The sequence below is a fragment of the Dysosmobacter sp. HCP28S3_G4 genome, assembly GCF_052065175.1.
Taxonomy (GTDB): Bacteria; Bacillota; Clostridia; order Oscillospirales; family Oscillospiraceae; genus Oscillibacter.
This window is the reverse complement of record NZ_JBQHUP010000007.1, coordinates 1-57,671: the sequence shown is the minus strand read 5'-3', so window position 1 is coordinate 57,671 and position 57,671 is coordinate 1. Positions and strand designations below refer to the sequence as shown.

Annotated in this window: 48 protein-coding genes and 1 riboswitch (1 of these 49 running past the window's edge); of the genes, 28 read left to right on the top strand and 20 right to left on the bottom strand. The window is 64.3% G+C overall.

Going from position 1 to position 57,671, the window contains the following annotated elements; translation table 11 throughout:
• From ACTNBU_RS03225 to ACTNBU_RS03215, 3 genes are all read right to left on the bottom strand, one after another.
• Positions 1-876: the 5' portion of an NAD(P)-dependent malic enzyme gene (locus ACTNBU_RS03225; protein ID WP_441030661.1), read on the bottom strand. It extends 297 nt beyond the left edge of the window; 876 of the gene's 1,173 nt are visible here — the first part of the coding sequence; its start codon is at positions 874-876; its stop codon lies beyond the left edge, outside the window.
• A 35-nt stretch (positions 877-911) separates the two neighbouring features.
• A complete protein-coding gene (locus ACTNBU_RS03220) occupies positions 912-2,021 on the bottom strand; it encodes an Ldh family oxidoreductase (RefSeq protein ID WP_441030659.1) in 1,110 nt (369 codons plus the stop codon).
• 488 nt (positions 2,022-2,509) lie between these two features.
• The gene (locus ACTNBU_RS03215) at positions 2,510-3,076 is read right to left on the bottom strand and encodes a glycerol-3-phosphate responsive antiterminator (RefSeq protein WP_441030657.1); all 567 of its coding nucleotides are present in this window, start codon (positions 3,074-3,076) and stop codon (positions 2,510-2,512) included.
• Between the two features lie 298 nt (positions 3,077-3,374).
• Positions 3,375-3,606: riboswitch (cobalamin riboswitch) on the top strand.
• A 171-nt stretch (positions 3,607-3,777) separates the two neighbouring features.
• Here ACTNBU_RS03215 and ACTNBU_RS03210 point away from each other — a divergent pair.
• The 18 genes from ACTNBU_RS03210 (at position 3,778) to ribF (ending at position 26,695) form a co-directional block, all read left to right on the top strand.
• Entirely contained in the window at positions 3,778-9,282 is a 5,505-nt protein-coding gene (locus ACTNBU_RS03210) for an S-layer homology domain-containing protein (RefSeq protein ID WP_441030655.1), read from the top strand.
• Between the two features lie 16 nt (positions 9,283-9,298).
• Entirely contained in the window at positions 9,299-10,933 is a 1,635-nt protein-coding gene (locus tag ACTNBU_RS03205; protein WP_441030653.1) for an S-layer homology domain-containing protein, read from the top strand.
• Positions 10,934-10,951: 18 nt separating this feature from the next.
• On the top strand, positions 10,952-11,710 hold the full coding sequence (locus ACTNBU_RS03200; RefSeq protein WP_441030651.1) for a DUF4430 domain-containing protein: 759 nt from the start codon (positions 10,952-10,954) through the stop codon (positions 11,708-11,710).
• A gap of 24 nt (positions 11,711-11,734) precedes the next feature.
• A complete protein-coding gene (locus ACTNBU_RS03195; RefSeq protein WP_441030649.1) occupies positions 11,735-12,631 on the top strand; it encodes an energy-coupling factor transporter transmembrane component T family protein in 897 nt (298 codons plus the stop codon).
• Positions 12,604-15,219, top strand: coding sequence for an ATP-binding cassette domain-containing protein (locus ACTNBU_RS03190; protein ID WP_441030647.1), 2,616 nt, complete (start codon positions 12,604-12,606; stop codon positions 15,217-15,219). The genes ACTNBU_RS03195 and ACTNBU_RS03190 overlap by 28 nt, the downstream gene beginning before the upstream one ends.
• 148 nt (positions 15,220-15,367) lie before the next feature.
• Entirely contained in the window at positions 15,368-15,793 is a 426-nt protein-coding gene (locus tag ACTNBU_RS03185; protein ID WP_441030646.1) for a Fur family transcriptional regulator, read from the top strand.
• Positions 15,780-16,496 carry a metal ABC transporter ATP-binding protein gene (locus ACTNBU_RS03180; protein WP_441030645.1) on the top strand — a complete coding sequence of 239 codons (717 nt, stop codon included), beginning with the start codon at positions 15,780-15,782 and terminating at the stop codon, positions 16,494-16,496. Before ACTNBU_RS03185 ends, ACTNBU_RS03180 begins: the two co-directional genes overlap by 14 nt.
• Positions 16,493-17,305, top strand: a complete 813-nt coding sequence (locus ACTNBU_RS03175; RefSeq protein ID WP_441030643.1) for a metal ABC transporter permease — start codon at positions 16,493-16,495, stop codon at positions 17,303-17,305. Before ACTNBU_RS03180 ends, ACTNBU_RS03175 begins: the two co-directional genes overlap by 4 nt.
• Before the next feature lie 372 nt (positions 17,306-17,677).
• Complete coding sequence (gene rimP, locus ACTNBU_RS03170) at positions 17,678-18,142, top strand: ribosome maturation factor RimP (RefSeq protein ID WP_441030641.1); 465 nt, start codon at positions 17,678-17,680, stop codon at positions 18,140-18,142.
• Positions 18,143-18,211: 69 nt separating this feature from the next.
• Positions 18,212-19,351, top strand: coding sequence for a transcription termination factor NusA (nusA, locus tag ACTNBU_RS03165; protein WP_441030639.1), 1,140 nt, complete (start codon positions 18,212-18,214; stop codon positions 19,349-19,351).
• A 30-nt stretch (positions 19,352-19,381) separates the two neighbouring features.
• Positions 19,382-19,660: an RNase P modulator RnpM gene (rnpM, locus tag ACTNBU_RS03160; RefSeq protein WP_441030637.1), complete on the top strand. Its 279-nt coding sequence runs from the start codon at positions 19,382-19,384 to the stop codon at positions 19,658-19,660.
• Positions 19,650-20,357, top strand: a complete 708-nt coding sequence (locus ACTNBU_RS03155; RefSeq protein WP_441030635.1) for a L7Ae/L30e/S12e/Gadd45 family ribosomal protein — start codon at positions 19,650-19,652, stop codon at positions 20,355-20,357. Before rnpM ends, ACTNBU_RS03155 begins: the two co-directional genes overlap by 11 nt.
• A gap of 150 nt (positions 20,358-20,507) precedes the next feature.
• Complete coding sequence (gene infB, locus ACTNBU_RS03150; protein WP_441030633.1) at positions 20,508-22,919, top strand: translation initiation factor IF-2; 2,412 nt, start codon at positions 20,508-20,510, stop codon at positions 22,917-22,919.
• 83 nt (positions 22,920-23,002) lie between these two features.
• Complete coding sequence (locus tag ACTNBU_RS03145) at positions 23,003-23,419, top strand: hypothetical protein (protein ID WP_441030631.1); 417 nt, start codon at positions 23,003-23,005, stop codon at positions 23,417-23,419.
• Positions 23,420-23,447: 28 nt separating this feature from the next.
• Entirely contained in the window at positions 23,448-23,819 is a 372-nt protein-coding gene (gene rbfA, locus ACTNBU_RS03140) for a 30S ribosome-binding factor RbfA (RefSeq protein ID WP_441030630.1), read from the top strand.
• A gap of 3 nt (positions 23,820-23,822) precedes the next feature.
• Positions 23,823-24,776, top strand: coding sequence for a DHH family phosphoesterase (locus ACTNBU_RS03135; protein ID WP_441030628.1), 954 nt, complete (start codon positions 23,823-23,825; stop codon positions 24,774-24,776).
• A gap of 132 nt (positions 24,777-24,908) precedes the next feature.
• Positions 24,909-25,775 carry a tRNA pseudouridine(55) synthase TruB gene (truB, locus tag ACTNBU_RS03130; RefSeq protein ID WP_441030626.1) on the top strand — a complete coding sequence of 289 codons (867 nt, stop codon included), beginning with the start codon at positions 24,909-24,911 and terminating at the stop codon, positions 25,773-25,775.
• A 23-nt stretch (positions 25,776-25,798) separates the two neighbouring features.
• Positions 25,799-26,695, top strand: coding sequence for a riboflavin biosynthesis protein RibF (gene ribF, locus ACTNBU_RS03125; RefSeq protein WP_441030624.1), 897 nt, complete (start codon positions 25,799-25,801; stop codon positions 26,693-26,695).
• Positions 26,696-26,774: 79 nt separating this feature from the next.
• On the opposite strand, the gene ACTNBU_RS03120 is transcribed toward ribF, so the two are convergent.
• From ACTNBU_RS03120 to pdxA, 7 genes are all read right to left on the bottom strand, one after another.
• Positions 26,775-27,653 (bottom strand): DMT family transporter, encoded by an 879-nt coding sequence (locus ACTNBU_RS03120; RefSeq protein WP_441030622.1) that lies wholly within the window; start codon positions 27,651-27,653, stop codon positions 26,775-26,777.
• A 4-nt stretch (positions 27,654-27,657) separates the two neighbouring features.
• A complete protein-coding gene (locus tag ACTNBU_RS03115; RefSeq protein ID WP_441030620.1) occupies positions 27,658-28,005 on the bottom strand; it encodes a 2-dehydro-3-deoxyphosphogluconate aldolase in 348 nt (115 codons plus the stop codon).
• Positions 28,006-28,135: 130 nt separating this feature from the next.
• Positions 28,136-29,296, bottom strand: coding sequence for a sialidase family protein (locus ACTNBU_RS03110; RefSeq protein ID WP_441030618.1), 1,161 nt, complete (start codon positions 29,294-29,296; stop codon positions 28,136-28,138).
• Positions 29,297-29,390: 94 nt separating this feature from the next.
• Positions 29,391-31,364: a TRAP transporter permease gene (locus tag ACTNBU_RS03105; RefSeq protein WP_441030616.1), complete on the bottom strand. Its 1,974-nt coding sequence runs from the start codon at positions 31,362-31,364 to the stop codon at positions 29,391-29,393.
• Between the two features lie 150 nt (positions 31,365-31,514).
• Positions 31,515-32,267, bottom strand: a complete 753-nt coding sequence (locus ACTNBU_RS03100; protein ID WP_441030614.1) for an SDR family NAD(P)-dependent oxidoreductase — start codon at positions 32,265-32,267, stop codon at positions 31,515-31,517.
• Positions 32,268-32,301: 34 nt separating this feature from the next.
• The gene (locus tag ACTNBU_RS03095; RefSeq protein WP_441030612.1) at positions 32,302-33,393 is read right to left on the bottom strand and encodes a TAXI family TRAP transporter solute-binding subunit; all 1,092 of its coding nucleotides are present in this window, start codon (positions 33,391-33,393) and stop codon (positions 32,302-32,304) included.
• Between the two features lie 78 nt (positions 33,394-33,471).
• Positions 33,472-34,551 carry a 4-hydroxythreonine-4-phosphate dehydrogenase PdxA gene (pdxA, locus tag ACTNBU_RS03090; protein WP_441030610.1) on the bottom strand — a complete coding sequence of 360 codons (1,080 nt, stop codon included), beginning with the start codon at positions 34,549-34,551 and terminating at the stop codon, positions 33,472-33,474.
• 38 nt (positions 34,552-34,589) lie between these two features.
• Here pdxA and ACTNBU_RS03085 point away from each other — a divergent pair, with 38 nt between their 5' ends.
• The 4 genes from ACTNBU_RS03085 to ACTNBU_RS03070 all read left to right on the top strand — a co-directional run bounded on the left by ACTNBU_RS03085 (position 34,590) and on the right by ACTNBU_RS03070 (position 40,430).
• Positions 34,590-35,978, top strand: coding sequence for a PrpR N-terminal domain-containing protein (locus ACTNBU_RS03085; protein WP_441030608.1), 1,389 nt, complete (start codon positions 34,590-34,592; stop codon positions 35,976-35,978).
• A gap of 255 nt (positions 35,979-36,233) precedes the next feature.
• On the top strand, positions 36,234-38,006 hold the full coding sequence (locus ACTNBU_RS03080; protein ID WP_441030606.1) for an adenine deaminase: 1,773 nt from the start codon (positions 36,234-36,236) through the stop codon (positions 38,004-38,006).
• Between the two features lie 42 nt (positions 38,007-38,048).
• Positions 38,049-39,371 carry an NCS2 family permease gene (locus ACTNBU_RS03075; protein WP_441030604.1) on the top strand — a complete coding sequence of 441 codons (1,323 nt, stop codon included), beginning with the start codon at positions 38,049-38,051 and terminating at the stop codon, positions 39,369-39,371.
• Between the two features lie 165 nt (positions 39,372-39,536).
• Positions 39,537-40,430 (top strand): aldose 1-epimerase family protein, encoded by an 894-nt coding sequence (locus ACTNBU_RS03070; protein WP_441030602.1) that lies wholly within the window; start codon positions 39,537-39,539, stop codon positions 40,428-40,430.
• A 218-nt stretch (positions 40,431-40,648) separates the two neighbouring features.
• Here ACTNBU_RS03070 and bioA read toward each other — a convergent pair whose 3' ends face one another.
• The 4 genes from bioA to ACTNBU_RS03050 all read right to left on the bottom strand — a co-directional run bounded on the left by bioA (position 40,649) and on the right by ACTNBU_RS03050 (position 44,240).
• Positions 40,649-41,836 carry an adenosylmethionine--8-amino-7-oxononanoate transaminase gene (gene bioA, locus ACTNBU_RS03065; RefSeq protein ID WP_441030600.1) on the bottom strand — a complete coding sequence of 396 codons (1,188 nt, stop codon included), beginning with the start codon at positions 41,834-41,836 and terminating at the stop codon, positions 40,649-40,651.
• Between the two features lie 202 nt (positions 41,837-42,038).
• Positions 42,039-42,722: a dethiobiotin synthase gene (bioD, locus tag ACTNBU_RS03060; protein WP_441030598.1), complete on the bottom strand. Its 684-nt coding sequence runs from the start codon at positions 42,720-42,722 to the stop codon at positions 42,039-42,041.
• Positions 42,715-43,689: a biotin synthase BioB gene (bioB, locus tag ACTNBU_RS03055; RefSeq protein WP_441030596.1), complete on the bottom strand. Its 975-nt coding sequence runs from the start codon at positions 43,687-43,689 to the stop codon at positions 42,715-42,717. Before bioB ends, bioD begins: the two co-directional genes overlap by 8 nt.
• Positions 43,686-44,240 carry a biotin transporter BioY gene (locus tag ACTNBU_RS03050; protein WP_441030594.1) on the bottom strand — a complete coding sequence of 185 codons (555 nt, stop codon included), beginning with the start codon at positions 44,238-44,240 and terminating at the stop codon, positions 43,686-43,688. Before ACTNBU_RS03050 ends, bioB begins: the two co-directional genes overlap by 4 nt.
• 242 nt (positions 44,241-44,482) lie before the next feature.
• Between ACTNBU_RS03050 and ACTNBU_RS03045 the strand changes: the two genes are divergently transcribed.
• On the top strand, positions 44,483-45,700 hold the full coding sequence (locus ACTNBU_RS03045) for an MFS transporter (RefSeq protein ID WP_441030592.1): 1,218 nt from the start codon (positions 44,483-44,485) through the stop codon (positions 45,698-45,700).
• A gap of 110 nt (positions 45,701-45,810) precedes the next feature.
• Here ACTNBU_RS03045 and ACTNBU_RS03040 read toward each other — a convergent pair whose 3' ends face one another.
• The 5 genes from ACTNBU_RS03040 to malQ form a co-directional block, all read right to left on the bottom strand.
• A complete protein-coding gene (locus tag ACTNBU_RS03040; RefSeq protein WP_441030590.1) occupies positions 45,811-46,386 on the bottom strand; it encodes an ATP-binding cassette domain-containing protein in 576 nt (191 codons plus the stop codon).
• Entirely contained in the window at positions 46,386-47,141 is a 756-nt protein-coding gene (locus tag ACTNBU_RS03035) for an ABC transporter permease (RefSeq protein WP_441030588.1), read from the bottom strand. The genes ACTNBU_RS03040 and ACTNBU_RS03035 overlap by 1 nt, the downstream gene beginning before the upstream one ends.
• Positions 47,131-48,237, bottom strand: a complete 1,107-nt coding sequence (locus tag ACTNBU_RS03030) for an ABC transporter substrate-binding protein (RefSeq protein WP_441030586.1) — start codon at positions 48,235-48,237, stop codon at positions 47,131-47,133. Before ACTNBU_RS03030 ends, ACTNBU_RS03035 begins: the two co-directional genes overlap by 11 nt.
• 78 nt (positions 48,238-48,315) lie before the next feature.
• Positions 48,316-48,579 carry a TM1266 family iron-only hydrogenase system putative regulator gene (locus ACTNBU_RS03025; protein ID WP_441030584.1) on the bottom strand — a complete coding sequence of 88 codons (264 nt, stop codon included), beginning with the start codon at positions 48,577-48,579 and terminating at the stop codon, positions 48,316-48,318.
• Positions 48,580-48,833: 254 nt separating this feature from the next.
• A complete protein-coding gene (gene malQ / locus ACTNBU_RS03020) occupies positions 48,834-50,312 on the bottom strand; it encodes a 4-alpha-glucanotransferase (protein WP_441030582.1) in 1,479 nt (492 codons plus the stop codon).
• Positions 50,313-50,731: 419 nt separating this feature from the next.
• Here malQ and ACTNBU_RS03015 point away from each other — a divergent pair, with 419 nt between their 5' ends.
• From ACTNBU_RS03015 to ACTNBU_RS03005, 3 genes are all read left to right on the top strand, one after another.
• Positions 50,732-51,952 (top strand): argininosuccinate synthase, encoded by a 1,221-nt coding sequence (locus tag ACTNBU_RS03015; RefSeq protein ID WP_441030580.1) that lies wholly within the window; start codon positions 50,732-50,734, stop codon positions 51,950-51,952.
• Positions 51,953-52,143: 191 nt separating this feature from the next.
• On the top strand, positions 52,144-53,130 hold the full coding sequence (gene argF / locus ACTNBU_RS03010) for an ornithine carbamoyltransferase (RefSeq protein ID WP_441030578.1): 987 nt from the start codon (positions 52,144-52,146) through the stop codon (positions 53,128-53,130).
• Between the two features lie 215 nt (positions 53,131-53,345).
• Positions 53,346-54,656 (top strand): helix-turn-helix domain-containing protein, encoded by a 1,311-nt coding sequence (locus tag ACTNBU_RS03005; protein WP_441030573.1) that lies wholly within the window; start codon positions 53,346-53,348, stop codon positions 54,654-54,656.
• A gap of 75 nt (positions 54,657-54,731) precedes the next feature.
• Here ACTNBU_RS03005 and ACTNBU_RS03000 read toward each other — a convergent pair whose 3' ends face one another.
• Entirely contained in the window at positions 54,732-55,748 is a 1,017-nt protein-coding gene (locus tag ACTNBU_RS03000; RefSeq protein ID WP_441030571.1) for a LacI family DNA-binding transcriptional regulator, read from the bottom strand.
• Positions 55,749-56,064: 316 nt separating this feature from the next.
• Here ACTNBU_RS03000 and gap point away from each other — a divergent pair, with 316 nt between their 5' ends.
• Positions 56,065-57,078 carry a type I glyceraldehyde-3-phosphate dehydrogenase gene (gap, locus tag ACTNBU_RS02995; protein WP_441030569.1) on the top strand — a complete coding sequence of 338 codons (1,014 nt, stop codon included), beginning with the start codon at positions 56,065-56,067 and terminating at the stop codon, positions 57,076-57,078.
• A 163-nt stretch (positions 57,079-57,241) separates the two neighbouring features.
• Complete coding sequence (locus tag ACTNBU_RS02990) at positions 57,242-57,538, top strand: site-specific integrase (protein ID WP_441030567.1); 297 nt, start codon at positions 57,242-57,244, stop codon at positions 57,536-57,538.
• Positions 57,539-57,671 lie beyond the last annotated feature (133 nt).

Here is a 57,671-nt window from a genome sequence, read left to right as displayed (position 1 = left end):
GGGGAAGATCTCGGGGGTGGGGTTGGCGCAGGCGAAGACGATGGCGTCCTTGTTCATGGTCTTCACCATCTCGGTGGTGACAGTGCCGGGGGCGGACACGCCGATGAACACGTCGGCACCCACCAGCATGTCGGCCAGGGAACCGGCCTTGTGCTCCAGGTTGGTGACCTCGGCCATCTCGGTCTTGATCCAGTTCAGGCCCTCACGGCCAGCGTAGATGGCGCCCTTGCGGTCGCACATGGTGACGTTTTTGAAGCCCGCGGACAGCAGCAGCTTCACGATGGAGATGGCGGCGGCGCCGGCGCCGGAGGTGACCACCTTCACGTCCTCCTTCTTCTTCCCCACCACCTTCAGGGCGTTGGTCAGGCCCGCCAGGGTGATGATGGCGGTGCCGTGCTGGTCATCGTGGAAGATGGGGATGTCGCACTTCTCCTTCAGCTTCCGCTCAATCTCGAAGCAGCGGGGAGCGGCAATGTCCTCCAGGTTGATGCCGCCGAAGGAGCCGGAGATGTTGTACACGGTCTCCACGAACTCGTCCACGTCCTTGGTCTTGACGCACAGAGGGAAGGCGTCCACGCCGCCAAAGGCCTTGAACAGCACGCACTTGCCCTCCATGACGGGCATACCGGCCTCGGGGCCGATGTCGCCCAGGCCCAGGACGGCGGAGCCATCGGTGATGACGGCGCACAGGTTGTGGCGGCGGGTCAGCTCATAGCTCTTGGAGATGTCCTTCTGGATCTCCAGGCAGGGCTGGGCCACGCCGGGGGTGTAGGCCAGGGACAGGTCGTCCTTGGTGGCCACGGGCACGGTGGCCACGACTTCGATCTTGCCCTTCCACTCGCCGTGCAGGCGCAGGGATTCCTTCGCGTAATCCATAGATGTTGTCCTCCAGTTTGTTATTTGTGATCCAATTATTTCTCAAAGGGGAAGCGATAGTCCAGCTTCAGTTCGTCCCGCAGGCCGATGAGCTCCTTCTGGATGGCGTCGCCCACGGGCACGCCCTTGTCCTTGCGATCCTGCCAGGCCAGATACTCCTTCTCACCGGCGGTGTAGATCCGCTCGGCGCCGGGGGCCTTCTCGGAGGCGCGGAGGCCGCGGCAGATGTCGCCGGCGGTCTTCTTGAAGGTGTCCAGACCCATGAAGAACTCGGGGTTGATGACGAAGAAGAAGTGGCCCAGACGGTACATCTTGTTGCTGCCGTCCGGATTCTTGCCGCTGAGCTCCTTCATGAAGGGACCACCGGCCAGAGCGGCGGACAGGATCTCCACGATGGTGGTGAAGCCGTAGCCCTTGTAGCCGCCGGTCTCCTCGCCCAGGCCGCCGATGGACAGCAGGGCGCACTTGCCGGCCCGCATGTCCTTCAGGATCTGGCCGGAGTCGGTCATGGTGCCGCCGTCCTTGGTGACCACCAGGCCCGCGGGAGTGGGCTTGCCCATGCGCTCATAGAACTCGATCTTTCCGTTCTGGACGATGGAGGTGGCGCAGTCGAAGTTGAAGGGGAACGCCTCGTCGGTGGGCATGGTGAAGGTCATGGGGTTGGTGCCCATCATGGGCTCCACGCCGAAGGTGGGGGCCACGGAGGGACGGGCATTGGTGCCGCTGATGCCGATCATGCCGGCCTTCTCGGCCATGGTGGTCCAGTAACCGGCGATGCCGTAGTGGGTGGAATTGTAGATGGCGCCGCCGGCCATGCCGTACTGCTTGGCCTTCTCGATAAGCATTTCCATCATGTGGTAGCTGGCCACCATGCCCATGCCGTTGTTGGCGTCCATCACCACGGTGGTGGGGGTGTCCTTCACGATGTCCATTTTGGTGACGGGCAGCAGGGTGCCGTTCTTGATGCGGTCCAGATAGATGGGCTTGAAGCGGTTGCAGCCGTGGCTCTCAATGCCCCGCCGGTCAGACTCCAGCAGGACGTCGGCGCAGATTTTGGCGTCCTCCTCGGGCACACCGTAGGCCTTGAAGACGTCGATCATAAAGCTGTTCATGAGTTCCCAGGGTACATAGGGTCTGGTTTCCATGTTCTCGCTCTCCTTTTATGATTTTGAACCGTGAAAAGGGCAAAAAAAGAGCGCAACAACACCAGCCGGACTGGTCGTTGTCACACTCATCTCTCACAACTCTTTCAGCTAGGACTTATTATAACAGGGTATTGTTGAAAATGCAAGATTTTTTTGGAAATTCTCCGAAACTTTTGTCAGGTTATTAAAAAGCGAACAGCCACCGACGCCCCCGCGTCCCTCGTCCCCGATGTTCCCGCCGCAGCGGGAACGAGGTTCCAGGGGAGTCCTAAGGGGGCTGGAAGCCCCCTCAGGTTTCGCCGGCCGGAGCCGGCGAAATGGCCGGAATCATTTTTTCCGGCGGCGTGTACGGCGGAAAAAATACCTCTCAGGGAACCGGAGTGTGCAAGCGAAGCGAGTGCGCGCAGGTTCCCGGCAGTCCCCTTCGGCAAAGTGCCTGCACTTTGCCGAAGGTTTTCTCGTCCGAATGCTTGCATTCGGACGAAGCATTAAAGGTCCCCCCACAGCGCCTCGCAGGTGGTGGAGATGCACTGCGCCCCGGCGGACAGGGCGTTGATGACGTCCTCCTTATCGGAGATGAGCCCGCCGGTGATGACGGGAATGCTGGTGGCGGCGCACACCCGGCGGATCATCTTGGGCATGACGCCGGGCATGATCTCCACCAGATCGGCGCCACAGGCGTCGATCTGCTTTTCCAGATTGGTGAAGGACAGAGAGTCCACCAAAAAGATCCGCAGCACCGTCAGCAGGCCAATGGCCTTGGCCCGGCGCAGCAGCGGAGGGCGGGTGCTGATGACGCCGTCGGCCCGGGTGTACTCCCGGATGAAGTCGGCGGCGATCTCCTTGCCGCCCAGCCCCTGGGTCAGGTCCAGGTGGACGAAGGCCAGCTTGCCCCGGGTCTTGGCCCGGTCCACCAGCTCCCGGATGTTGCAGATGCTGCCGAACAGGAAGAACAGGATGTCACAGTCGGAGGCCAGAGCGTGCTCCAGCTGTTCCTCGTCCTTGACGGCGGCAATGATGGGATTTGACTCAAACAGCTGCAGCTCAGATCTCATGGAAAACTCCTCCGATCCTCTGGATGGCGCGTCCGCGGTAAATGGAAACGGCCTGGACCCTGCGGCGGTGGAAAAGCGCAGGCTGCCTGACCGTCTTGTACGCTTTCACTATACTACAATCCGGCGGAATCGGCAAGCGAAAGATGGGAGAAAGCCGGGAACGGCAGCGGAGAACGGCGAAAACTGGCGGTTGACAGCACCCTTGGAACGGTGTATCCTACAAAAAAGGAAGGAAATCCCTTCCGGACAATCGAATCATGCTCCGGCTTTTGTGGCAGATGCGCGACCCCGTCCCGGCGGCGGGACACGCATTCTTGTTCGGCTGAACAAGGGAACCAGGTCAGAACCCTGGACACGGCGGGGACCGGCTGCGGACAGCCATCCCGCTGTGCTGTAATCATGGAGCGTGCCCTTTTTCCGCGAAAGCGGGTCACTGGCTGCGGCAGCGGCTGGGAAGGCGAGGGGCAGGCGCTGGCGCGTGTGCGCCTGAACATGTGAGTCAGAAGACCTACAAAGAGAGAGGGACCTCACCGGGAGTGGGGTGTCCCTTTTGCGCCAGTTTTACGAAAGCGGCGGTATTTTGAATACTGCCGCTGATTTTGTCATGGACAAAAGCGGATGCGGAAGCGTCCGCTTTTTTATTTGGAGGACAGAAGACACCGTAATTTCTGTTCCGGATGATTCGGCAAGGGGGAACACTGATGAAAAAACGAATCGCATCGCTGCTGCTGGCCTGTGTCCTGACGCTGGGCCTGCTGCCTATGGAGGTCCTGGCCCGTGAGACGGACACCGCCGTGGTGTACCTGACGGTCAGCGTCCGGGGCGTCCTGGCGTCGGACAGGGACGGCCAGGTCATGGCCCGCCGCCCGGTGACCGTCACCGATCTGGACGGCGACGGCACGCTGACCTATGACGAGGCCCTGACGGCGGCCCACGCCGCCTGCTGCGCCGCCGGGACGGAGGGCTATAGCGCCCCCGGCGGTTACGTCAGCCGTCTCTGGGGAGAGGACAGCTACAACACGCTGTTCTTCCTGAATGACACCGGCCTGACAGGCGGCGTCACGGACGCCGCCGTCCATGACGGCGATGCGCTGACGGCCTCCGTCAACCTGGACGACACCTACTACGCCGACTGGTACGCCTTCTTTGGCCGGGGAACGGCGGAGGTCTCCGTGGGGACGGCCCTCACCCTGACCCTGAAGGGCCATCTGGGCATGGCCTGGAGCGAGGAGGACCTGAAGGACGTACCCCTGAGCGGCGTCGCCGCGGGCGTCTGGGAGGACGGGACCTTCGTCCCGCTGGACGGCGCGGTCACCGGTGAGGACGGCCGGGTGACGCTGTCTTTTGACCGGCCGGGCACCTACTGTGTCACCGCCTCCGGCACCGTCCCCGACGAGGTGGTGGTGGACTGGTCCACCTATGAGACGGCCACCGTCCCGTGCCCCATCATCGCCCCGGCCTGCGTGGTGACGGTGACGGAGGAGCAGAGCGGCGGCATGAGTGACAGCGAGGCCGTGGCCGCCATCTACGGGGAGTTCTCCGACAGCGCAAAGAAATACAGCAGCGCCACCGGAACGCCCCTGGTGTTTCCCCTGACTTACAACGGGACGGAGTACACCAATGTCGTCGACTATCTGAAGGCCTGGGCGAAGGCCGAGACCGGCCGGGAGGTGACGGTGAATTACACCCCCAGCCTGTCTGAGACCACCTATACGGAGTGGAACAGCGGCAGCCCCGTGACCCGGTCCTACACCGGCATGGACGAGACGGGGAACATCACCCAGGACTACTTCAAGGACAACAATCCTAAGCTGCTGAACTGCCTGAAAAACGTGACCTTCACCGTGGGAGGCGAGACGTCTTCCACCATTGCCAGCCTCTACATCCGGGTGACGTCCCTCCAGCGGACGCCCCGGGAGATCGTGGATTATGTGGCGGAGAACCTGTGCTTCGCCCGCATCCGGAACGGCAGCGCGTCTCCGGACGCTGTCACCCGGCCGTTGGGCGCAGTCTCCGGCAGCACCGTGTCCCTGCCCACCTCCAGTGAGCTGTACGGCACCGCCAGCGCCTCCGTGGCCTGGACGCTGAAGCACGTCAGCGGCAAGTCGGACGCCCTGACCCTCAGCGGCAGCAAGACTGCCGTCTCCCGGCCCAACGTGGGTGAGAAGGACGCGGTGTTTGACCTCATCGCAACTGTCACCGCCAAGGCGGACAGCGGGGTGTCCCGCACCGTCACCCACCGGCTGACGGTCCCCGCCTTTGCGGGCGTCCCGGTGACCGTCCGGGTGCCGGAGGGGGCCTCCCTGTCTCTCACCGACGGGTACTACGGAAACGCGGCGGTGGACGGGAAGTACATCGTCCAAACGGACGGCGCCCCGGCGGGATGGCAGGACTATATCTGTACCCTCCACACCAATGCCGATGGCGGTGCCCAGTCCTTCGGATACACGGTGAGCAAGCCGGGGTTCCTGACGAAGACCGGCACCTTCACCGTCACCGGCGCGGAGACGGAGCCGGTGGTCATCGACCTGACGGCCTCCTCCGACATCGATACCCGGCTGGCGTCCCTGGAGATCCTGACCCCCGCCGTCACCGGCTTCGACTTTGACCCGGAGGTGACGGAGTACACCGTGGAGGTCAGCGGCGCCCAGTTCGTGAAGCTGACGGCTGCGGCGGCCACGGAGGGGGCGTCCGTGAAGCTGACTTCCTATTATAAAAGCGTTGCCAACGCCAACAGCGGCGTTCTGACCACCACTGGAGCCATCCTCTCCGCCTCCGGCACCGCCTGCTATCTCCCGGACGGGGCAGACACCGTGTCCCACATCGCTGTCACCGTCACGGCCCCGGCGGGCAGCATCCAGGTGGAGCCGGCCCGGACGTACACCATCCACGTGAAAAAGACGGCCTCCACCGGCCCGCTGACGGGCCTGACCCTGACGGCCTCGTCCTCCGGCACCGGTACGAAGAACACCATCAGCGCCGGGGACCCGGTGCCCGCCGAGGAGACCCTGACGCCCGCCTTCGCGGCAGGCGACCGGACGGGGAGCTACACCTACACCGTGAACTACTGGCGGGACCGGCTCACCGTGAAGCCCACCGCCGCAGGCTGCGCCATCACCGTCAACGGCGGGACTGTGGACAGCGGCAAGACCTCCGGGGAGATCCCTCTGGAGGTGGGAGACAACACCGTGGCCATCCAGGTCACGAAGGACGGCGAGACGGTGGACTATACCGTCACTGTCCATCGGAAGGCGGAGCTGCGGCTGACGGACGTGACGCTGGACGAGGGCGCCCTGAACGCCGCCCTGCCGGAGAACGGCAGCGGCTGGACCGGCTCCTGCGGCTTTGCTTACAGCGCGGACACCGTCCATGTGACGTTCCATACCAATCTGACCGCTGAGGAGGAAGAAGCCGTCACCGTTCTGGCGGTGCTGAACGGCGTGACCTGTGAGGGCCGGGCCGGGGAGCCCATGGCTCTGCCGGTGGGAGACGCGGAAAAGGCTATGGTGACGGTGTGGCTGTGCCGCACCGCGGCCGACGGCACGGCGGAGGGCCAGAAGTACGTCATCGGCCTGTACCGCAGGGCTTCCGATTCCCCCAGCGCCGTGGAATCCTACCTCCCGGCGCCGGGCCAGTTCGTGAACCTGCCGTCCTGGCAGGAGGTGGGAAAGACCCTCACCGGCTCCGCCGCCGTGACGCTGGGCACCTTCGGCGGCAGCGTGGTCTACCGGTATGACGAGCCCATCCGCAACGACCCCGCCAATCCCTACGGCGTGGACTTCATCGTGGTGGGCAACTGCTTCACCGACAGCGACGGCGAGACCTCCGCCAGCGCGGCGGAGCCCGCCGCGGTCATGGTGTCCCGGGACGGCGAGACCTGGTATGAGCTGGCGGGCAGCCGGTACTACGAGGCGTCCACCGTCCACGGCGTCACCGTCACCTACACCAACGGGGACACCGCTTTCACAGCGGCGGCGGACATCCCTTGGACGGACAGCCTGGGCAATTCCGGCGTCCTGCCCAAAAACAGCTTCCACACCCAGCCCTACTATCCCGACCCGGCGTACTACGGCGCGTACCAGACCGGCGCGGGAGCCAACGTCACCTACACGGCGAAGTCGGTGTCCTTCACCGGCAGCCGTCTGGCCTCCGGCGGGTTCTGCGCCTTCGGCTACGCCGACTGCCACAGCGCCGGGGCCGACGGCGGCAGCGGAGCCGCCAATCCCTACGCCGCGGACCACCAGTGGACCTACAACGGCGACGGCTTCGACCTGGCCTGGGCGGTGAATGAACACGGCGACCCGGTGGAGCTGGACGAAGTCTCCTACATCAAAATCTACAACCCCGTTCTCAGCTACGGCACCACCAGCGGCGAGATCTCCCCGGAGATCACCGCCGTGCTGCGGGCACAGCCCGCCGCCGGGGCCGTGGGCGTCAGCGGCGGCCTGACGGCCCTGTCCGTCAACGGGACGCCGGTGGAGCTGACGGAGGGCGTCACAGCGTACACCGTGGACGGACAGGGGGCGTCCGTCCTCACCGTCACCCCCACCGCCGCAAACCCGGACGCCAACATCTACGTGTCCGCCCAGCGGGTGGCCTCCGGCATGGACAGCGCCCCCATGACGGCGGTGGGCAAGCTGCGGATCATCGTCCAGGAGGAGGACCGGGAGCCGGTCATCTACATCCTGAACGTCGCCAACACGGCGACCCCGGAGGACGGCGCGGACCTGACGGGTCTGACCCTGACTCCCGGCGGCGTCACCGCCGTCCCCGACGCGTCGGACACGGTGGAGTTCTCCGTGGACAGCGCCGTCTCCGCCGTGCGGCTGACGCCTGCGGCCAGCGACGGCGCGGCGATGACCCTCACCGGCGGCGCTCTGGAGACCGCCGTGACCCTGACCTCCGGCGCTGCCAGCGAGCCGCTGGCGCTGTCCGCCGGGGAGAATTGCTTCCTGCTGATCGTCACCTCCGCCAGCGGCGAGCGGACGAAGACCTACAGTGTCGTCATCCGCCGGGCGGCGTCCGGCGGCTCCTCCGGCGGCACGGAGGACGGCACCATCCGTGTCACCTTCTCCCTCACCGGCGACACCGTCCACTATGACCCGGACACCGGGGAGTACACCGGAAAGCACACCGATCCCACCTGGATCGCCCGCACCACCGTCCAGGTGCCGGAGGATTCCACGGTGCAGTACGTCACCGAGCTGATGCTGAACAACGCCGGACTGGACTACACCGCCAACACCACCTACGTCTCGGAGATCAACGGTCTGGCGGAGCTGGACAACGGACCCAACTCCGGCTGGATGTACCGCCACAACGGCACCATCGCCGATGAGGGCTGGGACAGCCGGACGCTGCGCAGCGGCGACACCGTCCAGTGGTTCTACACCGACGACTACACCAAGGAGACGGGCTATCAGGGCAGCTGGGACGCGGTCAACAGCGGCTCCGTCCCGGCCGGAACGGCCGCTGTCAGCGACGTCATGGATCTGATCCGGGCCATCGGCACGGTGAATGCGGACAGCGGCCCCGCCATTCAGGCCGCCCGGGCGGCCTATGACCGGCTCGCCGACGCCCAGAAAGAACTGGTCACCAATTACAGCGTCCTCACCGGCGCCGAGGCGGCTTGGGCGGCTCTCACCGGCGGCCTGCCCTTCACGGATGTGGAGGGCCACTGGGCGCTGGACGCCATCCGCACCGTGTACGGAGTGGGCCTGATGAAGGGCACCGCCGCCGATACCTTCTCCCCGGAGGGCGCGGTCAGCCGGGGAATGATCGTCACCATCCTGTGGCGGCTGGAGGGAAGTCCCGCGCCGGAGAGCGCCGCACCCTTTACCGATGTGGCAGCGGAGTCCTACTGCGCGGACGCCGCGGCCTGGGCCTCCGCCAGCGGCATCGCCGCCGGTTACGGCGACGGCGCCTTCCGCCCCAACGCCCCCGTCACCCGGGAGGAGCTGGCGGCGCTGCTGTACCGCTACGCCGGCTGGAAGCAGGCCGGCGTCACCGCCCGGGGCGACCTCAGCATCTTCGCGGATGAGGCCAGCGTGGGGGCCTGGTCCCGTGACGCCATGGCCTGGGCCTGCGGCACGGGTCTCCTCACCGGTACGGCGCGGAATACCCTGGAGCCGAAGAGCGGCGCCACCCGAGCCCAGACGGCGGTGATCCTGACCCGCTGGCTGGCGCTGTCCGACCAGGATGGCTGAAAGGGGAGGGGACGGGATGAACACCATGAGACAACGGGCCGTGGGCCTGCTGCTGGCACTGACGGTGCTGGCCGGCCTGTGGGTGCCCGCGTCGGCGGCGTCGGAAAGCGCGCTGAATGACGCCGCGGAGCGGGCGGCGGCCTATATGCTGCGGACCGTGGAGCAGCCCCGGGTGGGCAGCGTGGGCGGCGAGTGGGCCGTCCTGGGCCTGGCCCGCGGCGGCTTCGAGGTGCCCCAGACCTTCTGGGACAGCTATTACGCGGCGGTGGAGGCGGAGACGGCGGCCTACAAGGGTGTCCTCCACGAGAAGAAGTACACGGAGTACGCCCGGGTGGCCATCGCCCTGACGGCCATCGGCGCGGACCCCACGGATGTGGCGGGCTATGATCTGCTGACGCCCCTGGGGGACTTCGACAAGACCGTCTGGCAGGGCATCAACGGCCCCGTCTGGGCGCTGCTGGCCCTGGACGCCGGAGACTATGAAATGCCGGTGAATGCCGACGCCAAGACCCGGGCCACCCGGCAGATGTACGTGGAGGAGATCCTGTCCCGTCAGCTGGACTGCGGCGGCTGGGACCTGACCCATCGGGGCGGCGGCTCTGACGCCGACGCCGACGTCACCGGCATGGCCCTCCAGGCCCTGGCGAAATATCAGGACCAGACGGCGGTGGGGGACGCGGCGGAGCGGGCGCTGTCCTGGCTCAGCGATGCCCAGGACGCCGGCGGCGGCTGGTCCAGCGGCGGGACGTCCAACGCGGAGAGCACGGCCCAGGTGCTGGTGGCCCTGTGCGAGCTGGGCATCCCCCTGGACGATCCCCGGTTTGTGAAGAACGGCCATTCCGCCCTGGACGGTCTGCTGGGCTATCAGCAGCCCGACGGCAGCTTCCTCCACACCGGCGGCGGCTCCGGCTCCGGCCAGATGGCCTCGGAGCAGGGCCTGTACGCCCTGGTGGCCGCACAGCGGGCCCTCCGGGGGGAGAACAGTCTCTACCGCATGGGCGACGCCGCGGTCCGGATCGCGTCCACCGCCGGGACGGGCCTGCCGGGGAAGCACCCGGACGTGCAGGCCCCGGCGGTGACGACCCCCGACACGACCTTCCCGGACATCGCCGGGGACAAGTACCGCTCCGCGGCGGAGACGCTGGCGGCGCGGGGCGTCCTGACGGGCTTTGCCGACGGCACCTTCCGTCCGGAGAGCCGCCTGACCCGTGCCCAGTTCGCGGTGGTGACGGTCCGGGCGCTGGGCCTGCCCCAGCAGACCGCCGGTGGGTTCGCCGACGTGGCCTCCGGCAGCTGGTGCGCCGGTTACGTGGGCGCCGCCCACGCCTATGGCGTCGTCAACGGCAGGACCGAGACCGTGTTTGATCCCGACGGCACCATCACCCGCCAGGAGGCGGCGGTGATGCTGGCCCGCACCGCCCGGCTCTGCGGTCTGGACACTGCCCTGACGGACGGAGAGGTCCTGGACGCCCTGGCCCCCTTCGGCGATTACCGGATGGTGGGGGACTGGGCGAAGGCGAGCGTGGCATTCTGCTGCCGGACAGGCCTCTTTGACGCGGACGCCCTGGATCTGGAGCCGTACCGGCCCATCACCCGGGGTGAGGCTGCCCAAGCGGTGACGGCCCTGCTGGACGCCGCAAAGCTGCTGTAATGTAAAGGAGAGAACGCCATGAGACAAAAGCACGGTCTGTGGAAGCTCCTGCTTCCCCTGGGCGTCCTGCTCCTGCTGATCGCCGCCTTCTGCCTGGACGGCGGCGCTGACAGACAGGCCCCGGACGCTTCTGCGTCCTCCTCTGCGGTGTCGTCTCCGGCGGAGCCTGCCGCCGCGGAACCGGCGGAGGCGGACCCGGAGCAGGACCTGACGGAACTTCCGGAGATCCCGGAGGAGCCGGACACGCCGGAATCCCCGGAGGAAGTTCCCGAGACGCCGGAGGATCCCGCTGCCGCCCCGGCGGCGTCTCCGGCGGCGTCAGCGACCGCCGCACTGTCCGGCGGAACGGCGGACGGCACGTACACCTGCACCATCTCCGTCAGCTGCGCCGCCCTGCTGGACAACATGGACCTGTGCGACCCGGAGAAGACGGAGCTGGTGCCCTCCGATGGCTGGCTCCTGCCGCCCACGGAGGTGACGTTCTATGAGGGGGAGAGCGTGTTCAACGTCCTCCAGCGCACTTGCAAACAGCGGAAGCTCCACATGGAGTACGAGAACACGCCCCTCTACGGCAGCGCCTACATCGAGGGCATCGGAAACCTGTACGAATTCGACGCCGGAGAACTGTCCGGCTGGATGTACGCCGTCAACGGCTGGTACCCCAACTACGGGTGCAGCCAGTATCTCCTGGAGGACGGCGACGAGATCTGCTGGCGCTACACCTGCGACCTGGGGGCGGACATCGGCGGCGCCGCCGCGGACCAGCGGAGCGCGTAAGAAAGCAACGAGAGGAGGGACGTCATGGAGCGCCGGAACGCCTTTTCCGACTGCCATCCCCTGGTGAATTTCCTGTACTTCGCCCTGGTGCTGCTGTTTACCATGTTTTTTCTCCATCCGGTGTGTCTGGCGGTGTCCCTGACGTCGTCCCTGCTCTGCGCGGCGGACCTGTACGGCTGGCGGAGGGTGGGACGCCAGCTGCGGTACCTGCTGCCCATGGCCCTGCTGGCGGCGGTGCTGAATCCGGCCTTCAACCATGAGGGGGCCACCATCCTGACCTATCTGCCCTCCGGGAACCCCCTGACCCTGGAGAGCATCCTGTACGGACTGGCGGCGTCGGCCATGCTGGCGGCGGCTGTGGCCTGGTTCACCTGCGCGTCGGCGGTGCTGACGTCGGACAAGCTGGTGTGGCTCTTCGGGCGGCTGCTGCCCGCCCTGTCCCTGCTGCTGTCCATGACCCTGCGGTCCGTGCCACGGTTCCAGGCCCGGTTCCGGACGGTGCGGGAGGCCCGGCGGTGCGTGGGACGGGACGGCTCCGGCGGGAGCTGGTTCCGGCGGCTGAAAAACACTGCCGCCCAGGTGTCTATTTTGGTGACGTGGTCACTGGAGAGCGCCGTGGAGACGGCGGACAGCATGCGCGGCCGGGGCTGGGGCCTGCCGGGCCGCACGTCCTTCTCCATCTACCGGCTGGAGGGCCGGGACCGGACGCTGCTGGTCTGGCTGGCTTTCTGCGGTGTCTTCATCGCCGCCGGATGGGCGGCGGGTGGCCTGGACTGGCGGTACTATCCCACGGTCCGGGGGACTCTGACCGGCGTGCTGCCCGTTGGCTTTCAGCTGGTGTATCTGGCCCTTTGCCTGACGCCGGTGATTTTCAATAGGAGGGAGGCCCGCCAATGGACACGTTCACGCTCCGCCACCTGAGCTTCACCTATCCGGGACAGACCCGCCCCGCCCTGTCGGACGTGTCCCTGACCGTGGAGCAGGGGGCCTTTCTGGTGGTGTGCGGCGCCTCCGGCTGCGGTAAGACCACCCTTTTGCGGCAGCTGAAGCCGGCCCTGTCCCCCCACGGGCGGCGGGATGGGGAGATCCTGTTCGAGGGCCTTCCCCTGGAGGAGCTGGACCGCCGGGCCGCCGCCGGACGCATCGGCTTCGTCCAACAGTCCCCGGACAGCCAGATCGTCACCGACCGGGTGTGGCATGAGCTGGCCTTCGGACTGGAGAGCCTGGGGTGGGACACCCCGTTCATCCGCCGCCGGGTGGCGGAGATGGCGGCCTTCTTCGGCATTGAGGACTGGTTCTACCGGGACACGGCGTCATTGTCCGGCGGTCAGAAGCAACTGCTGAATCTGGCGGCGGTGATGGTGACCCAGCCCGCCGCCCTGATCCTGGACGAGCCCACCGCCCAGCTGGACCCCATCGCGGCGTCGGACTTCCTGGCCATGCTGGGGAAGATCCACCGGGAACTGGGCACCACCGTGATCCTGACGGAGCACCGTCTGGAGGAGGTGTTTCCCCTGGCCACGGAGGCGGCGGTGCTGGACCGGGGGCGGCTGATCTGTACCGGCACACCCGGGGAAGCGGGCATGGCCCTGCGGGACCGGGGCCACGCCATGTTTCTGGCCATGCCCGCCGCCATGCGGGTCTGGGCGGCGGCGGACACGGACGCCCCCTGTCCTGTCACCGTCCGGGAGGGCCGGGACTGGCTGAAGGAGTTCCAATCGGCCCATCCCCTGCATCCCGTGCCGGAGACGCCGGAGCCTCCCGCCGGGGAGACGGTGCTGTCCGCCGGGAAGCTGTGGTTCCGGTATGAACAGAACGGCGCGGACGTGGTGAAGGGCCTGTCCCTGACGGTGGGGCGGGGCGAACTGCTGGCCCTGCTGGGGGGCAACGGCGCGGGAAAGACCACCGCCCTGAAGCTGCTGAGCGGCCTGCTGACGCCCCAGCGGGGAGAGGTATGCCGCCATGGGACGATTGCCCTGCTGCCCCAGGACCCCCAGGCGCTGTTCGTGAAGAACACCGTCCGGGAGGAGCTGGCAGAGACGCTGGAGGAGCTGCCACTGACGGACACGGAGCGGGGCGGACGGACGGCCCGCATGGTGCGGCTGTGCCGTCTGGAGGGTTTGCTGGACCGCCATCCCTACGACCTCTCCGGCGGCGAGCAGCAGCGGACGGCCCTGGCCAAGGTGCTGCTGACGGAGCCGGACCTGCTGCTGCTGGACGAGCCCACCAAGGGCCTGGACGCCGCCTTCAAGCAGGCGCTGGGGGAGATCCTCCAATCCCTCCGGCGGCAGGGGACGGCTATCCTCATGGTGAGCCATGACGTGGAGTTCTGCGCCCGGTACGCCGGACGGTGCGCCCTGTTCTTCGACGGCGGCGTCGTGACGGAGGGCCCACCCCGGGACTTCTTCTCCGGCAACAGCTTCTACACCACCGCCGCCAACCGCATGGCCCGGCCCCTGCTGCCCCGGGCCGTGACGCCGGAGGACCTGATCCTGGCCTGCGGCGGCGTCCTGCCGCCACCACCGGAATGTCCGCCGGAAACAGACGGTTCCGGCTTCGCCGCAGCCCCGGAGACGGTGGGGCGTCCGGCGAAAAAGCTGCCCCGGTGGCGGAAATATCTGGCGGTGGTCTCCGGACTGGCGGCTCTGGCGGTGCTGCTGCGCACCGCCGCCTCCGGCGGGCTGACGCCGGAGAGCGGCCCGTCTGTGGGACAGTACGCCGCCTTCCTGCTGCCCCTGCTGGTGCTGGCGCTGTGCGTCCGGCGGCCCGCCGCCCCCATGCCGCGGCCGCCTGAAAGAGCGGGGGAACGGCGTCCCTCCCGGCGGTCCGTTCTGGCGGCGGGCGGGGTCCTGCTGCTGATCCCCCTGACGCTGCTGGCGGGACAAGTCTTATATAATGGCAGAAAATATTATTTTATTGCACTATTGATCCTGCTGGAGGCCATGCTGCCCTTCTTTCTCCTGTTTGAGGGACGGCGGCCCCGGGCCAGGGAGCTGGCGGTGATGGCGGTGCTGTGCGCCATCGGCGCGGCGGGCCGGGCGGCGTTTTTCATGCTGCCCCAGTGCAAGCCGGTGATGGCGCTGACCATTCTGACGGGGACGTCCCTGGGCACCCAGACGGGCTTCCTGGTGGGAGCCGTCACCATGCTGACCTCCAACATCTTGTTCGGGCAGGGACCCTGGACGCCGTGGCAGATGTTCGCCATGGGCTTCACCGGCTTTCTGGCGGGGGTGCTGTTCCATCGGGGGCCGCTGCCCCGGAGCCGGGTGGCACTGTCCGCCTTCGGCGCACTGTCCGCCGTGGTGATCTACGGCGGCATCATGAATCCGGCGGCGGCCCTCATGTGGGCCGGGACGCTGGACGGGAAGCTGCTGCTGGCCTACTGTCTCTCCGGCCTGCCCATGGACTGCGTCCAGGCGGCGGCCACGGCGCTGTTCCTGTGGTTCGCCGCGGAGCCCATGCTGGAGAAGCTGGATCGGGTGAAGACCAAATACGGCCTGCTGGAATAGGCGGGCGCTTCCGCGAACACACTCCGGAGCCGGGGACGGCTCCGGAGTTTTTCTGCCTTTTTCTGTCCGCCGGAGATTTTGCTTGACTATTCCGCCGGGGCGGCTATAATATGAAAATGATTTTCATATTCAAATTCAGGAGGCATCCATGGCATATTCCACGAAACAGCAGCAGGCGGTGCTGGACTGCCTGTCCCGACGGCGGGAGGAGCCGGTCAGCGCCATCGAACTGGCGGAGGCTCTGCGCCAGTCCGGCCATCCGGTGGGCCTGGCCACCATCTACCGCCAGCTGGAGAAGCTGGAGCAGACGGGACTGGTCCACAAGGTCAACACCGGGGAGGGGGCGCTGTACCAGTACTGCGACCACGCCGGAGAGGGGCGGGAGTGTCTGCTGCTCCAGTGCCGGGGCTGCGGCCGCATCCTGCATCTGGACTGCACCCATTTAAAGCCCCTGTACGATCATCTGGCGGAGCGGCACCATTTTCACATCGATCCCCGGACCACGGTGTTCACGGGGCTGTGCGACGTCTGCGCGAAACAGAGAGAGGAGGGACACGGACATGGAGAACAATGAACTGATCGTCTGCCGGGACGTGTCCCTGGGCTACGAGGGAAAGCCCCTGCTCCAGCACCTGGACCTGACGGTGCGGGAGGGGGACTACCTCTGCGTGGTGGGCGAGAACGGCTCCGGCAAGTCCACGCTGATGAAGGGCCTGCTGGGCCTGCTGTCCCCCCTGTCCGGCGAGATCGTCCGGGCGCCGGAGCTGCGGGACGGGGCCATCGGCTATCTGCCCCAGCAGACCCGGGCCCAGCGGGACTTTCCCGCCACGGTCTATGAGGTGGTGCTGTCCGGGTATCTGAACCGGAAGGGCTTCCACTTCTTCTACACCCCGGCCCAGCGGTCCGGGGCGCTGATGAACATGGGCAAGCTGGGCATCCTGGAGCTGAAGGACCAGTGCTACCGGGAGCTGTCCGGCGGCCAGCAGCAGCGGGTGCTGCTGGCCCGGGCACTGTGCGCCGCCCGGCGGCTGCTGATCCTGGACGAGCCCATCACCGGACTGGACCCCGCCGCCGCCCAGGACCTGTACAAGACCCTGGCCTATCTGAACCGGAAGGAGGGCATGGCCGTGGTGATGGTGACCCACGATCTGAAGGCCGCCCTCCACAGCGCCCGGACGGTGCTGCACATCGGCCGGGATAGCTGGTTCTACGGCACGGTGCCGGACTATCTGGCCTCCCCCCAGGGACGGCGGTTCGGAGAGGAGGAGCGGACATGATCCTTCTGCAGATGTTCTCCTGGCCCTTCATGCAGCGGGCGCTGGCGGCGGGTGTGCTGGTGAGTCTGTGCTGCGCCCTGCTGGGAGTGTCGCTGGTGCTGAAGCGGTACTCCATGATCGGCGACGGTCTCAGCCATGTGTCCTTCGGCTCCCTGGCCATCGCCGTGGCCCTGGGCATCACGCCGCTGTATTTCTCCATTCCGGTGGTGATCCTGGCGGCCTTTTTCCTGCTGCGGATGGCCAGCCATCCCCGGTGGAACAACGACGCCGCCATCGCCGTCATGAGCGCCTCCGCCCTGGCGGTGGGCATTCTGGTGATCTCCCTGACCACCGGCATGACCACGGACGTGGACAACTATATGTTCGGCAGCGTCCTGGCCATGACGAAGTCCGACGTGGCGCTGTCGGTGCTGCTGAGCATCGCGGTGCTGGCGCTGTTCGTGCTGTTCTACCACAAGCTGTTCGCCGTCACCTTCGACGAGAGCTTCTCCCGGGCAACGGGCCTGAACGTGGAGCGGTACAACACCCTGCTGTCCATCCTGACGGCGCTGACCATCGTGCTGGGCATGCGGATGATGGGCGCCATGCTGATCTCCTCCCTGATCATCTTCCCGGCGCTGACGGCCATGCGGCTGTTCAAGAGCTTCCGGGGCGTGGTGATCTGCGCGGGGGTGTCGTCGGTGGCCTGCTTCTGCGTGGGACTGACGGCGTCCTTCGTGCTGTCCACCCCGGTGGGAGCCTCGGTGGTGGTGACGGATCTGGCGGTGTTTCTGGCCGCTTGCCTGATCCAGTGGGTCCGGAAACGGTGATTTCCCGGAAAACAGGGCGTTTTTTGCGAAAAGCGTCCTGTTTTCTGATTTTTTTACCGCCGGAGGGCAAGAAAACTCTTGCAATGCCTGGCGGGATGTGCTATATTCTGTATGTTAGTAGTGTAGGTATGTGGAGTGGGCCCCGGGTCCGCTCTTTTTGTTGGCCTTTTTTAGGGCGGCACCGCACAAATGCATCGGCGGCGCTTTGCGGACATTTTGCGCCATCCATGCGTTGCAAATTTTTAAAATGCGCCCGGTATTCCTGCAGAATTGCGCCTTTGTCAGACGCAAAATTTGCTCGCAAACCGCTCTTGCCGCATGATGCGATGCTGTCCCAGAAGGTCAAAATTTCCGCCGGGAGGGAAAACTGTCTTGAAAAAGATCACGGAACTGGTGGCCGAGCTGGCCGCCCCCGCCGTGGAGGCACAGGACTGCATCCTCTGGGACGTGGAGTACGTCCGGGAGGCCGGCGCCTGGTATCTGCGGCTGTATATCGACAAGCTGGAGGGCCAGGTGGACATTCTGGACTGCGAGGCCGTGTCCCGGGCCGTGGAGCCCCTGCTGGACGAGGCGGACCCCATCGAGGGCAGCTACACCTTCGAGGTCAGCTCCGCCGGCGCGGAGCGGCAGCTGAAGCGCCCCTCTGACTTCCAGCGCTTCCTGGGCAGCCCCGTCACAGTGAAGCTGTACCAGGCCCGCGACGGCCGCAAGGAGTTCGCCGGGACGCTGAAGGCCTATGACGAGTCCACCGGCGACACCACCGTCACCGTGGGGAAGGACGACCTGACCTTCGGAAAAAAGGAGACGGCCATGGTCCGGCTCCGGGTGGAATTCTAAGGAATGAAACTTAACCGCCCTGCGGGGCGGATCGGATGCCCAACAAAATCAGAAGGAGAATCGTCAGAAATGAGAGGCAAGAAACAGAAAGAACCCGCCGGCATGAATTCTGCGGAGATCTTTGCCGCCCTGGAACTGCTGGAAAAGGAGCGGAACATCCCCCAGAACTTCATGCTGGATAAGATCATCCAGGCCCTGACCACCGCCTATAAGAAGGACCACGACGATGTGGAGAACGTCATCGTGGACGTGGACGAGGAGCACAAGGCCCTGAAGATGTACGTCCAGAAGACCGTGGTGGACGAGAAGTATTACGACCCCTACAACGAGATCACCCTGGAGGAGGCCCACCGCATCTCCGCCCGGTACGAGCTGGGCGACGTGGTGAACATCCCCGTGGACAATATGGAGTTCGGCCGCATCGCCGCCGGCATCGGCAAGCAGGTCATCATCCAGGGCCTGCGGGAGGCCGAGCGGGGCATGATCTACGACGAGTTCAACTCCAAGCAGCATGAGATCCTCACCGGCGTGGTCACCCGCATCGATCCCCGCACCAACGCCGTGTCCCTGCGCATCGGCAGCGGCACGGAGTCCACGGAGGCGCTGCTCACCGCCGGTGAGCAGGTCCAGGGCGAGGAACTGACCGAGGGCATGCACGTGAAGGTGTACGTGGTGGACGTCCGCCACTCCACCCGCGGTCCCCAGGTGCTGATCTCCCGAACCCATCCGGGTCTGGTGAAGCGGCTGTTCGAGCTGGAGGTGCCGGAGATCTTCGACGGCACCGTGGAGGTGAAGGCCATCGCCCGTGAGGCGGGCAGCCGCACCAAGATGGCTGTGTGGTCCAACGACCCCAACGTGGACCCCATCGGCGCCTGCGTGGGCCCCAAGGGCCAGCGGGTGGACAGCATCGTGGAGGAGCTGCGGGGCGAGAAGATCGATATCATCAAGTACAGCGAGGACCCGGCGGAGTTCATCGCCGCCGCCCTGGCCCCCGCCGACGTGGTGGAGGTCCGGATGGCCGAGGAAGGCAAGGCCTGCCGCTGCATCGTGCCGGATGACCAGCTGTCCCTGGCCATCGGCCGGGAGGGCCAGAACGCCCGTCTGGCGGCCCGTCTCACCGGCTACAAGATCGACATCAAGCCCCAGAGCTTCCGGGAGGAGGAAGTGTCTGAGGAGGTCCCCGCCGGAGACGAGGAGCCCCGGGAATAATCATTCAGGGAGAGAGGAGCGCGGTCCGCTGTGCCAAAAGTGAAGAAGATCCCCCAGCGGCAGTGCGTGGGCTGCCGGGAGATGAAGGATAAGAAGGCCCTGATCCGGGTGGTGAAGTCCCCGGAGAACGAGATCTCACTGGATTTCGTGGGCAAGAAGCCCGGCCGGGGCGCCTATGTGTGCCGGGACGTGGAGTGCCTGAAGAAGGCCCGAAAGACCCGGGCGCTGGAGCGGGCCTTCTCCACCGCCATCCCGCCGGAGGTCTACGACGCCCTGGAGCGGGAACTGGAGGGCGGAGATGGGCAGTGAACTTCTCCCCCTGCTGGGACTGTGCCGCCGGGCCAATATGATGGCCGTGGGCGAGGAGCCGGTGGAGGCCGCCGCCCGGGCGAAGGACGCCCGTGTGCTGCTGCTGGCCTCCGACGCGGCGGACAACACCGTCCGCCGGGTGCGGCACTTCGCTGAGATGGGTAACTGTCCCTGGCTCCAGATCCCCTTTACCAAGGCGGAACTGGGCGCGGCCATGGGCCGCACCTCCTGCGCCATCCTGGCGGTGACGGACATCGGCTTCGCCGCCAACATCGTCCGCCGCCTGGTGGAGACGGACCCTGCCCGGTACGGCGAGACCGCCGACCGGCTGGATCAGAAGGCCGAGAAGGCCGCCCGCCGGAAGGCGGAGGCCCGGGCCCATGAGAAGAATCTCCGGCAGGGCCGGGTGAAGCGGAAGGCCCAGACGGCCCCCGCTCAGGAGACGGTCCCCGCACCGGAACCCCCTGCTGAAAAGACGGCTCCCGTTGAGAAGCGGCATCCCGGCGGACGCCGGTACGTCCCCTCCCGGTCCGGAGGGAACGGCGGCGGAGAGAAAGCCGGAAAGCGGCCGGCCCGGGGCGGACATCCCGCCGGGAAGACGGAGCGGAGCGCCGCGCCTCAGGACCGCTGGCGGCACAGCCGCCCGGTGAAGAAGGGCAAGGGATCTCCCAAGGGCAAGCGGGACGTCAAAGCATGACAGAAAACAGCCGGGGCGCAGTGAGTGCCTTCCGGAATTTGCCGAGGGCAAATAGATGAATTTTTCCCGACCGGGCGGAAGTCCCGTGAGGTGTGAGACCTCCCGGAGACGCCGCCGGGCCGGATGGTAACGAGGTGGCTATATTTGGGTATGGAAAAATACAGAGTGCATGAGGTGGCGAAGGACTTCAACCTTCCCACTAAGGAGATCACGGAGATCCTGACCAGCTTCGGACATCCGCCGAAGAACCATATGCAGGTCCTCACCGACGAGGAGCTGTCCTTTATCTTCGAGCGTCTGACGCAGAAGCATCCCGTCTCCAGCATCCAGGTGATCTTCGCGGACACCGCCAAGGAGCCGGAGAAGAAGCAGCCTGCGCAGCAGGAGAAGAAGGCCGCGCCTGCGCCCGCACCCGCTCCCGCCCGGAAGGACGGCCGGGACGGCAAGGGCGGCAGACCCCAGCCCGCCCAGGCGGGACAGCACGCGGCGAAGGCCCAGCAGCAGGGCGGCCGTCCGGCCCAGCCCCAGCAGCAGGCGAAGCAGCCGGTGCAGCAGCCCGTCTCCCGGGTGCCCCAGAAGAAGATCGTGGACACCCGCAAGGGCGGCGACGTGAATCTGGAGAAGTACGACCAGCGGCTGGAGGAGCTGGGCGGCGAGCGCGCCGCCCGGATGGAGCGCCGCGGCGGTGGCGGCAAGGAGAAGATCCACAGCCAGAACCGCCAGCGCACCGGCGGCCCCGCCTTCTCCAACAAGCGCCGTCAGGACGAGGCGGAGAAGATGCGCCGTCTCCAGCTGGAGATCGCCAAGAAGGCACCCCTGAAGGTGATGATCCCCGACGAGATCAGCGTGGGCGAGTTGGCCTCCCGCATGAAGAAGACCGGCGCCGAGGTGGTCAAGTGCCTGATGAAGAACGGCATCATGGCCTCTCTGCCCCAGATGATCGACTTCGACACCGCCGCCATCATCGCCGAGGAGATGGGCTGCAAGGTGGAGCACGAGGTCACCGTCACCATCGAGGAAAAGCTCATCGACGACCACGAGGACAAGCCGGAGGATCTGGTGCCCCGGGCCCCCGTCGTCGTTGTCATGGGCCATGTCGACCACGGCAAGACCTCCCTGCTGGACGCCATCCGCAACACCAACGTGGCCTCCGGCGAGGCCGGCGGCATCACCCAGCACATCGGCGCCTATCAGGTGCAGATCAACGGCAGACCCATCACCTTCCTGGATACGCCGGGCCATGAGGCGTTCACCTCCATGCGTGCCCGCGGCGCCATGATCACGGATATCGCCATTCTGGTGGTGGCCGCCGAGGACGGCATCATGCCCCAGACGGTGGAGTCCATCAACCACGCCAAGGCGGCCAACATCCCCGTCATCGTGGCCATCAACAAGATCGACAAGCCCGAGGCCAATCCTGAGCGGGTGAAGCAGCAGCTCACCGAGTACGGTCTGGTGGCCGAGGACTGGGGCGGCGACACCATCTGCTGCCCCATCTCCGCCAAGAAGAATATCGGCATCGACAACCTGCTGGAGATGGTGCTGCTCACCGCCGAGATGGGCGAGCTGAAGGCCAATCCCAACCGTGCCGGTCAGGGCACCGTCATCGAGGCCCGGCTGGACAAGGGCCGGGGCCCCATCGCCACGCTGCTGGTGCAGAACGGCACCCTGAAGCAGGGCGACATCATCATCGCTGGCACCGCCGTGGGCCGTGTCCGTACCATGATGGACTCCAAGGGCCGCCGCCTGACGGAGGCCGGACCCTCCGTCCCCGTGGAGGTCACGGGCCTCAGCGAGGCGCCCTCCGCCGGCAGTCCCTTCTTCGCTGTGGCCGACGAGCGCATGGCCAGAGAGCTGGTGGAGCAGCGGAAGGCGGAGGAGCGGGCCAAGGCCAACGCCCCCGCCCAGAAGGTCTCCCTGGAGAACCTGTTCGACCAGATCTCCGCCGGTGAGCGGAAGGAACTGGCCCTCATCGTCAAAGCCGACGTCCAGGGCAGCGTGGAGGCCGTGAAGGCGTCTCTGGAGAAGCTGTCCAACGAGGAAGTCAACGTGAAGGTGATCCACGGCGGCGTGGGCGCCATCAACGAGTCCGACGTCATGCTGGCCGCGTCCTCCAACGCCATTATCGTGGGCTTCAACGTCCGGCCCAACGCCGTGGCACAGGAGTCCGCCACCCGCATGAACGTGGATATGCGGATGTACCGCGTCATCTACGACTGCATCGACGAGATCGAGGCGGCCATGAAGGGCATGCTGGCTCCCAAGTTCCGGGAGGCGGTGCTGGGTCACGCGGAGGTCCGCCAGACCTACAAGGTCTCCGGCGTGGGCACCGTGGCCGGCTGCTACGTCCAGGACGGCAAGATCGTCCGGGACTGCTCTGTCCGCGTGGTCCGGGACGGCATCGTCATCCACGAGGGTGTGCTGGCCTCCCTGCAGCGGTTCAAGGACTCCGTCAAGGAGGTCACCCAGAAGTACGAGTGCGGCCTGACTGTTGAAAAGTTCAACGACATCAAGGAAGGCGACATCGTGGAGGCATTTACCATGGAGGAGATCCCCCGGTAATCGCCCGGCAGCTGCAAATAATAAAGGGGGCGGCGACCTCGTCGCCGCCCCCTGTTTTTTCGTGACGCAGGGAGGGAACACCGATGAGTCAGGTCCGGCTTCTGGCGGCGGACAGGCCGCTGCCGCTGTGCGATCAGCAGGAGGAGCGCACTTCCACGGTGATGGTCCGGGGAGAACCCGTTTCCATCACCATCCCACGGGGCTTTCTGGTGGAGGAGCATCTCTATTACTGCAGCGCCGTGGACGCCTTGGACTATCCCATCAAGCCCTGGCGGTATGAGCTGGAGCTGGAGGCCGAAGAGGCGGATCTGAACGCCCTGAAAGCGTATCTGGCGGAGAACCTGCATCCCGGTGAGACGGCGGAGCTTTGGAGCATCTGGCTGTCAGATGATGTCGGGAAGCGTCCGCCCCACTACCGCGGTACCCTGGCGGACTTCGACCTGGAGACGCTGCGCCAGTTTCTGGAGCCGGGCCAGCGGTGGCTGAGCGTCACCATCTAAACAAACCTCGAAAAGGAGGAATCCCATTATGGCAAGCAATCGCATCGGCCGTATCAACGAGGAGATCCAGCGGGAGCTGGCGGCCCAGATCCGCCGCCTGAAGGACCCTCGGGTCTCCCAGACCGGCATGGTCTCCATCACCCGTGTGGACACCACCGGCGACCTGCGCTATTCCCGCGTCTATATCAGCGTTCTGGACAAGTCCCAGGAGAAGGACGTGCTGAAGGGCCTGAAGTCCGCCGCCGGCTTCCTGCGGCGGGAGCTGGGTGCGTCTCTGCGTCTGCGGTACACTCCGGAGCTTCAGTTCATCGCCGACGACTCCATCCAGTACGGCGCCCACATCCTGGAGCTGCTCCACGACGTGGAACAGAGGGACGGCGCGCCGGAAACGGAGGAATGACCCATGCTCACCGTTCAGGAGACCGCCGCCCGTCTGCGGGACTTTGACAATGTGCTGATCCTCACCCACGTGCGCCCGGACGGGGACACGGTGGGCTGCGCCGCGGCCCTGTGCGCCGCCCTGCGGACGCTGGGGAAGACGGCGTATCTGCTGCCCAATCCGGGCCTGACGGACACCACCGCCCCGGTGGCGGCGCCCTATCTGGCTCCGGAGGGCTTCACGCCGGACAAGGTGGTGTCCACCGACATCGCCACCGTGGGCCTGTTCCCGGACAACGCCCTGCCCTGGAAGGACCGGGTGGACCTGGCCATGGACCACCATCCCTCCTTTGAGTATTTCGCAAAGGAGAACATCGTCCGGCCGGAGGCCGCCGCCTGCGGCGAGCTGGTGTACGACATCCTCCGGGAGCTGGGGCCCATCACGCCGGAGATCGCCCTGCCGCTGTACGTGGCGGTGTCCACGGACACCGGCTGCTTCCAGTACGCCAACACCACCGCCGACACCCATCGGGTGGCGGCGGAGCTGATGGACACCGGCATCGACTACCGGGCCGTCAACAAGGTGTTCTTCCGCACCAAGACCCGGAAGCGTCTGGCCCTGGAGGCGGACATGCTGGGCAACATGGAGTTTTACGACCGGGGCCGGGTGGTGTTCCTGATGGTACCCATCTCCCTGATGGAGCGCATTCAGGCCACTGAGAGCGACGCCGAGGACCTGTCCTCCCTGGGCGGGCAGATCGAGGGCACGGACTGCGCCGTCACCTTCCGGGAGCTGCGGCCCGATGTGTGGAAGCTGTCCGTCCGCACCGGCGACCGCATCAACGCCACGGAGGTCTGCCGGGAGCTGGGGGGCGGTGGTCACGCCGCCGCCGCGGGCTGCACCGTGGAGGCGCCGCTGGCGGAGGTGAAGGCCAGGATCCTGTCCGCCATCGCCAGACACGCGCCGGACTTCGGATAATTAGGAATTAGGAGTTAGGAATTAGGAATTGATTTGTCCGGAGGATATCCGGATGGACCTGATTTTCGACTCCCGGAAAATTCCTAATTCAAAAGCAGGAATTCCTGACTGAAAGAGGTTTTTATCGACGAAATGGCAAACGGAATCGTCATCATCGACAAGCCCGCCGGATGGACCAGCATGGACGTCTGCGCCAAGCTGCGGGGCATCCTCCATGAGAAGCGGGTGGGCCACGCCGGTACCCTGGACCCCATGGCCACCGGGGTCCTGCCGGTATTCGTGGGGGCGGCCACCAAGGCCGTCTCCTTCGCCGAGCGCGGGGAGAAGGAATATGAGGCCCTCCTGCGGCTGGGACTCGTCACCGACACCCAGGACAGTACCGGCACGGTGCTGGAGGAGCGGCCTGTCAGCGTCACCCGGGCGGAACTGGAGGCGGTGATGCCTCAGTTCACCGGGACCATCCGGCAGGTGCCGCCCATGTACTCCGCACTGAAGGTCAACGGACAGAAGCTCTGTGACCTGGCCCGGCAGGGCCGGGAGGTGGAGCGGAAGCCCCGGGAGATCACCATTTTTGAACTGGAGCTGCTGGAACAGACCGGCCCGGCGGAGTGGCGGCTGAGGTGCGTCTGCTCCAAGGGCACGTACATCCGCAGCCTCTGCCACGACATCGGACAGGCCCTGGGCTGCGGCGGGTGCATGTCCGGCCTGCGCCGTACCATGGCCGCCGGGTTCACCATCGACCGGACGGTGACGGTGGAGACGGTGCAGGAGCGGGGCGAGGCCGTCCTGCTGCCGCTGGACGCCTATTTCGCGCCCTATCCGGCCTATACCATCCCGTCTCCCGGCAGGGAGAACCGGGTCCGCAACGGCAATCCCATCACCGACGCCCGCCTGAAGGACGGCACCTACCGGGTCTACGGCGGGGACGGGACGTTTCTCTGCCTGTCGGAGGCCAAGGGCGGCACCCTCACCGCTGTGAAAAATTTCTTCGGAACGTAAGTACGGAAGTAAGGACTGATCCCATGAAACAACGTGTCATCGCACTGGGCTTTTTCGACGGCGTTCATCTGGGCCACGGCGCCCTTCTGCGCCGGACGGCGGAGGAGGCCCGGAAGCGGGACTGCACGCCCGCCGTCTTCACCTTTGACCGGCCTCCCAAGGAGGTGGTCACCGGCATCCCATGCCCCCTCATCAACTCTCCGGAGGACCGGAAGGACCTGCTGCGCCGTCTGTACGGCATCAGCGACGTGCTGATGGTGCCCTTTGACCGGGAGATGATGACCACGCCCTGGGACGGCTTCGTCACGGAGATCCTGGTGAAGCGGTATCACGCCGTCCATCTGGTGGCGGGCCACGACCACCACTTCGGCCATAAGAATCAGGGCTCTCCGGAGCTGCTGGCAGCCAAGTGCGCCGAACTGGGGCTGGGCTGCGACATCATCCCCAAGGTGGAGGTGGGCGGCATCACCGTCAGCTCCACCTACATCCGCCGTCTGGTGGAGCTGGGACAGATGGACCGGGCCGCCGCCTTCCTGGGCCATCCCCACACCCTCACCGGCACGGTGGGCCACGGGCGGGGCATCGGCTCCTCCCGGCTGTTCCCCACCGCCAATCTGACGGTGCCCGCCCATGTGCTGGTGCCTGCCCACGGCGTCTACGCCACCCGGGTCACCCTGCCGGACGGCGCGTTCTACGCCGCCGTCACCAACGTGGGCACCCGTCCCACGGTGAACAACGGCACGGACATCACGGTGGAGGCCAGCCTGCTGGACTACGACGGCGACCTCTACGGCAAGACGCTGCGGCTGGAGTTCTTCAGCCACCTGCGGGACGAGATCCGCTTCGACTCCCTGGACGCCCTCCGCTCCCAGATCGCCGCCGACGCGGAGACCACCCGGCGGTATTTCGCGGAGAAGTAAAGAGAACCATCGGAGACGACAAAAGAGCACCCTGAGCGGGTGCTCTTTTTTTGCCGGTTTCCCGCCTGACGGGATACGATCAAGGTCCTGTTCGGCCCTCCTCCCAGCGGTAGTGGAAAAACAGCAGGGCGGAGGCCAGAATGATCAGGGCGTAGGCCAGCAGGCTCAGGGGAGACGGGATCTGATGGAACAGCAGATAGCCCATCAGACCGGAGAAAATGATCTGGGAGCTGTCGTAAATGGAGATATCCTTGGGCGGCGCGTAACAGTAGGCGGCCGTCAGCGCGTACTGCGCCACGGTGCAGGAGGAGCCTGCCAGCAGCATGTACAGCAGCTGCCGGCCGGACATAGGGACCCAATACCGCAGGCTGGGCGCCAGAGCCACTGCCGTGGAGACGAGACAGAACAGAAATACAATGGCGGAACTGTCCGTCTCCCCACGCTTCCGCAGGGCACGCAGGGAGACGTGGGCGCCGCCGGAGGCAATGCCGCCCAGCAGGGCGACGCAGGAGGCGAGGCCCAGTGTCTGCAAGTTCGGCAGGATGAGAAGGGAACTGCCTGTCAGTGCCAGGGCGATGCAGCCCAATTGGACCCGGCTGAGACGCTCCTTCAGAAAGACCGCCGCGAAGAGGATGGCGAAGAAGGGACTCAACTTGCTCAGAGAATTGGAACTGGCCAGGGGCAGATGGCCGATGGCGTAGTAGTTACAGAAGACACCCAGCATCCCACAGAGGATGCGGGATGCCAGCGGCCCGCCGCAGCCTGCCGGGACACGGACCGGGATCCTCCGCCGCAGCAGAAGCACTCCGGATACCACCATGGCTACGGCGTTCCGGAACAGGGCTTTTTGAAAAAAGGGAAGATCTCCCACCATGCTGACAAAGGCGCTCATCAGCGCGAAGAAAAACGAGGACAGAACGATGAGCCCGATGCCCTTGCTTTTTTGTGCCGGAGCCATGGCGTTACTTCTGGAGAATGTGGATGGCGAAGCCGCCGAACTCACCGTCGAGATAGATGTTTTTCAGATGGCCGTCCGCACTGTAGGCGGCTGTATCGAGGTTGAAGCGGAAGCCCTTTTCCTTCAGCTCCTCCATGGCGGCGGTCAGGTCGGGGGTCCTCATGGCGATATGCCCCTTGGTTCCCAGAAACGGGGATTTCATGCACTCGAAATAATCACCGGCGAACTCGGACTTCTGCCCGCTGCGGGGCATCAGACCGAAGGCGGTGCTGAGCAGCTGCGCCAGTTCCCAGGCTGCCTGGGGGTCGTTACAGTTGATGCCGATGTGTTCCAGTTCAAATTTACATCCCATAAGAGAACTCCTTTCTCCGCGTTGGCGGAACGATGGACGATAGATCAGAATACCGGCGAAAAGCGCCTGTCATCCGCGGCGGATGGCAGGCGCTTTTCACTGCCGCATCCCTGGGTGCCGGGATATGCGGTCACCGGGACTGTGCCGCGGTGGGATTGTACAGGCCGACGGTCTCACGCTTCCGGCCAATGACGTCCTCCTCGGAGAAGGACATCCATTTGACGCCCCGGCGGGTCTGATAGGCAAAGGCCAAATGGAGCATACCGTCCTGGCTCTGCATCAGGTAGGGATACTCATACTGACGGTTGTTGGTGGAATTCTCGGCGCCCACATAGCCCTCGCCCAGCTCCATATAGCGGATCAGGGGGAAGGTCAGGCCGCCGTCCTCGGACAGGGCCACCGCCACCGGGCAGCGCAGGCCGGGCCACGCGGCCTCGTCAGCCTTGGGCTCAGGCGTGCAGGTGGGATTGTAGGCGATGGCCACGCGGCCGCTGCGCAGCTTGACGGCGCTGATGCTGGAGTTGTTGTTGGGCAGCGGCGTGGGGACCGGCTCGGACCAGGTGCCGCCCCAGTCAAAGGACTCGCTGCGGTAGATGAAGTCCGCGGCCCGGCTGCGCATGAACGCCGCCAGATGGCCGTTTTCCAGCTCCACCACGTTGGGATGGACCCGGCCGTGGCTCCCGGGCATGTCCACCCGGCGCCAGGTGGCGCCTTGATCGTCGGAGATGCGGAAGGCGGAGGGATCGCCTGCCAGACCGGAGGCGCTGTCGGAGCAGATCCAGTTGCCGAAGATCCAGCGGCCGTTGGACAGGATCTGGATGGGCTGGCGGCAGAAGGTGCCCTCCTCGGGGAACACCACGTCATAGTCGCTCCAGGTCAGGCCGCCGTCGGTGCTTTTCTGGCGGCGGACAACGGAGGTGAACTGCATGTTGTCCTTGCCCTCCATCCGGTCCAGTTGGGCGGTGTACATGGCCCAGACCTCGCCGCTGGGTGCCAGGAACAGAGAGGGATTCTGCTCGCTGCGGTGGGGATCGCAGGAGACCCGGACCGGCTCGCTCCACCGGGTGCCGTCTTTGGGCAGACGGGCACAGACGATGCTGACATCCGCGCTGCCCTCATAGGAGCCGGCGAACCAGGCGCACAGCAGATCGCCGTTGGGAAGCTCCAGCAGGGCGGGGGCGTGGGCGGTGGCAAAGGGGCCGGGAGGCAGCATGGCCTCCACCGTTCCCATGACGGCATTCTCATATACGGTGCCGTCGGGAGTCAGTCCCGGCAGAACGGGATACTTCATAAACTCAACAACCTTTCTGTTCGAAATGGGAGGGACGCGGGGGGAAACGGTCCCGGGGGACTGCTTCCCCCGCCGGCTTGCGGGCAGCCGGGGATCAGGCGGCTTTGGCGGCCTTCTTCGCGGCAATGGAGTCCAGGGACAGGATGGCGAGGCCCAGCACGATGCCGATCACGGTGCTGATGACCTCCGGGGCGATCAGGCAGATGGCGGCCGCAAACAGAGCGATGCGCTCCCAGGCCTTCAGGTTCCGCTTGAAGAAACCGGACACTGTGATGGCCAGGAAATAGGTGCCCAGAGCCATCTGCGCGGTGGCGATGACGATCTCCACCACGGTGCCCTGCAGCAGGATGGCGGGATTGTACACAAAGACGAAGGGCACCAGGAAGCCGACCAGAGCGAAGGAGAAGCCCTTCAGACCGGTCTTCATGGCGTTGCCGTCCGCAATGCCTGCGGCGGTGTACGAGGCGACGCAGACAGGCGGCGTGATCTGGGCCATGATGCCGTAGTAGAACACGAACATGTTGGCGCACAGGTTGGCGGTGAACTCCGCCATGCCGGTGGCCAGCAGGATGGGCCGGATGCAGGGCACGAACAGGATGGTGCCCACCAGATAGGCCGCCACGGTGGGCAGGGCCATACCCAGGATCATGCAGCCCACCATGGCGATCAGCAGCGCCACGAACAGGTTCTCCGTGCCCAGAGCGCTGATCAGGTTGGACAGGTTGGTGGCCAGAGAGGTCTGACCGGTGACGACGTTGATGATGATGCCGCAGGCGGCGGTGGGAATGGCGATGCTGGCCGCCTGCTTGGCGCCGTCGACGCAGCAGTTCCAGAGGCCCTTCAGGTCGATGAAGTCCTCCTTGTTGACGAAGTAGTTGACCACGTCGCAGGCGATGCAGGCGAAGATACCGATCATGCCGGCGCGCATCAGGGAGGCGCCGCGGATGATCCAGATCACCAGCAGCAGGGCGGGGATCAGCAGGAACAGCCGGGGCAGAATCTTGCGGTCCACCTGGATGGAGGCGTCCACGTTGGAGTCGATGTTGGCGGCGCGCTTGGCGGCGATGCGGTCCACCAGGACGAACACGGCGAAGTAATAGGCAACGGCGGGGATGATGGCCGCGGCGGCGACCTTCATGTAGTTGATGCCCAGCATCTCGGCCATGATGAACGCGCCGACGCCCATGATGGGAGGCATGATCTGGCCGCCGGTGGAGGCCACGGCCTCAACGGCGCCGGCCTCCTCGGGCTCATAGCCGATCTTTTTCATCATGGGGATGGTCATAACGCCGGTGGTTGCCACGTTGGCCACGGCGGAGCCGGAGATCATGCCCATCAGGCCGGAGGACAGCACGGCCGCCTTGGCGGGACCGCCGGAGGACTTGTTGGAGACCTTCATGCCCAGATCGATCAGCAGCTGTCCGCCGCCGATGGTGGAGAAGAACGCGCCGAAGACCATGAAATAGAACAGCGTGCTGGCGCTGGTGTACAGCGGCGTGCCGAAGATGCCGCTCTCCGTCATGACCATGCCGGCGGTGAACTGGTTCAGAAACTTCAGCATGGTGGACTTGGGCTTGGTGTATAGGATGCCGGGCAGATAGGGGGCCGTCCAGGCGTAGAGGATGAAGACGGCGATGAAGGCCGTCAGCATGATGCCCAGCGTCCGGTAAACCGCAAGGAGCAGAAGGAGAATGGTCACCACCATGCAGACGTAGTCGATGGTGTAGACGTCGGAAATGCCCACCACAAAGTCATTCAGACGGGCATTCTGGGTGATGACATACCACAGCAGGTAGGCGATGCCGATGAAGGCGGGGATGTCCAGCCAGTTCATCCAGGCGCGCTTGTTCAGCAGCACGGGATCCGGCGTCTCACCCTTTGCTTCCGCGGCCTTGCGGAGTTTTTTCCGATAGTTGTAATCAGCGGGAAAATACAGGAAAACCAGGGTCAGTGCGAAGACCAGATGCAGGGGGCTCTGCAGCATGGGCGTCAGCTGCTTGACCAGGGCAATGTACATCTGGAACGCGAAGAACACTGCGGTGACGGCCGTGGCCGCGATCGTCCGCACATTTATTTTCTTGTTAGCTTCCAAGTGAATCTTCCTCCTCAGCGGGAATCGGTTGTTTTTGCAAACAGATGCGGTGGGAAAGCAGGACCGGGCGGGCCGCCCCCCCCCCCGGTCCGTGTGCCGCAGGATTTGATCGAATATCGGGGAAAATCAGTTCATGTACTTGCCGCCGTTGACGTTGATGGACTCGCCCACGATGAAGGCGGACATCTCCGAAGCGAGGAACACGGCGACGTTGGCCACATCCTCGCCTCTGCCCAGGCGGCGCAGCGGAATCGTGCTGAACACCTTTTCCCGGTATTCGGGAGTCCACTGCTGAGACATGTCGGTCTCGATGGGACCGGGACAGACCGCGTTGACACGAATGCCCTGGGGAGCCAGGTCATATGCCAGCTTCTGGGTCAGGGAGTTGATCCCCGCCTTGGAGACGCCGTAGCACACCGAGGCGTTGGGATGGGCGGTCTTGCCGGCGGAGGAGGACATGTTGATGATGCAGCCGCTCTTCCGCTCCAGCATGTGGGACACGACGCACTTGCAGGTGTAAAACGCGCTGGTCAGGTTGGTCCGGATCATGCGGTCCCACTCCTCGGACGTGACGTCGGCAAAGCTGTAGCGGCTGTTGATGCCGGCGTTGTTCACCAACGTGTCGATCTTTCCGTAGGCCCGCAGGCATGTTTCCGCAAGCCGTTCCGCCGTGGCGTAGTCACCGATGTCTCCCGCCACATACTCGCAGCGGACGCCCAGCGCCCGGATCTCGTCCTGCAGCTGCCGCAGGGCGTCCTCACGCGTGCCGTGGATCACCACATCGGCGCCGTTTTGGGCAAAGGCCAGGGCGATGGCCCGCCCGATGCCCCGGGAGGAACCGGTGATAATGGCGGCGTTTCCTTTCAGAAGCTCAGGCATATCTGCTCCTTCTTTCTGTTAAATGACGGTCAGCTCAGGCGTCGTAGTCGTAGCCCATCTCCGCATAGTAGCGGGCGGCGCCGGGATGCAGGGGGCAGCCGGCGAAGGACTTGGTGCCGGCCACGGCGGGATCGAAGTAGCTCATGGAGGCCACGGCGGAGGCCAGGTCGGCCTTGTTCTCGCAGACGGCCTTGGTCAGAGCGTAGGCAACGTCCTCATCCATGCTGGCGGAGACCAGGATGTTCTGCTGGGAGCCCATGGAGTTGATATCGGTGGTCTGCTTGTTCCAGGTGCCAGCCTCCATGACGATGGGGGCGTAGCCCATCTCCTCCATGTTGGCCAGGGTTGCGTCGGACAGCTGAACGAAGTACATGTCGTGGGTCAGGCACAGCTCGGTGGTGTTGGACTGACCGGCCTCGATGTGGTCGATGGTCATGTCATACAGGTCGTCCTGCAGGCCGCTCTTGATGGCGTCGCCGCCGGTCTTTTCCCAGGTGGCGAAGGACAGGAACTCCTCCACGGTGATGCCGCAGGCCTCGATGACGCGCTCGGCGGTCAGCTCGCCCAGGGAGCCGTTCTTCTTGGTGATCAGCTTGATAGGATACTTGTCGGCGATGACCTCCTCCAGAGAGGTGTAGCCGGTCTCGTCCACGAACTTCTGGGTGAACATGACGTTGGTGAAGGTGTGGCCCAGGCCGCCGCCCAGAGTGGCGATGTCGGTGCAGCCGCCGAAGTCGTACTCGTCAGCGCCCTTCTCGTAGCTCCACTGAGCAGGACCGGCGTTGGCGACGATGATGTCGCACTCCTCGTTCTGGATCAGTACGGGGGCGCCCACGCCGCCGGGGGAGTTGGTGGTCAGGTCGATGGTGGAGCCGGAGGGCAGGCCCTTCAGCATGGCGGACTGCAGAGCGGCGGCGATGGTGTAGGCGCCGGTGCCCACTTCCTGAGCGGCGAAAGTCAGGTTTACGGGGCCGGTGAGGCCGGTGGAGTCAGTGGAGGCGGAGCTGCCGGCAGCGCTGGCAGAGGCACTGGAAGCGGTGGAGGCGCTGCTGCTGCCGCTGCCGCCGCAGGCGGCCAGGGACAGGGACATGGCCAGTGCAAGAATCAGAGCGAATACTTTTTTCATAGTGGTTCTCCCTTCAAAATGTTGGTGGGTTCTATTTCTTTTCCGGTTCTGCCGGTGAAAGACCGTTCTGGATGGGGATCAGTTTTCCGCCTTGGCGTTGGCCATGCGGATGCCGTAGTCCATGGCGTTGACCAGGCTCAGCTCGTTGGCGTGGCCGTTTCCGGCATGGCCGAAGCCGGTGCCGTGGTCCACGGAGGAGCGGATGATGGGCAGGCCCAGCGTCACGTTGACGCCGGCCACGGCGTCCCAGTGGCCCTCGGCCTTGTTGTACACAAAGCCCTTGACCTTCAGGGGGATGTGGCCCTGATCGTGGTACATGACCACCACGATGTCGTACCAACCGCCCAGCGCCTTGGAGAACACGGTGTCCGGCGGGGTGGGTTTCTTGTCGGGGATGATGATGCCCTCGGCCATGTCGGCGTCGATGGCGGGCTGGATCTCCTCAATCTCCTCCCGGCCGAACATGCCGTTCTCGCCGCAGTGGGGGTTCAGACCGGCCACGGCGATCTTGGGCTCCTTGATGCCGATGGCCTTGCAGCCTGCGTTGGCGATGCGGATGACGTCCAGCACCCGGTCCTTTTTCACCCGGTCGCAGGCCTCCCGCAGGGAGACGTGGGTGGAGACGTGGACCACCCGCAGCTCCTCATGGGCCAGCATCATGGTGTACTTGGAGGTGTGGGTGTAGTCGGCGTAGATCTCGGTGTGGCCGCTGTAGTGGTGGCCGGCCATGTTGATGGCCTCCTTGCTCAGGGCGTTGGTGATGGTGGCGTCCACCTCACCGGCCATGGCCAGCTCGATGACCTTCTTCACGTACTGGAAGGCGGCCTCGCCGCCCAGGGCGGTGGCGCCCAGACCGAAGGGCTTGGGATCTTCGGGATCGTTGGGAATGTCCTCCGCCTTGACCAGCCCCAAGTCGTATACGTCGATGACGCCGTACTCGTAGTTGGCCTCGCTGACGGAGCGGATGCCCCGGATCTTCATATCGAGACCGGAGACCTTTTTGGCCACCTTGGCGGCGTACTCCATGCAGGACACGTCGCCGATGACCAGGGGACGGCAGCGGTCGTAGATGGTCTTGTCAGCCAGGGCCTTGACAGTGATCTCCGGGCCGTTGCCGAAGGGGTCGCCCATGGTGATGCCGAGAATGGGTTTGTTCATATGATCTGGACATCTTCATCTATGAGTCCAACGAAGACATGGAGAACATCCTGCTGAACCTGCAAAAGGAGCGGTATCAGGCCATCCTGGGAGACATGGTGGCCAACACCACCGCCCAGCGGCTGGGCATGAACTCCCTGCTGATCACCTCCTCGCTGGACAGCATCCGCAAGGCCTTTGACCAGGCGCTGATGCTGTGTCAGAGCCAGCAGCATCTGCGGGATGAAAACCAGTTCTTCCGGGAGGTGATCCAGGGCCAGATCGGACAGACCCTGGTCTTTGACAGCGATGGAAATCTCTTTCTCTCCACCATGGACGCCCCGCGGCCGGAGCTGCTGGAGCTGCTGCGGCGGGAGCTGCCGGAGTCCCGGAACGAGATGGAGCGGCGCATCATCCGGAATGTGGGGGGGATGCTGTATTCCATCCGGGCGCGGCGGATCGACTCCGGGAGCCTCTCCTACATCGCGTTCTATGTGGACACCCGGAAGACGCCGCTGTCGCCCAATCAGGTGGGCATCCGGTTTTCCACACGGCCGGAGGCGGAGAGCGCCTTTTACAACAGTATTTTCAGCTTTGCGGGCACCATCGGCGAGCTTCAGGACGACATCGACAAGATCAGCCAGAGCACCGCACCGGCCATGGTCACCGGAGAGGACGGCACCGGCAAGGAATTTGTGGTGGGTGCGCTGTATATGCGGAGCCAGCTGAAAAACAACCCGCTGATCACCATCAATTGCAGTCTGCTGAACGACAAGAGCTGGACCTTCCTGCTGGAGCACCACAACTCTCCACTGGCGGACGAGGGCAATACCCTGTATTTTGCCAGCATCGACGTGCTGACGCAGGAACGCCGCCAGCAGCTGCTGGCGGCCCTGGCGGAGATGGATGTCTGCCGGCGGAACCGGGTGCTGTTCTCCTGCGTCTGCCAACCCGGAGAGTACATCTCCACCATAGGCTCCCAGTTCATCGACAAGCTGTGCTGCCTGTCGCTGTACCTGCCGCCGCTGCGGCAGATGGCGGAGCGCATCCCCACGCTGGTGAACCTGTCCCTGAGCCATCTGAACACGGATCTGCCCCGGCGCATCGTGGGCGCGGAGCCGGAGGCCATGAACCTGCTGCAAAACTTCCAGTGGCCCCACAACTACACCCAGTTCCGCCGGGTCATCGGGGAGCTGGCTGTCACCGCCCCCGGGGCCATCATCACCGCGGACAATGTGCGGCAGCTGCTGCGGAAGGAACGCCATGTGGGTGCCTTCTCTCCGCGGGCGGAAAACGCTGCCGTCCCGCTGGATCTGAACCGGACCATGGACGAGATCAACCAGGACGTGGCTCACCGGGTGGTGGAGGAGACCGGCGGCAACCAGACTGCCGCCGCGAAGCGCCTGGGCATCAGCCGCACCACGCTGTGGCGGCTCCTGCAAAAATAAAGATGGGCGTTCCGGCCGGTTTTCCTGATCCGTCGGCCGCCGGACAGGGATAGAGCGTCCGGCACAGGGGAAATCTATACAAAGAAGCGGCGAAAACAGCCAACGGGGTGAACATGGTCGGAAAAGGCGCGGAGAGATATTGACAATCCGGCATTTTCTAATATTATAGTAGGGTATGACTGCAAAAGCGCGGCGTCCACAGGCTGCGCCTTTGTCTGCTGTTTGAGGAATACGCGGTGAGAAATGGAGGACGATATGAGAACCAGAAAGACGAAAGACAGAAGCCGTCTGATCCAGGCGGCCATGGGGAAGCTCCCCTGTGATCTGACCATCGGAAATGTGCAGTACTTCAACGTGTTCACCGGCGAGATTTATCCGGCAGAGGTGGACATTCTGGACGGCTTCGTGGTCCGGGTGCGGGAGGAGGGCCAGGAGGCGCCCCTGCCCGCCGCATCGTATTACGATGGCAAGGGCAGCTATCTGATCCCCGGCTTCATCGACACCCACATGCACGTGGAGAGTACCATGATGATCCCGGAGAACCTCAGCCGGGCCATCCTGCCCTGGGGCACCACCACCATCTGCACAGACCCCCATGAGATCGGCAACGTCATGGGCGTGGACGGCGTGAAGTTCATGCTGGAGAACGCCAAAAAGTCCGCCCTGCGGCAGTATGTGCTGGCGCCCTCCTGCGTGCCCGCCGTGCCGGAACTGGAGAGCACTGGCGCCGTGTTCGGCGCCGAAGAGGTGGGCGAACTGCTGGACATGGACGGCGTGGTGGGCATCGCGGAGATCATGGACTTCGTGGGCGTCTATCAGGACAGCCCCCGGATGCACAGCATCATCGACGAGGGCGAGAAGCGGGGAATGTATCTCCAGGGCCACGCCCCCTACGTCAGCGGCAAGGAGCTGGCGGCCTACCGGGTGGGCGGTCCCCAGAGCGACCATGAGAGCGCCACCGCCGCCGAGGTCCGGGAGAAGCTGCGCTGCGGCATCCACGTGAACCTGCGGGCCAGCTCCCTCATCGACAATCTGACCGATCTGGTGGACGGCTGCCGGGATCACCTCTGGCGGGACTTCGTGTCCATCTGCACCGACGACGTCCACGCCAAGGACCTGCTGACCACCGGCCATATCAACCGGGTGGTCCGGAAGGCGGTACAGGCGGGTCTGGACGGCCGTGAGGTCATCAAGATGGGCACCCTCAACGCCGCCCGGGAGTACGGCTTCGACGACCTGGGCGCCGTGGCCCCCGGCTACATCGCGGACATCCAGCTGGTGAAGGAGCTGGACGGCCGGATGCCCGACGCCGTGTTCGTGGAGGGCCGTCTGGTGGCGGAGAACGGGCAGTATCTGGGCGGCGACCGCCAGGAGGGCGCCTACGACTTCGTCAACACCGTCAACGTGCCCCAGATCCGGTGCGCGGACGACTTCCGGATGCTGGTGCCGGAGGGGTGGCAGGGGGACACCATCCCCGTCCGGGTCATTACGCCCCTGGACGCGGGCCGGGTCCTGCGGACCGCCAAAACCGTGGAGCTGCCGGTGAAGGACGGCGCCGTGGACATCAGCGGCCATCCCGAACTGCTGTTCGTGGCGGTGGCCAACCGCTACGGCACCGGCGGCAAGACCATCGCCGTGTACGAGAGCTTCGGCCTGAACCGGGGCGCTCTGGCCTCCACCGTCTCCCACGACAGCCACAACCTCACCGTGGCCTACCGGGACACGGACAGCGCCTTCCTGGCGGCGGAGACCCTGCGGAAGTGCGGCGGCGGTGTGTGCGCCGCGGCGGACGGAGCGGCCACCTGCCTGCCCCTGCCGGCGGCGGGCCTCATGTCCCAGGAGTCCTGCGAAAAGGTGGCGGAGCAGATCAGCCAGGTCCAGACGGCCCTGAACGACATCAGCGACGGCACCGTGAAGCTGCTGGAGACCGCCATCATGTCCCTGCCGGTGCTGCCGGGCATCGTCATCACGGACAAGGGACTGGTGGACGGACTGAGCCAGAGCTTCGTCCCGGTGTATGACATCTGACCTGCCGGGAAAAGACAGAGAGAAACGTTTTAGGAGGAAATCATGGAAAAAATCTTCAGACTGAAAGACCACAACACAGACGTCCGGACGGAGATCATCGCCGGCCTGACCACCTTCATGACCATGGCCTACGTGCTGGCCGTGCAGCCCAGCGCCATCGTGGGCTTCGGCGACGCCGCCTATATCGTGGACTGCAATGGCGTCGTTATCAGCAAGTCCGCCATCCTCATCATGTGCGCTCTCATCAGCGGCCTCATCACCCTGCTGATGGCCTTCTACGCCAACATGCCCTTCGCCCTGTCCACCGGAATGGGCACCAACTTCCTGCTGGGCGCCCTGATCCAGTCCGGCGACATGTCCTTCGGCTCCGCCATGGTCATCACTCTGGTGTCCGGCATCATTTTCGTGCTGCTGACGGTGCTGGGTCTGCGGGATCTCATCGTGCGGATGATCCCCAAGAACATCAAGGTGGCCATCTCGGCCTCCATCGGCTTCTTCATCGCCTATCTGGGCTTCAAGAACACCGGCATCGGCAACTTCACCGACGGCATCGCCATGGGCGACTTCACCGACCCCGCCGTACTGCTGGCCATCGCCGGCCTGCTGGTGATCTCCATCCTCACCGCCTATCAGGTGAAGGGCGCCATCCTCATCGGCATCGTGGTCATCACCATCGCCGGCATCCCCCTGGGCATCACCACCCTGCCGGAACATTTCTTCGCCGTGCCCGACGCCGCCGACCTGGGCAACGTGTTCCTGAACTTTGACTTCAGCGGCCTGCTGGCCGCCAACGCCGCCGTCTGGATCTTCGTCGCCTTCTTCGGCGACTTCTTCTCCACCCTGGGCACCGTTCTGGGCGTGGCCGGCAAGGCCAAGATGCTGGACCAGGACGGCAACCTGCCCGACATCCAGAAGCCCTTCCTGGTGGACGCCGTGGGCACCTGCGTGGGCGCCGCCTGCGGCTGCACCACCATCACCACCTATGTGGAGTCCTCCTCCGGCGTGGAGGCCGGCGGCCGCACCGGCCTGACGGCCCTGACCACCGGCGTCATGTTCCTGCTGACCATCTTCGCCGCGCCCCTGTTCATCATCATCCCCGACGCCGCCACCGGCCCGGCCCTGATCTTCGTGGGCTTCCTGATGATCAGCGGCTTCGCGGAGATTGACTTCTCCAACTTCACCGAGGCCTTCGGCCCCTTCATCATGATCATGTTCGGCGCCTACACCGCCAACATCGCCGCCGGCATCGGCAGCGGCATTCTGGCCCATGTGGCCATCAAGGTGGCCACCGGCAAGCACAAGGAGATCCATCCGGGCCTGTACGTCCTGTGTATCCCCCTGCTGCTGTACTTCATCTTCAGCTGAGCGGGCTGACAGCGATCGAACCGCGCCGCCATGGACATCCGTGGCGGCGTGGTTTCTGTTATCTCCGGATCCGGAGGGGGATGGTGGAAAACAGACGTGGATTTTCCCCGGAGTTCGTGCTACAATCATGACAGAAACCAACAAAGAGACAGGGAGGAATACACCATGCTGATCGAGCTTCAAAAGGGCGGCCTCCGGGCCGTGACGGACACCCACGGCGGAGAGCTGATCTCCCTGCGGGACGCGGCGGGGACGGAGTACATCTGGGGCGGCGATCCGGCCTTCTGGCCCGGACGGAACCCCAATCTGTTCCCCATTGTGGGAAATCTGAAGGACGGCACTGTCCGCTTTGACGGAGAGCCCTTCCGGATGGGCCGTCACGGCTTCGCCCGGAACAGCGAGTTCTCCCCGGCGGAGCAGGCGGCGGACGCTGTGACCTTTCTCCTGGAGGACAGTGAGGAGACGCGGGCGCAGTATCCCTTCCGGTTTGCGCTCCAGGTCCGGCACCGGCTGTTGGAGGACGGCTTCGCCACGTCCTTCACGGTGGAGAACCGGGACGACAAGACCATGCCCTTCTGCGTGGGCGGACACACGGCCTTCCGCTGCCCGCTGTATCCGGAGGAGCGGTTCGAGGACTATGACATCGCCCTGGACCGGCCGGAGGACACGCCCATGCTGCTGCTGAACGGCCAGGGCAACATCCTCCATGGCGCGTCGGAGGACGTTCTTCAAGGCACCGGCGTTATCCCCCTGGACCACGCCCTGTTCGACCGGGTGGACACAGTGATTTTCGACCGGCCCCAGTCTTGCGGCGTTAGTCTCCGGCACCGGGAGGGCGGCCACGGCGTCCACTTGGACTTCACCGGTTTCCCCATGGTGGCCTTCTGGACCAAGACCGGCTGCGCCGCACCCTATATCTGCCTGGAGCCGTGGCACGGCTGCGCTGCCCTGGACGACGAGAGCGGCGAGTTCCGGGACAAGCCCCACTGTATCCTGCTGGAACCGGGAGGGCGGCGGACTCTGACCTACACGGTGACCCTGCGGCCCAGGAACAGCTGAGCACATGAAAACGACAGAACGGCTCCGGACGCCTACCAATGTCCGGAGCCGTTTCTTCAGCAGACCACAGGGGATCAAAACGGGCATCCGGTGGAAACCGGATGCCCGCAGCCTGTCGAAAAACCCGGTTGCCGCCTAATTGCGCAACCGGGTTTCTCGACAGCCTGAGGGGGTGGAAATGTGTTTTTTCCAGCGCCTTTCTCTTTTTCCGTGCCGTCTTATCTCCGGAACCAGGCCTTCATGGTGTCCAGGATCTTCACCAGCTGCTCCTCCTCAATGACATACGGCACCATGGCGTACATGTACCGCAGGAAGGGACGGCTGAACACCCCCCGGTCATAGGCGAACTTCTTGAAGCCGTCCAGTACCACGGCGTCATGGACCTCGATGCAGACGCAGCCGCCCATGATCCGGACCTCCTTCACCCGGGGATCGGCGAAGCCCGCCATCTCCCGGCGGGTGATGGCCTCGATGCGCCGGATTCTCTCCGGATAGTTCCCCTCCTCAAAGAGCTGGATGGACTTCAGCGCCACGCTGCACGCCAGGGCGTTGCCCATGAAGGTGGGTCCGTGCATCAGGGCGTGGGGCGGATCGTCGCTGTAGAAGCCGTCGTACACCCGCTTGTTGGCCACCGTGACGGCGTGGCCGATGTAGCCGCCGGTGAGGGCCTTGCCCAGACAGAGGATGTCCGGCAGCACCAGATCCGACACGAAGCGGTTGCCCGTGCGGCCGAAGCCCGTGGCCACCTCGTCGAAGATCAGCAGCACGTCGTACCGGTCGCACAGCTCCCGGGCCCGCTTCAGGAACGACACGTCGTACATCAGCATTCCGCCGGCGCCCTGGAGCAGCGGCTCCACGATGAAGCAGGTCAGCCGGTCGCCGGACTCCGCAAATGCACGCTCCAGCGCCGGGATCTCCGTGGGGATGTGGATGACGCCCTTCTTCTCCCCGAAGGCGAAGTGGTAGTCCTCGTCGTCGCCCACCTCCATGGTCTTGAAGGTGTCGCCGTGGTAGGCGTGGGTCAGGGCCAGCACCGTGTCCCGTTTGCTGCCCCGGTTGGTGTTGAACTGTAACGCCATTTTCAGCGCCACCTCCACCGCCACGCTGCCGGAGTCGGAGAAGAAGCAGTAGTCCAGATCGCCGGGGAGCCAGTCCGCCAGCTTCGCCGACAGCTGTTCCACCGGCTCATGGGTCAGGCCGCCCAGCATCACGTGGGCGAAGTGGTCCAGCTGGGAGCGGATGGCCTCGTCCAGCACCGGATGGTGATAGCCGTGGATAACGCTCCACCAGGAGGAGACGGAGTCGATGAGCTTCGTGTCCTCGGTGTAGAGGTAGACGCCTCTGGCGTCCGTCACCCTGATGGGCGGCGCCATGGTCTTCATCTGCTGATAGGGATACCAGATCATATTGTTTCTCTCCTTTATACGAAAACTGATGAAACCGTTTGATAGCGGGTCGCGCGTTCCGTTTTTATGATCAGTGAGACTCCAAATCTCTGATTTGGCCCGTCGAACTGATGCACAGCAGACGCCCAATGGTGCCGCTGCACAATTCGAGCGTGCGCAGCACGCGGGATTCTTGATGAAGCGCTTTCATCAAGAATCCGTATTACTCGTACAGTGCCACCAGCGCCGCCGGGCTGATGTCCAGCTCCCTGTCATCGTCCCGGACCTTCGCCAGAATGTCCAGGCCGGTGAAGTGCCGGCACATCTCCAGATTGTCCTCCTCCATGACGTCGCCGGGGTGACAGTGGTTGAAGATCAGGCCCCTGACGGGGATGCCTTTCGCCCGCATATAGGACACCGTCAGGCCCACGCTGTTGATGGTGCCCAGCCCCGCGTCCGCCACGATGACGCAGGCGGCGTCCAGCTCCCGGATCACGTCCTCCAGCTGGATCTTCGCCTCGTCGAAGCAGATGGGGCACAGGATGCCGCCGCTGCCCTCCACGGTGATGTAGTCGTATTCCGCTTCCAGGGCGGCGAAGCCCGCCTTCACCACGTCCATCCGCACCGGATTTCCCTCCAGCCGGGAGGCCAGATGAGGGGAATAGGCGTTCTCGTACACGTAGGGGCACATGCTCTCCAGGGACTGGCCGATGCCCGACACCTGTTGGACGCACAGGGCGTCGCCGGGGATCAGGGTGCCGTCGGGACGGCGGACGTTCCCGCTCATGGCGGCCTTGTAGTATGCCGCCCGCAGCCCCGCCCCATGGAGCTTTTTCACCATCAGGGCGGTGATGTAGGTCTTGCCCACGTCCGTGCCGGTGCCGGTGACAAACAGTTTCTTATTCATTCCACAGCCCCGCCTTGTAGCCCAGCTTGTCCAGCAGCCGCATGTCCGTCTCGATGGTGATGCCGGAGGTGGTGAGCATGTCGCCGGAGATGGCCGCGTTGGCACCGGAGTGGAAGCAGCCCTCCCCCTTGTCCGCGATGAGTCCCCGCCCCCCCGCCAGACGGATGGAGGCGTTGGGCAGCAGGAAGCGGTAGACCGCCACGATCCGCCGCTTGTCATCGTCGCTCACCGGCTCGTTGTGGGCGTAGGGCGTGCCGGGGATGGGGTTCAGGAAGTTCACCGGCACCGACCGGACCCCCAGCTCCCGCAGGGTCAGGGCCATGTCGATGCGGTCCTCCATGGTCTCCCCCAGGCCCATGATGCCGCCGCTGCAAATGCCCAGGCCCGCCCGGCGGGCGGCCTTCAGGGTCTCGATTTTCTCGTCGTAGGTGTGGGTGGTGCAGACCGAGGGGAAATAGGACCGGGAGGACTCCAGGTTGCAGTGGACCCGGCTGGCCCCCGCCTCCCGGAGCTTCCGGAACTGTTCCTCTCCCAGCAGGCCGAAGGACACGCACACCTCGATGGGGACGCTCTCCCGGATGGCCCGGATGCTCTCACACACCTGATCCACCTCCCGGTCGCTGAGCCGTTTGCCGGAGGTGACGATGGAGTACCGCAGCACGCCCCGCTCCGCGTTGTACCGGGCCTGGGCCACGATCTCCTCCGTGCCCAGCAAGGGATACTCCTGGACCTGGGTGGGATAGTGGGCGGACTGGGCGCAGTACTTGCAGTCCTCGGAGCAGCGGCCGCACTTGCCGTTGATGATGGTGCAGATGTCGAAGGTGTCCCCGCAGAAGTGCCGCCGGATCTCGTCGGCAGCTTCGCACAGTTCCTCCAGTGGCGCATCCAGCAGGTCCAGGGCCTCCTCTTTGGTCAGGGACGCCCCCGCCAGTACGGCGTCTTTCCGTTCTTCCAGCGTATGGTTCATTTTTCAGCACGTTCCTTTCTCAGAATGGGGATCAGCCGCTTTCCAAGGAACGCGGCCAGAATGCAGAGCAGGATGTCTCCCGGCACCGCCAGGAGGAAGCAGTACAGAAACAGCGTCCAGATGCCGATGCCGGTGCCCACGTAGAAGGTGCAGATCAGCCAGTAGTACAGCATCCCCAGAGCGTAGACGATGAGCAGGCCCAGGAAGTTGGCCCCCAGCAGCCGCTTCAGAGACGGCTGGGCCGTCCGGTTGGCGATGGCCCCCGTCACGTAGGAGGCGATGCAGAAGCCGATGAGATAGCCGAAGGTGGGCTGGAACACGTAGCCGATGCCGCCGCCATCGGCGAACACCGGCAGGCCCAGCAGGCCCACGCACAGATAGACCAGCACGCTCAGCGCGCCGTACTTGCCCCCCAGCAGCAGTCCCGCCAGCATGGTGAACAGGAATTGCAGGGTGAACGGACACACGGGGACAGGGATGCGGATGAATGCGCCCACGGCGATCAGTGCGGCGAACAGGGCCATCCGGACCAGATTTTTTGTGTTTCCCATTGTAAACCTCTTTCTATTTCAAAGTTAACAACAGGATACATCGTGCCGGTTTGATTGTCAACCAATTATTTTTATACAGTTTACATTTGAAAGAAACAGGGCGCGGAACGGAGAAATCTGCCGGAGACTGTAAATTTTGGGTGGCATCCCCGGGGCAGGCATGGTATGATGAAAGAACTTGCGGGCCGTGCCCGCGGAAGAACCGCCGCGTCATCTGCGGCTTTTGAAGGAGCGTACCCATTATGCCGAAGTCAAGAGAGCGGGCCGTCCGGCTGTTTATTCTGGTGCTGATCTGCGTGGCCGTCACCAGCGGCCTGGGCAACAGGATCCTGTCCAACTATTTCAAGGAGGTCTATCAGGTCACCTCCGCCCAGCGGGGCTTCATCGAGATCCCCCGGGAGAGTCCCGGCATCCTGTGCATGGTGCTGGTGGCGGGCCTAGGCTTTCTGGGCAATATCCGTCTGGGCATCCTGGCCCAGATCATGATGCTGGCAGGCCTGATGGTTATGGGCTTCCTGTCCCCCGGCTACGGCGTCATGCTGATCTTCCTGTTTCTGTACTCCCTGGGCGAGCACCTCTTCATGCCCCTCAGCGACTCCATCTCCATGGATCTGGCCCGGGACGGCAAGGTGGGCACCGCCCTGGGCAAGTTCAAGGGCGTCACCACCATGGCCTCCATGGTAGCATCCTGCGCAGTGTTTGTGGGCTTCCGGGCGGGGTTCTTCTCCTTCCAGAGCCGGGTCATCCTGCCCTTTGCCATCGGCGTGGCGGCGTCGGCCCTGGCGGCCTTCTTCCTGTGGCGGCTGGAGGGCTGCATGACCACCGCCCCCTGCAAGGTCACCAACCACAAGCTGCTGTTCCGCCGGGAGTATGTTCCCTATTACATGGTGACGCTGGCCTACGGCTGTCAGAAGCGGATCCGGCTGGTATTCGCCCCCTGGGTCATCATTGAGCTGCTGCACCGGGGCGCGGACGTGGCGGCCCTGCTGACCATCGTGGTGCATCTGGTGGGCATGGTGGTGGCCCCCATCCTGGGCCGGATGCTGGACCGGCTGGGGATGCGGCGGATGCTCCTCATTGAGGCTGCTTATATCGTGGTCACCTTCTGTGTTCTGGGCGTCCTGGCCGGACAGCTGGCGGCGGGCACCTTCGGCGCCGGCTGGCAGGCGTGGGTGGTCTACGGGGCCTACGTGCTGTGCCTGCTGTTCGACCAGTTCAACATGGTCCACGCCTTCCTGATGCGGTCCATCGCCCTGTCCCCCGACGAGGTCACCCGGTCGCTGTCCGTGGGCCTGGGAGTGGACCACATCATGGCCATCGTGGCCTCCCCCATCATGGGACTGATCTGGGAGGGGGCCGGCGTCCAGTACGTGTTCTATCTGGCGGCCCTCTCCGCCCTGTTCCAGGTGGCCGCCGCGGCGATGGTGAAGCGCCGTGGGCTGGAACCGGCCCGGAAATAACCCGCAAAATGCCAACGGCCCGGAGGCGATCCTCCGGGCCGTTCCTTGTATCTGCTATCCGCAGAAAACGCGCTCCCCGCCGCCATGGCAGGGAGCGCGTCTCTGTTTTGTCATTTCTTCAGCCGGACGGTCCGGGCGGCGAAGGCCCCGCCGTCGGATTCGTCGTGGGTCACCAGCAGGACGGTCTTCCCCGCCGTCCGTGCCCGGATGGCCTCCACGCACCGGCGGCGGCTGTCCATGTCCAGGCCGGTAAAGGGCTCGTCCAGCACCAGCAGGTCAAAGGGCGCGATGAGTGCCCGGGCCAGGGCCGTCCGGCGGCGCATTCCGCCGGAGAACTCCCGCACCGGCTTGTTCTCCGTGTCCTTCAGCCCCAGTTCCCGCAAAAGCGACTTTGCGGCGGCTTCGTCGTAGGCCGCCCCCAGGACGAACCGCAGGTTCTCCGGAGCCGTCCGGCCCGGCAGCAGCCGGTCCTCCTGAAACACCGCCGAGAGCCGGACGCCGTCCAGCCCCTCCACGCTGCCGCTGTCGGGCTTCTCCAGCCCCAGAATGATCCGCAGCAGCGTGGTCTTGCCCTCTCCCGAGGGGCCCATGACGCAGGTGACGCCGGGCCCGGCGGTGAAGGACACGTCCTCCAGCACCGGCTCCCCGTCGTAGGCTTTGCACAGATGGGATACCCGCAGCTCCATTATCCGCCCATCCTTTCCGCGAAGGCGTCCAGCAGCCGGAGGAACAGCTTCTCAAAGCCCACGGACACCGCCACGATGGTGACGGTCCAGGCGAACAGCTCCGGCACCTCAAAGTAAATTTTGGACTGGTACAGCCGCTCGCCCAGAGAGCCGGCGGTCAGGCCGATGACCTCCGCCGCCACGCCAGACTTCCAGCACAGCCCCAGCCCCAGGGACGCCGCCGTCCGGAAGTAGGGCAGCACCTGGGGGAGGTAGATGCCCGTCAGCCGCCGGGACAGGGGCACCCGGAACACCCTGGCCATCTCCAGCAGCTGGGGGTCCGTCTCCCGGACGCCGGTGAGGACGTTGCCGCAGATCACCGGGAACACCATGAGAAAGGCGATGAGCAGCGGCAGGCGGGATTTGTCCGGCAGCCACAGGTAGGCCAGAATGATGAAGGACATCACCGGCACCGCCTTGATGGATGCCAGCAGGGGCGAGAGCAGCTCGCCGAAGCGCCGGTACCGGGCCGCCAGCGCCCCGCAGGCGATGCCCGCCACGCAGGCCAGGAGGAAGCCCCCCAGAATGCGGACGGCGGACCCGCCCACGGCGGACCAGAAGGCCCCGGTGCCCGCCAGTGCGGCCAGGCACCGGGCCACCGTCAGCGGGGAGGGCAGCAGCAGGGGCTGGTCCAGCGCCATGCTGCCCAGCTGCCACACCGCCATCCACACCGCCACGGCCCACAGCCGGAACCGGCCGCCCCGGTCAGATGCCATAGTAGAAGTCGTCGCCGGGCAGGGTGCCGCCCACGGACTGGGGCTCCTGCTCCGCCAGAACGGACAGATAGCCGGAGAGCTTGTCGTGCATCTCCGCGCCGGTGATGCAGACGATGTTGCAGTAGGGCAGGGCCTTCTCCGCCACGGCGGCGTCCACGATGCCCAGTCCGCCGATGAGGGCGGCGGCGTCAGAGATGTTGGCGTTGACCCAGTCCACGGAGGCGGCGTAGTCCTTCAGGAAGGCCTCCACCGCGGCGGGATGTTCCTCTACGAAGGCTTTCCGGGCCACCACCACGCCGGTGAGCAGGGCGGAGCCGTTGTTCAGGGCGTCCCACTCCGCCGTCAGGTCCAGCGCCGTCCGCAGGCCCTCGATCTTGCCCTGGGCCACGGTGACGAAGGGCTGGGGCAGCATAGCGATGTCGGCGGCGCCGGAGGCCATGGCCGCCACGCACTCCGCGTGCTCGGACTTCCAGTCGATGGTGACGTCATTGTCCGGGTCCACGCCGTTCTCGCTCAGCAGATACCGCAGGGCGTACTCCGGGGTGCTACCCTTGCCGGCGGAGACGATGGTCCGGCCCTTCAGGTCCGCCATGGACTGGACGGTGTCGCCCTTTTCCACGATATACAGCACGCCCAGGGTGTTCACCGCCAGGGTGACCATCTGGCCCTCGGTCTTGTTGTACAGGGTGGCGGCCAGGTTGGCGGGGACGCAGGCCACGTCCAGATCGCCCTTGATGAGGCTGGGGGCCACCTCGTCGGCGGCAGCCGCCAGGGTGAACACGTAGGAGCCGCCGTTTTCAGACGTCTCCTCCACCAGCGGCTCGGACTGAGGGGCTTCCGCCACACCGAAGGCGTCCATCAGCTTCACCAGGCCCATGGCGGTGGGGCCCTTCAGCGCCGCCGCCCGGACGGTGACGGTCTCCTCCGCGGGCTCCGGGGCCACAGAAGCGCCGGAGGACGCGGCGCCGGAAGATGCCGCCGCACTGGACGCCGCCGCGGCGCCGGAGGACGCGCCGGTGCTGCCGCCGCAGGCGGCCATGGACAGGGCCATGACGCCGGCCAGTACCAGCGCCGTCAGTTTCTTGAAATGCTTCATCTTGATCTTCCTCTCATCTGAATGAATTCATATATCCCTCCGGGACGGGCGTCCCGGCGAAACATCAGATCCGGGACGTCACAGGGCGTCCTCCGGGGCGTAGACGGTCTTGGCGGTGACGCCGGGGAGCCGTCCCAGCTTGCCGGACAATGCGGAGATGGCGTCGCCGGGGGCGTCCAGGGCCACGCTGATGATGTTGACCTCCCGCTGGCGGTAGGGCACGCCCATCCGTCCGATGATGTACTGCCCGTACTGGTGCAGCAGGTCGTTGAGCCGGGCCACGGAGTCCGGGTCCTTGACGATGATGGCCAGCACGGCCACCCGGGTGGCTTCCTTTTCCATAGGTTCTCCCTCCAAATCGTTCGTTTGATGCAAAAAGCCCCTCCGCCGGTCTGGCGGAGGGGCTGGAAGCGCGACAGATCATCCGCGGGACGGCGTCGCCCCGCAGCGGCTGGCTTTCTTCCGGCTTGGAACGCATCCTCGCCCGTCAGAACGGCAGATCAGTTGTGGAAAGGGTCCGCCGGTCAGAACAGGCTTCCCGGGGACAAGTGTGATTGTAGCACAGGACGGCCCCGCCGTCAACGGTGGGTTTCGCGTCAGCAGCGGCCGTAGGTGTGGGTCATGGCCCGGATGTCCTCCGCCAGAGCGTCCGTCACCTGGCCCGGCAGGAGCCGCCAGCGCCAGTTTCCTTCCGCCACGCCGGGGACGTTGGTCCGGGCCTCGCTGCCCAGGCCCAGATAGTCCTGGAGCTGGGCCACGAACAGCTGGGCCACGCTGCCCTGTCCCGCCCGCAGCAGGGCGTTTTGGGCATTATCTACATCTTTTATGCCGAGATATTGGTCGGCAAAGGCCTTTTCCGCCTTGCCGGCGTGGGCGTACCAGCCCGCCGCAGTGTCGTTGTCGTGGGTTCCGGTGTAGCAGACGCAGTGGGCGGGATAGTTGTGGGGCAGATAGCTGTTGGACGGATCGGAGAAGGCGAACTCCAGCACCCGCATCCCCGGCAGGCCGGACTCCTCCCGGAGTTGGTGCACCCCGTCGGTGAGGATGCCCAGGTCCTCGGCGATGTAGGTAGTCTGATAGAACCAGCCGGTGAGCACCCGCAGCAGATCCATGCCCGGCCCCTTCTCCCAGGCGCCGTTTTTGGCGGTCTTCTCCCCGGCGGGGACGGCCCAGTAGCTCTCAAAGGCCCGGAAGTGGTCCAGACGGATGGCGTCGAACAGCTTCACGGCGCCCTCCACCCGGCGGATCCACCAGCCGAAGCCGTCGGCCTTCATGGCCGTCCAGTCGTACAGGGGGTTCCCCCACAGCTGGCCCTCCTCGGAGAAGTAGTCCGGCGGCACCCCCGCCACCTTGGCGGGACTGCCCTCGCTGTCCAGCAGGAACTCCTTCCGCTCGCTCCACACGTCCGCCGAGTCCATGGACACGTAGATGGGCAGGTCCCCGATGATGGACACCCCCAGTTCGTTGGCGCAGGTCTTCAGTTCGGCCCACTGTTGGAAGAACACATACTGAATATAGGTATGGTAGCGGATCTCCTCCGCCAGCTCCGTGCGGTACTGCTCCACCGCCCCGGGACGGAAGTCCCGCAGGTCCTTGTCCGGCCAGTCCTGCCAGGAGACGTTGCCGAACCGCTCCTTGGCCGCCTTGTACAGAGCGTAATTTTTCACCCAGGGATTCCCCTCCGTAAAGGCCTCCACCTGGGCCTTGTCCCGCTGGTACCCGGCCTGGAACGCCTTGCGCAGCAGCTTCTCCCGCACGGCCTTCACCGCCGGATAGTCCACCAGCGGCGCCTGGGGCATTCTGGCAGCAGCCAGATCCACTTTGGTCAGCAGGCCGTCCTCCGCCAGCAGCTCCAGGTCGATGAGCAGCGGATTTCCCGCAAAAGTGGACTCGCTGGAGTAGGGGGAGTTCCCCGCCCCCACGGGGCCCACCGGCAGCACCTGCCACCAGGTCTGGCCCGCGTCTCTGAGAAATTTGACGAAGGTCCGGGCCTCCCGGCCCAGGGAGCCGATGCCGTACGCCGACGGCAGCGCGTATACGGGCAGCAGAATGCCCGCGGAGCGTCTGATCTCCATGAAAGTCCCCCAATTCCGCCGCGGTGCGCGGCTTTTTTCTGTCTTTTTACCGCCGCTCTCCCTCCCGGGGAAAACGCCGCTTTTATTTTATGGATTCCCCGTCGGGATGTCAAGCACGGCTCCGGGCCGCCTGTGTCGCCTGTACATGAACAGCATGAATAATCCGTCATTCGGTATTCACATAGTCTCCTTGCCCGTGAGGGTGAATGTTTGACAAATTTGCTTCCGCAAAACGGTTGCGGCATTCGTTTAGCTCTGTATAATTTCGTATATTATACGTTATTAATTGCATAATTTGTCATAATGATCAAAAGTCTTCGGAAACACGCGAAATTCTTATGCAAGTTCCCAGTTGAATATATATTCACCTTAGTCGTATAATTCTACCACTACCAAAACACAAACGGAGGATTCGTATCATGGATAAAGCAAACATTAAAAAGATCGTGCTGGCCTATTCCGGCGGCCTGGACACTTCCATCATCATTCCCTGGCTGAAGGAGAACTACAACGACCCGGAGATCATCGCCGTGGCCGCCGACGTTGGCCAGGGCGACGAGCTGGAGGGCCTGGAGGAGAAGGCCATGAAGACCGGCGCGTCCAAGCTGTACATCGCCGACCTGGTGGACGAGATGGTGGACGACGTCATCATCCCCTCCATGAAGATGGGCGCCAGCTATGAGCAGTATCTGCTGGGCACCGCCTTCGCACGGCCCGTCATCGCCAAGAAGCTGGTGGAGATCGCCAAGGCCGAGAAAGCCGACGCCATCGCCCACGGCTGCACCGGCAAAGGCAACGACCAGGTCCGGTTCGAACTGGCCATCAAGCACTTCGCCCCGGGCATGACCGTCATCGCCCCCTGGCGGGAATGGGCCATCAAGAGCCGTGAGGAGGAGATCGACTACGCCGAGGCCCATCAGGTACCTCTGAAGATCAGCCGGGAGACCAACTACTCCAAGGACAAGAACCTGTGGCATCTGAGCCATGAGGGCCTGGATCTTGAAGACCCCGCCAACGAGCCCCAGTACGAGAAGCCCGGCTTCCTGGAGATGAGCGTCTCCCCCGTGGACGCCCCCGACGCCCCCACCTATGTGACCCTGGACTTTGAGCAGGGCACCCCCGTGGCCATCGACGGCGAGAAGATGAAGGCCAGCGACATCATCCGCAAGCTGAACAAGCTGGGCGGCGACAACGGCATCGGCCTGCTGGACATCGTGGAGAACCGGCTGGTGGGCATGAAGGACCGCGGCCTGTACGAGACCCCCGGCGGCACCATCCTCTACAAGGCCCACCAGTGCCTGGAGATGATCACCCTGGACAAGGACACCGCCCACATGAAGTCCAAGCTGGCGGTGGATTTCGCGGACCTGGTCTACAACGGCAAGTGGTTCTCCCCCCTGCGGGAGGCCCTGTCCGCCTTCGCGGAGAAGACCCAGGAGCACGTCACCGGCACCGTGAAGCTGAAGCTGTACAAGGGCAACATCGTCACCTCCAGCATCACCTCTCCTGAGACGCTGTACTCCGAGAATCTGGTCACCTTCGGCGAGAGCGACTACGACCAGAACCAGGCCACTGGCTTCATCAACCTGTGGGGCCTGCCCGATCAGGTCCAGGCGCTGCGGAGCCAGGGCGCTCTCTGAGACTGATTTCAAATAAAAGGCTTTATTTGAAATCCCGCGTGCTCTGCACGCTGGTGCCGCACGTGCCGCGCGTCACCACGTCCCATAAAAACCTGACGCGCTTTGCGCTATCAAACGCTTTTCAAGCTTTTGATCAGGTTTTCGTATGATACTGCGGCCATTCCCAATTCACGAAAGCGAGGCAGACCCCCATGAAAAAACCTGCTCATTTCCTGAAGCTCCTGGACTTCACTCCGGAGGAGATCCAGCAGTTTCTGGACACCGCCGCCGATCTGAAGTCCAAGAAGAAGGCCGGCATCCCCCATCGCTATCTGGACGGAAAAAACGTGGCGCTGATCTTCGAGAAGACCTCCACCCGCACCCGCTGCGCCTTTGAGGTGGCCGCCCGGGATCTGGGCATGGGCACCACCTATCTGGACCCCTCCGCCTCCCAGATCGGCGCCAAGGAGACCATCGCCGACACCGCCCGCGTGCTGGGCCGGATGTACGACGGCATCGAGTACCGTGGCTTTGAGCAGGAACGGGTGGAGAAGCTGGCCGAATATGCCGGCGTCCCCGTGTTCAACGGACTCACCAACGAGGCCCATCCCACCCAGGTGCTGGCGGATCTGCTGACCATTCAGGAGTATTTCGGCCATCTGAAGGGCGTCAAGCTGGTGTACATGGGCGACGCGGCCTACAACATGGGCAACTCCCTGATGATCGGCTGTGCCAAGATGGGCATGTACTTCGTGGCCTGCGCCCCGGAGACTTACTTCCCGGACCCGAAGCTGGTGGAGACCGCCCAGGCAATCGCACAGGAGACCGGCGCCGTGCTGGAGTTCCTGACGGACCCCATGGAGGCCACCAAGGGCGCCGACGTCATCTACACCGATGTATGGGTGTCCATGGGCGAGCCCCCCGCCGTCTGGGAGCGGCGCATCCAGGATCTGGCCGCCTATCAGGTCAATATGAAGCTGATGGAGAACGCCGGACCCCAGTGCTGGTTCATGCACTGTCTCCCCGCCTTCCACAACCGGGACACCAAGATCGGCAAGGAGATTGGCGAAAAGTACGGTCTGGACGCCATGGAGGTCACCGACGAGGTCTTCGAATCCCCCTTCTCCATCGTCTTCGACGAGGCGGAGAACCGGATGCACACCATCAAAGCCGTCATGTATGAGCTGATGAAGGATTGATTTGCTTCCTATCCTACTCTCCATACTGAAACGCTCCCTCGGACTTCCGGGGGAGCGTTTCGGCCTTTCTTTCGCCGCGGCATCCGGTGGACAGGCCGGAAACCACCCTCATTTCCGGTCCGCAACCGCCGGTTGACAAAAGGAAACCCGCCGGTGGTTGTCAATTTCTCGCCGGTCTGTTACCATGGACCCATGAACAGCAAGGAGGGAACGCCATGGAATCATCCGCCACCCTGGGCCAGCGTATCCAGGAGGGCCGTAAAAGCGCCGGGCTCAGTCAGGAGGCCCTGGGCGAACAGCTGGGAGTCTCCCGGCAGGCCGTCAGCAAATGGGAGTCCGACGCCGCCGTGCCGGAGCTGGAAAACCTCATCGCCATGAGCCGCATCTTCGGCGTGTCCATTGGGGCGCTGCTGGGGGTGGAGCCGCCGGAAGTGCCGGAGCGGGAGCACCCCCTGTCGGAAAAGGAACTTGCCGCCGTGGAGGCCATCGCCGCCAAATACCTGTCGGAGACGGAGCAGTTCCGTCCCCGACGCAGCCGGAGGCAGAAAGTGCTGGCCATTCTGGCGGCGGTGCTGGCCGGAGCGCTGGTGCTGACGCTGTGTGTCCAGATGCGGCGCATGGAGCGGCAGTTCCGGGGCGTGCAGGATCAGGTCAACAATATCCGGGACGACATGGCCTGGCAGATCAGCGGCATCACCGGGCAGATCAGTGACATTCTGGGCGAACAGGAGAATCTGTTGGCCGATTCCGCCGTGGACGTCACGGACTATGATCTCACAGCCGGAACCGTGACCCTCTCCGTCTCCGTCCTTCCCAAGGAGCGGACGGAGGACACCGCCGCCTCGTTTACCGCCCGGCTGTCCGACGGACGCACCTTTACCGCGGAGGGGACGCTGTCCGGGAACGCTTACGCGGCGGAGAACTGGGTGATCCCCATGGACCATCATATCGACCTCTCCGTGGCCCTCTCCAGCGGCGGCACCGTCCGCACCGGACCGGTGGAGACGCTGTACGACTGCGGGCCGGGTAATTTCCGGCCTCTCATCGACTTCACCTGGGGTGCCAGCTGGTCCTCCGGCAGCAGCAGCGTGAAACTCAACACCTTCGCCCTCACCATCCAGCCCAGCCGGGCAGGTGCTCCGGATCTGACGGCGGTGGACCTGTGCTTCTACCGCAGCGGCAGCGCCGCGCCGGAGCGGGTCATCCCGGTGGAGGAGGCGGTGGAACTGAGCCGCACCGCCGGCATGGTGGAAATGAGCCATATCTCCGGATACGAGACCTCTCTGGAGTTGGCCCCCGGCGACGACGTGGTCATCGCCGTCCGGGTGCGGGACAGCCATGGGCAGACGTTCTACGGTGTGGGCAGCGTCTTCCAGGCCGGAGAACAGGGCGGCATCGATTCGTTGTTCGGTGCTGACAACTGGGCGGACTGGACTCCCGGCACGCCGGTCCGCTCCCTGGCGGACGCCTCCCTGTCGGACGGCCAGTCCGGCACCCGCTATGAGACGGCGATGCCTGTGGTATAAGTCTCATCGATCCCAGAACGAAAAATACCCCCGCCGGATGTCCGGCGGGGGCTTCGTCTCTGATGGCTACACGGTTCAGCGGTCGGAGTGGTTCCAGGAGGTGGGCTGGGTGCAGGGGCGGTATGTAGAGGTCAATACCTGCTCAAACACCGGGGCGTCCGGGTTCTCCACCCGCTTGAGGATCTGCTCACCGGCGGCTTTGCCCAGCTCCACCACCGGCTGGATGATGGAGTCCATCTGACTGGAGTAGAGCCGGTAGAAACCGGAGTCGTAGTCCACGAAGCTGACGATGTCGATGTCCTTGCCCATCTGCAGCCCCTTCTGGTTCAAATGGGTGATGCTGTCGATGGCCATGAGGCCGTTGGTGGCGATGACCGCGTCGCAGCCCGCCTCCAGCAGCTCGTCCAGGCAGTGGTTGGCGCTGTTCTCCATGGAGTCGCCGTAGCGGATGAGGGCGCTGTCCACAGGCAGGCCGCAGTCCGCCGCCGCCTGTTCATAGGCGGAGATCCGCTCCCGGGTGGTGCTCAGCCGGGGCAGACCGCCGATGATGCCGATGCGGTGGTCGCCCTTGCCCACCAGGCGGCAGACGGAGCGGTAGATGGGCTGGAAATTGGAAACGCAGACGGAGGAATACTTCTTGGTGGAGAAGGTGCGGTCCACCAGCACCACCGGGAACCCGGCAGGGATCAGACTATCCAGCCGCTCCGGATCGTCTATGGTGGAGGCAATGAGCAGGCCGTCCACCAATCCGGCGGACAGCAGGCGGATGTTGGTCTCCTCCCGGTCCATGTCCTCCTTGGTATTGGCGATGATCAGATGATAGCCCGCCTGGGCCAGTACGCCCTCCACCGATTCGATCATGGTTGCGAAGAATTTATTGGAGATATCGGGCACAATAAAGCCGATGGTCTTTTTCTTTCCCGTGCGGAAGCTCCGGGCGGAGGCATCCGGTGTATAGCCCAGCTGGGCAATGGCCTGATACACCTTTTCCTTTGTTTCATTGGAGACGTATCTGGTATGGTTAATAGTATGGGAGACCGTGGCTGTGGACACCCCCGCCATTTTCGCCACATCGCTGATGGTCACTTTCATCCGAATTCACCCTCACTTACGTAAATAAGGAAAATTTTTCAAGCCATTGCGTAATCATTTAGTTCATTCAGTATAAGCCCCCCGCGCCCGAATCGTCAAGCCCATTTTGCAATTATTTTAACATCTCTGTCAAAAAACATCGATTTTCGCCAAAAGCAACGGATTAACATTATCAAAAATGACAGTTGCAGTCCGAAGTGAGTTGTGTTACGATACTGATGAAATCGTTGAAGAAATCGTTGCGCAAACGATTTAGTGGGCGGCCACGATGTCAGTCAAATTTCAGGCCGCCAACATTGAAAGGAGTTTTTTCATTATGAAAACCCAGATTGGTATCAATGGCTTCGGCCGCATTGGCCGCCTGGTCTTCCGCGCCGCTCTGACCCGCAGCGATGTGGAGGTCGTCGCTCTGAACGATCCCTTCATGACTCCCGACTATATGGCTTATATGCTGAAATATGACACCACCCACGGCAAGTTCAACGGTGAGGTCAGCTTCACTGAGAACGCGCTGGTGGTCAACGGCAAGGAGATCCCCGTCTTCACCGCCAAGGAGTGCAAGGACATCCCCTGGGGCACCGTGGGCGCTGAGTATATCTGCGAGTGCACCGGCCAGCACCTGACCAAGGAGCTGTGCAAGGGCCACATCGAGGCCGGCGCCAAGCACGTTGTCATGGGCGCTCCCTCCAAGGACGACACCCCCATGTTCGTCATGGGCGTCAACAACAAGAAGTACACCTCTGACATGACCTATGTCTCCAACGCTTCCTGCACCACCAACTGCCTGGCTCCCATCGCCAAGGTCCTGCAGGAGAACTTCGGCATCAAGGAAGGCCTGATGACCACTGTCCACTCCGTCACTCCCACCCAGAAGATCCTGGACGGCGCTTCCCTGAAGGATTGGCGCGGCGGCCGCGCTGCCTGCGGCAACATCATCCCCTCCTCCACCGGCGCCGCCAAGGCTGTCGGCAAGGTCATCCCCGAGTTGAACGGCAAGCTGACCGGCATGTCCATGCGCGTTCCCACCCTGGATGTCTCCGTCGTCGACCTGACCGTCACCCTGGAGAAGCCCGCCTCCTACGAGGAGATCTGCAAGGCCATGAAGGCCGCCTCCGAGGGTGAGCTGGCCGGCGTCCTGGGCTACACCGAGGACCCCGTTGTCTCCTCCGACTTCCTGGGCGATCCCCGCACCTCCGTGTTCGACGCCAAGGCCGGCATCGCTCTGACCGACACCTTCGTGAAGGTCGTGTCCTGGTACGACAACGAGTGCGGCTACTCCAACAAGATGGTGGACCTGATCCGCTATATGTCCTCTGTGGATCATCAGTAATCTGGCAGAAAAGTCTATTTTTCGCAACTTTTCTTAGCACATTTCACTCTTTTCTGAGTTGTTCTATTGGCATAAACTGTCCCAAGTGGAATAACGATATTTTTCGTTGTTCCAACAGGTGAATCCCCCATTTACAAAGAAAACACTCCTTTTTCGGTATCACATGGCCGGAAAAGGAGTGTTTTTTATGTTGTTGGCTACCGTAAAAGATGAGTTCGTATTCCATTGCCAGAGCCGAAATCTATCCCCCAAAACAACGAAGAATTATGGAAGACAAATTCAATATCTGTTCAATTACCTCGCACAAGAATATCAAATAACTCATATTGAAGATGTGAAGCCAGAGTATATTAAGGCGTTTCTTTTGAAGATGAAACCTAAGGAACCTCTGAATAATAGACTTTGTCCTGTTCCTGGTCGATGTATTAGCCGCTATTTGCACTTGGTTAAGGTAGTTTAAGCAAAAAATAGCCATTTATTTCGGCCCGGCGTAAAATTTTGTGTAAGCGATATTCGACAAAGTCAAGAATGGCACTGGAAAGTAGGGCGGATTCTGGCCTGAATCCCTTGTTTACCGAAAGTCATGGCGGTCA

Bases quoted from the DNA above. Each gene is read 5' to 3' on its own strand.
- ACTNBU_RS03220 (WP_441030659.1), bottom strand. From the start codon at position 2,021: ATGGAAACCAGACCCTATGTACCCTGGGAACTCATGAACAGCTTTATG.
- ACTNBU_RS03215 (WP_441030657.1), bottom strand. From the start codon at position 3,076: ATGAGATCTGAGCTGCAGCTGTTTGAGTCAAATCCCATCATTGCCGCC.
- ACTNBU_RS03210 (WP_441030655.1), top strand. From the start codon at position 3,778: ATGAAAAAACGAATCGCATCGCTGCTGCTGGCCTGTGTCCTGACGCTG.
- ACTNBU_RS03205 (WP_441030653.1), top strand. From the start codon at position 9,299: ATGAACACCATGAGACAACGGGCCGTGGGCCTGCTGCTGGCACTGACG.
- ACTNBU_RS03200 (WP_441030651.1), top strand. From the start codon at position 10,952: ATGAGACAAAAGCACGGTCTGTGGAAGCTCCTGCTTCCCCTGGGCGTC.
- ACTNBU_RS03195 (WP_441030649.1), top strand. From the start codon at position 11,735: ATGGAGCGCCGGAACGCCTTTTCCGACTGCCATCCCCTGGTGAATTTC.
- ACTNBU_RS03190 (WP_441030647.1), top strand. From the start codon at position 12,604: ATGGACACGTTCACGCTCCGCCACCTGAGCTTCACCTATCCGGGACAG.
- ACTNBU_RS03185 (WP_441030646.1), top strand. From the start codon at position 15,368: ATGGCATATTCCACGAAACAGCAGCAGGCGGTGCTGGACTGCCTGTCC.
- ACTNBU_RS03180 (WP_441030645.1), top strand. From the start codon at position 15,780: ATGGAGAACAATGAACTGATCGTCTGCCGGGACGTGTCCCTGGGCTAC.
- ACTNBU_RS03175 (WP_441030643.1), top strand. From the start codon at position 16,493: ATGATCCTTCTGCAGATGTTCTCCTGGCCCTTCATGCAGCGGGCGCTG.
- nusA (WP_441030639.1), top strand. From the start codon at position 18,212: ATGAGAGGCAAGAAACAGAAAGAACCCGCCGGCATGAATTCTGCGGAG.
- ACTNBU_RS03155 (WP_441030635.1), top strand. From the start codon at position 19,650: ATGGGCAGTGAACTTCTCCCCCTGCTGGGACTGTGCCGCCGGGCCAAT.
- infB (WP_441030633.1), top strand. From the start codon at position 20,508: ATGGAAAAATACAGAGTGCATGAGGTGGCGAAGGACTTCAACCTTCCC.
- ACTNBU_RS03145 (WP_441030631.1), top strand. From the start codon at position 23,003: ATGAGTCAGGTCCGGCTTCTGGCGGCGGACAGGCCGCTGCCGCTGTGC.
- rbfA (WP_441030630.1), top strand. From the start codon at position 23,448: ATGGCAAGCAATCGCATCGGCCGTATCAACGAGGAGATCCAGCGGGAG.
- ACTNBU_RS03135 (WP_441030628.1), top strand. From the start codon at position 23,823: ATGCTCACCGTTCAGGAGACCGCCGCCCGTCTGCGGGACTTTGACAAT.
- truB (WP_441030626.1), top strand. From the start codon at position 24,909: ATGGCAAACGGAATCGTCATCATCGACAAGCCCGCCGGATGGACCAGC.
- ribF (WP_441030624.1), top strand. From the start codon at position 25,799: ATGAAACAACGTGTCATCGCACTGGGCTTTTTCGACGGCGTTCATCTG.
- ACTNBU_RS03120 (WP_441030622.1), bottom strand. From the start codon at position 27,653: ATGGCTCCGGCACAAAAAAGCAAGGGCATCGGGCTCATCGTTCTGTCC.
- ACTNBU_RS03115 (WP_441030620.1), bottom strand. From the start codon at position 28,005: ATGGGATGTAAATTTGAACTGGAACACATCGGCATCAACTGTAACGAC.
- ACTNBU_RS03110 (WP_441030618.1), bottom strand. From the start codon at position 29,296: ATGAAGTATCCCGTTCTGCCGGGACTGACTCCCGACGGCACCGTATAT.
- ACTNBU_RS03100 (WP_441030614.1), bottom strand. From the start codon at position 32,267: ATGCCTGAGCTTCTGAAAGGAAACGCCGCCATTATCACCGGTTCCTCC.
- ACTNBU_RS03095 (WP_441030612.1), bottom strand. From the start codon at position 33,393: ATGAAAAAAGTATTCGCTCTGATTCTTGCACTGGCCATGTCCCTGTCC.
- pdxA (WP_441030610.1), bottom strand. From the start codon at position 34,551: ATGAACAAACCCATTCTCGGCATCACCATGGGCGACCCCTTCGGCAAC.
- ACTNBU_RS03085 (WP_441030608.1), top strand. From the start codon at position 34,590: ATGGAGAACATCCTGCTGAACCTGCAAAAGGAGCGGTATCAGGCCATC.
- ACTNBU_RS03080 (WP_441030606.1), top strand. From the start codon at position 36,234: ATGAGAACCAGAAAGACGAAAGACAGAAGCCGTCTGATCCAGGCGGCC.
- ACTNBU_RS03075 (WP_441030604.1), top strand. From the start codon at position 38,049: ATGGAAAAAATCTTCAGACTGAAAGACCACAACACAGACGTCCGGACG.
- ACTNBU_RS03070 (WP_441030602.1), top strand. From the start codon at position 39,537: ATGCTGATCGAGCTTCAAAAGGGCGGCCTCCGGGCCGTGACGGACACC.
- bioA (WP_441030600.1), bottom strand. From the start codon at position 41,836: ATGATCTGGTATCCCTATCAGCAGATGAAGACCATGGCGCCGCCCATC.
- bioD (WP_441030598.1), bottom strand. From the start codon at position 42,722: ATGAATAAGAAACTGTTTGTCACCGGCACCGGCACGGACGTGGGCAAG.
- bioB (WP_441030596.1), bottom strand. From the start codon at position 43,689: ATGAACCATACGCTGGAAGAACGGAAAGACGCCGTACTGGCGGGGGCG.
- ACTNBU_RS03050 (WP_441030594.1), bottom strand. From the start codon at position 44,240: ATGGGAAACACAAAAAATCTGGTCCGGATGGCCCTGTTCGCCGCACTG.
- ACTNBU_RS03045 (WP_441030592.1), top strand. From the start codon at position 44,483: ATGCCGAAGTCAAGAGAGCGGGCCGTCCGGCTGTTTATTCTGGTGCTG.
- ACTNBU_RS03040 (WP_441030590.1), bottom strand. From the start codon at position 46,386: ATGGAGCTGCGGGTATCCCATCTGTGCAAAGCCTACGACGGGGAGCCG.
- ACTNBU_RS03035 (WP_441030588.1), bottom strand. From the start codon at position 47,141: ATGGCATCTGACCGGGGCGGCCGGTTCCGGCTGTGGGCCGTGGCGGTG.
- ACTNBU_RS03030 (WP_441030586.1), bottom strand. From the start codon at position 48,237: ATGAAGCATTTCAAGAAACTGACGGCGCTGGTACTGGCCGGCGTCATG.
- ACTNBU_RS03025 (WP_441030584.1), bottom strand. From the start codon at position 48,579: ATGGAAAAGGAAGCCACCCGGGTGGCCGTGCTGGCCATCATCGTCAAG.
- malQ (WP_441030582.1), bottom strand. From the start codon at position 50,312: ATGGAGATCAGACGCTCCGCGGGCATTCTGCTGCCCGTATACGCGCTG.
- ACTNBU_RS03015 (WP_441030580.1), top strand. From the start codon at position 50,732: ATGGATAAAGCAAACATTAAAAAGATCGTGCTGGCCTATTCCGGCGGC.
- argF (WP_441030578.1), top strand. From the start codon at position 52,144: ATGAAAAAACCTGCTCATTTCCTGAAGCTCCTGGACTTCACTCCGGAG.
- ACTNBU_RS03005 (WP_441030573.1), top strand. From the start codon at position 53,346: ATGGAATCATCCGCCACCCTGGGCCAGCGTATCCAGGAGGGCCGTAAA.
- ACTNBU_RS03000 (WP_441030571.1), bottom strand. From the start codon at position 55,748: ATGAAAGTGACCATCAGCGATGTGGCGAAAATGGCGGGGGTGTCCACA.
- gap (WP_441030569.1), top strand. From the start codon at position 56,065: ATGAAAACCCAGATTGGTATCAATGGCTTCGGCCGCATTGGCCGCCTG.
- ACTNBU_RS02990 (WP_441030567.1), top strand. From the start codon at position 57,242: ATGGCCGGAAAAGGAGTGTTTTTTATGTTGTTGGCTACCGTAAAAGAT.